54 protein-coding genes (2 of these 54 only partly in view) are annotated in these 56268 nt (G+C 72.5%); 35 read left to right on the forward strand and 19 right to left on the reverse strand.

Annotation, left to right across the window (positions count from 1 at the left end; genetic code table 11):
• From sigJ to ACZ7BZ_RS07920, 3 genes are all read right to left on the reverse strand, one after another.
• A protein-coding gene (gene sigJ / locus ACZ7BZ_RS07910; protein WP_470357615.1) for an RNA polymerase sigma factor SigJ crosses the window boundary here: on the reverse strand, window positions 1-531 show its 5' portion. The gene continues 384 nt to the left of window position 1, outside the view; 531 of the gene's 915 nt are visible here — the first part of the coding sequence; it begins with the start codon at window positions 529-531; the stop codon falls past the left edge of the window.
• Window positions 532-612: 81 nt separating this feature from the next.
• Window positions 613-2607 carry an ABC transporter ATP-binding protein gene (locus ACZ7BZ_RS07915; RefSeq protein ID WP_470357797.1) on the reverse strand — a complete coding sequence of 665 codons (1995 nt, stop codon included), beginning with the start codon at window positions 2605-2607 and terminating at the stop codon, window positions 613-615.
• Between the two features lie 26 nt (window positions 2608-2633).
• On the reverse strand, window positions 2634-4367 hold the full coding sequence (locus tag ACZ7BZ_RS07920) for an ABC transporter ATP-binding protein (RefSeq protein ID WP_470357616.1): 1734 nt from the start codon (window positions 4365-4367) through the stop codon (window positions 2634-2636).
• Between the two features lie 350 nt (window positions 4368-4717).
• Between ACZ7BZ_RS07920 and ACZ7BZ_RS07925 the strand changes: the two genes are divergently transcribed.
• Together ACZ7BZ_RS07925 and hemW are read left to right on the forward strand one after the other, a co-directional pair.
• Window positions 4718-6640, forward strand: a complete 1923-nt coding sequence (locus ACZ7BZ_RS07925) for an AMP-dependent synthetase/ligase (protein WP_470357617.1) — start codon at window positions 4718-4720, stop codon at window positions 6638-6640.
• 56 nt (window positions 6641-6696) lie between these two features.
• Complete coding sequence (hemW, locus tag ACZ7BZ_RS07930; RefSeq protein WP_470357618.1) at window positions 6697-7926, forward strand: radical SAM family heme chaperone HemW; 1230 nt, start codon at window positions 6697-6699, stop codon at window positions 7924-7926.
• Window positions 7927-7980: 54 nt separating this feature from the next.
• Here hemW and ACZ7BZ_RS07935 read toward each other — a convergent pair whose 3' ends face one another.
• From ACZ7BZ_RS07935 to htpX, 3 genes are read right to left on the reverse strand one after another with little or no spacing between them, the layout of a single operon-like run.
• Complete coding sequence (locus ACZ7BZ_RS07935; protein WP_470357619.1) at window positions 7981-8814, reverse strand: DUF3097 domain-containing protein; 834 nt, start codon at window positions 8812-8814, stop codon at window positions 7981-7983.
• A 24-nt stretch (window positions 8815-8838) separates the two neighbouring features.
• Complete coding sequence (gene pspAB, locus ACZ7BZ_RS07940; RefSeq protein WP_380455484.1) at window positions 8839-9423, reverse strand: PspA-associated protein PspAB; 585 nt, start codon at window positions 9421-9423, stop codon at window positions 8839-8841.
• A gap of 26 nt (window positions 9424-9449) precedes the next feature.
• A complete protein-coding gene (gene htpX, locus ACZ7BZ_RS07945; RefSeq protein ID WP_470357620.1) occupies window positions 9450-10370 on the reverse strand; it encodes a zinc metalloprotease HtpX in 921 nt (306 codons plus the stop codon).
• A gap of 266 nt (window positions 10371-10636) precedes the next feature.
• On the opposite strand from htpX, the gene hrcA reads away from it, so the two are divergent.
• The 15 genes from hrcA to era all read left to right on the forward strand — a co-directional run bounded on the left by hrcA (window position 10637) and on the right by era (window position 24832).
• Window positions 10637-11671: a heat-inducible transcriptional repressor HrcA gene (hrcA, locus tag ACZ7BZ_RS07950; RefSeq protein ID WP_465741903.1), complete on the forward strand. Its 1035-nt coding sequence runs from the start codon at window positions 10637-10639 to the stop codon at window positions 11669-11671.
• A gap of 75 nt (window positions 11672-11746) precedes the next feature.
• The gene (gene dnaJ / locus ACZ7BZ_RS07955) at window positions 11747-12886 is read left to right on the forward strand and encodes a molecular chaperone DnaJ (protein WP_380455478.1); all 1140 of its coding nucleotides are present in this window, start codon (window positions 11747-11749) and stop codon (window positions 12884-12886) included.
• Between the two features lie 78 nt (window positions 12887-12964).
• Window positions 12965-13714, forward strand: coding sequence for a 16S rRNA (uracil(1498)-N(3))-methyltransferase (locus tag ACZ7BZ_RS07960; RefSeq protein ID WP_470357621.1), 750 nt, complete (start codon window positions 12965-12967; stop codon window positions 13712-13714).
• A gap of 82 nt (window positions 13715-13796) precedes the next feature.
• The gene (locus ACZ7BZ_RS07965) at window positions 13797-17033 is read left to right on the forward strand and encodes a S41 family peptidase (RefSeq protein ID WP_470357622.1); all 3237 of its coding nucleotides are present in this window, start codon (window positions 13797-13799) and stop codon (window positions 17031-17033) included.
• A 117-nt stretch (window positions 17034-17150) separates the two neighbouring features.
• Window positions 17151-17855: an RDD family protein gene (locus ACZ7BZ_RS07970; protein ID WP_470357623.1), complete on the forward strand. Its 705-nt coding sequence runs from the start codon at window positions 17151-17153 to the stop codon at window positions 17853-17855.
• A 55-nt stretch (window positions 17856-17910) separates the two neighbouring features.
• On the forward strand, window positions 17911-18264 hold the full coding sequence (locus ACZ7BZ_RS07975; RefSeq protein ID WP_470357624.1) for a histidine triad nucleotide-binding protein: 354 nt from the start codon (window positions 17911-17913) through the stop codon (window positions 18262-18264).
• A gap of 6 nt (window positions 18265-18270) precedes the next feature.
• Window positions 18271-19194 carry a ribonuclease Z gene (locus ACZ7BZ_RS07980; RefSeq protein ID WP_470357625.1) on the forward strand — a complete coding sequence of 308 codons (924 nt, stop codon included), beginning with the start codon at window positions 18271-18273 and terminating at the stop codon, window positions 19192-19194.
• Between the two features lie 280 nt (window positions 19195-19474).
• Complete coding sequence (locus tag ACZ7BZ_RS07985) at window positions 19475-20500, forward strand: PhoH family protein (RefSeq protein WP_380455512.1); 1026 nt, start codon at window positions 19475-19477, stop codon at window positions 20498-20500.
• 14 nt (window positions 20501-20514) lie between these two features.
• Window positions 20515-21009, forward strand: coding sequence for an rRNA maturation RNase YbeY (gene ybeY, locus ACZ7BZ_RS07990; protein ID WP_030061268.1), 495 nt, complete (start codon window positions 20515-20517; stop codon window positions 21007-21009).
• A gap of 19 nt (window positions 21010-21028) precedes the next feature.
• Window positions 21029-22354 (forward strand): hemolysin family protein, encoded by a 1326-nt coding sequence (locus tag ACZ7BZ_RS07995; RefSeq protein WP_470357626.1) that lies wholly within the window; start codon window positions 21029-21031, stop codon window positions 22352-22354.
• A 33-nt stretch (window positions 22355-22387) separates the two neighbouring features.
• Window positions 22388-22624, forward strand: coding sequence for a hypothetical protein (locus ACZ7BZ_RS08000; protein ID WP_380455467.1), 237 nt, complete (start codon window positions 22388-22390; stop codon window positions 22622-22624).
• A 38-nt stretch (window positions 22625-22662) separates the two neighbouring features.
• The gene (locus ACZ7BZ_RS08005; RefSeq protein WP_470357627.1) at window positions 22663-23214 is read left to right on the forward strand and encodes a DUF4383 domain-containing protein; all 552 of its coding nucleotides are present in this window, start codon (window positions 22663-22665) and stop codon (window positions 23212-23214) included.
• A gap of 38 nt (window positions 23215-23252) precedes the next feature.
• Window positions 23253-23606: a cytidine deaminase gene (locus tag ACZ7BZ_RS08010; protein WP_470357628.1), complete on the forward strand. Its 354-nt coding sequence runs from the start codon at window positions 23253-23255 to the stop codon at window positions 23604-23606.
• A 54-nt stretch (window positions 23607-23660) separates the two neighbouring features.
• Window positions 23661-23843 (forward strand): hypothetical protein, encoded by a 183-nt coding sequence (locus tag ACZ7BZ_RS08015; protein ID WP_380455462.1) that lies wholly within the window; start codon window positions 23661-23663, stop codon window positions 23841-23843.
• Between the two features lie 59 nt (window positions 23844-23902).
• Window positions 23903-24832, forward strand: coding sequence for a GTPase Era (gene era, locus ACZ7BZ_RS08020; RefSeq protein ID WP_049651090.1), 930 nt, complete (start codon window positions 23903-23905; stop codon window positions 24830-24832).
• A 30-nt stretch (window positions 24833-24862) separates the two neighbouring features.
• Here the strand turns inward: era and ACZ7BZ_RS08025 are convergent, their stop codons facing one another.
• Window positions 24863-25129 carry a protealysin inhibitor emfourin gene (locus tag ACZ7BZ_RS08025; protein WP_188304439.1) on the reverse strand — a complete coding sequence of 89 codons (267 nt, stop codon included), beginning with the start codon at window positions 25127-25129 and terminating at the stop codon, window positions 24863-24865.
• Between the two features lie 152 nt (window positions 25130-25281).
• The gene (locus ACZ7BZ_RS08030) at window positions 25282-26304 is read right to left on the reverse strand and encodes a M4 family metallopeptidase (protein WP_470357629.1); all 1023 of its coding nucleotides are present in this window, start codon (window positions 26302-26304) and stop codon (window positions 25282-25284) included.
• A gap of 335 nt (window positions 26305-26639) precedes the next feature.
• On the opposite strand from ACZ7BZ_RS08030, the gene leuA reads away from it, so the two are divergent.
• The 4 genes from leuA to ACZ7BZ_RS08050 all read left to right on the forward strand — a co-directional run bounded on the left by leuA (window position 26640) and on the right by ACZ7BZ_RS08050 (window position 31144).
• Window positions 26640-28436, forward strand: coding sequence for a 2-isopropylmalate synthase (gene leuA, locus ACZ7BZ_RS08035; RefSeq protein ID WP_470357630.1), 1797 nt, complete (start codon window positions 26640-26642; stop codon window positions 28434-28436).
• 238 nt (window positions 28437-28674) lie between these two features.
• Window positions 28675-29346: a TerB family tellurite resistance protein gene (locus tag ACZ7BZ_RS08040; RefSeq protein ID WP_470357631.1), complete on the forward strand. Its 672-nt coding sequence runs from the start codon at window positions 28675-28677 to the stop codon at window positions 29344-29346.
• Between the two features lie 207 nt (window positions 29347-29553).
• Entirely contained in the window at window positions 29554-30300 is a 747-nt protein-coding gene (gene recO, locus ACZ7BZ_RS08045; RefSeq protein WP_470357632.1) for a DNA repair protein RecO, read from the forward strand.
• Window positions 30301-30304: 4 nt separating this feature from the next.
• Window positions 30305-31144: an isoprenyl transferase gene (locus ACZ7BZ_RS08050; protein ID WP_380455455.1), complete on the forward strand. Its 840-nt coding sequence runs from the start codon at window positions 30305-30307 to the stop codon at window positions 31142-31144.
• Between the two features lie 80 nt (window positions 31145-31224).
• Here the strand turns inward: ACZ7BZ_RS08050 and ACZ7BZ_RS08055 are convergent, their stop codons facing one another.
• Genes ACZ7BZ_RS08055 through ACZ7BZ_RS08070 form a run of 4 tightly spaced genes read right to left on the reverse strand, consistent with a single transcriptional unit; the run spans window position 31225 to window position 34383 of the window.
• Window positions 31225-31635, reverse strand: a complete 411-nt coding sequence (locus tag ACZ7BZ_RS08055; protein ID WP_188304433.1) for a Fur family transcriptional regulator — start codon at window positions 31633-31635, stop codon at window positions 31225-31227.
• 35 nt (window positions 31636-31670) lie between these two features.
• Window positions 31671-32633 carry a metal ABC transporter permease gene (locus ACZ7BZ_RS08060; protein ID WP_380455453.1) on the reverse strand — a complete coding sequence of 321 codons (963 nt, stop codon included), beginning with the start codon at window positions 32631-32633 and terminating at the stop codon, window positions 31671-31673.
• On the reverse strand, window positions 32630-33394 hold the full coding sequence (locus ACZ7BZ_RS08065; protein WP_470357633.1) for a metal ABC transporter ATP-binding protein: 765 nt from the start codon (window positions 33392-33394) through the stop codon (window positions 32630-32632). The genes ACZ7BZ_RS08060 and ACZ7BZ_RS08065 overlap by 4 nt, the downstream gene beginning before the upstream one ends.
• A 14-nt stretch (window positions 33395-33408) precedes the next feature.
• Window positions 33409-34383: a metal ABC transporter substrate-binding protein gene (locus ACZ7BZ_RS08070; protein WP_470357634.1), complete on the reverse strand. Its 975-nt coding sequence runs from the start codon at window positions 34381-34383 to the stop codon at window positions 33409-33411.
• Between the two features lie 191 nt (window positions 34384-34574).
• On the opposite strand from ACZ7BZ_RS08070, the gene ACZ7BZ_RS08075 reads away from it, so the two are divergent.
• On the forward strand, window positions 34575-35957 hold the full coding sequence (locus tag ACZ7BZ_RS08075; protein WP_380455448.1) for a glycine--tRNA ligase: 1383 nt from the start codon (window positions 34575-34577) through the stop codon (window positions 35955-35957).
• 103 nt (window positions 35958-36060) lie between these two features.
• Here ACZ7BZ_RS08075 and ACZ7BZ_RS08080 read toward each other — a convergent pair whose 3' ends face one another.
• Window positions 36061-37242, reverse strand: coding sequence for a hypothetical protein (locus tag ACZ7BZ_RS08080; RefSeq protein ID WP_470357635.1), 1182 nt, complete (start codon window positions 37240-37242; stop codon window positions 36061-36063).
• A 206-nt stretch (window positions 37243-37448) separates the two neighbouring features.
• Window positions 37449-38030, reverse strand: coding sequence for an NADAR family protein (locus tag ACZ7BZ_RS08085; RefSeq protein ID WP_470357636.1), 582 nt, complete (start codon window positions 38028-38030; stop codon window positions 37449-37451).
• Between the two features lie 263 nt (window positions 38031-38293).
• On the opposite strand from ACZ7BZ_RS08085, the gene ACZ7BZ_RS08090 reads away from it, so the two are divergent.
• The gene (locus tag ACZ7BZ_RS08090; protein ID WP_470357637.1) at window positions 38294-39085 is read left to right on the forward strand and encodes an alpha/beta fold hydrolase; all 792 of its coding nucleotides are present in this window, start codon (window positions 38294-38296) and stop codon (window positions 39083-39085) included.
• A gap of 56 nt (window positions 39086-39141) precedes the next feature.
• Here ACZ7BZ_RS08090 and ACZ7BZ_RS08095 read toward each other — a convergent pair whose 3' ends face one another.
• On the reverse strand, window positions 39142-40278 hold the full coding sequence (locus ACZ7BZ_RS08095) for a threonine aldolase family protein (protein ID WP_470357638.1): 1137 nt from the start codon (window positions 40276-40278) through the stop codon (window positions 39142-39144).
• A gap of 185 nt (window positions 40279-40463) precedes the next feature.
• Between ACZ7BZ_RS08095 and ACZ7BZ_RS08100 the strand changes: the two genes are divergently transcribed.
• The gene (locus ACZ7BZ_RS08100) at window positions 40464-41402 is read left to right on the forward strand and encodes an alpha/beta hydrolase (protein WP_470357639.1); all 939 of its coding nucleotides are present in this window, start codon (window positions 40464-40466) and stop codon (window positions 41400-41402) included.
• A gap of 10 nt (window positions 41403-41412) precedes the next feature.
• Window positions 41413-42126: a helix-turn-helix transcriptional regulator gene (locus ACZ7BZ_RS08105; RefSeq protein ID WP_470357640.1), complete on the forward strand. Its 714-nt coding sequence runs from the start codon at window positions 41413-41415 to the stop codon at window positions 42124-42126.
• Window positions 42127-42142: 16 nt separating this feature from the next.
• Here ACZ7BZ_RS08105 and ACZ7BZ_RS08110 read toward each other — a convergent pair whose 3' ends face one another.
• Window positions 42143-42376, reverse strand: a complete 234-nt coding sequence (locus ACZ7BZ_RS08110; RefSeq protein ID WP_470357641.1) for a hypothetical protein — start codon at window positions 42374-42376, stop codon at window positions 42143-42145.
• Window positions 42377-42469: 93 nt separating this feature from the next.
• On the opposite strand from ACZ7BZ_RS08110, the gene ACZ7BZ_RS08115 reads away from it, so the two are divergent.
• Window positions 42470-43738, forward strand: a complete 1269-nt coding sequence (locus ACZ7BZ_RS08115) for an MFS transporter (protein WP_470357642.1) — start codon at window positions 42470-42472, stop codon at window positions 43736-43738.
• Window positions 43739-43789: 51 nt separating this feature from the next.
• Window positions 43790-44380 carry an alpha/beta hydrolase gene (locus tag ACZ7BZ_RS08120; protein ID WP_470357643.1) on the forward strand — a complete coding sequence of 197 codons (591 nt, stop codon included), beginning with the start codon at window positions 43790-43792 and terminating at the stop codon, window positions 44378-44380.
• A gap of 206 nt (window positions 44381-44586) precedes the next feature.
• Here ACZ7BZ_RS08120 and ACZ7BZ_RS08125 read toward each other — a convergent pair whose 3' ends face one another.
• Window positions 44587-46038 carry an MFS transporter gene (locus tag ACZ7BZ_RS08125; protein WP_470357644.1) on the reverse strand — a complete coding sequence of 484 codons (1452 nt, stop codon included), beginning with the start codon at window positions 46036-46038 and terminating at the stop codon, window positions 44587-44589.
• Window positions 46039-46149: 111 nt separating this feature from the next.
• On the opposite strand from ACZ7BZ_RS08125, the gene ACZ7BZ_RS08130 reads away from it, so the two are divergent.
• Complete coding sequence (locus tag ACZ7BZ_RS08130; protein WP_470357798.1) at window positions 46150-47025, forward strand: helix-turn-helix transcriptional regulator; 876 nt, start codon at window positions 46150-46152, stop codon at window positions 47023-47025.
• Here ACZ7BZ_RS08130 and ACZ7BZ_RS08135 read toward each other — a convergent pair.
• Window positions 46968-47411 carry a hypothetical protein gene (locus ACZ7BZ_RS08135; RefSeq protein ID WP_470357645.1) on the reverse strand — a complete coding sequence of 148 codons (444 nt, stop codon included), beginning with the start codon at window positions 47409-47411 and terminating at the stop codon, window positions 46968-46970. The genes ACZ7BZ_RS08130 and ACZ7BZ_RS08135 overlap by 58 nt on opposite strands.
• The gene (locus ACZ7BZ_RS08140; RefSeq protein ID WP_470357646.1) at window positions 47408-47941 is read right to left on the reverse strand and encodes a hypothetical protein; all 534 of its coding nucleotides are present in this window, start codon (window positions 47939-47941) and stop codon (window positions 47408-47410) included. The genes ACZ7BZ_RS08135 and ACZ7BZ_RS08140 overlap by 4 nt, the downstream gene beginning before the upstream one ends.
• Before the next feature lie 134 nt (window positions 47942-48075).
• Here ACZ7BZ_RS08140 and ACZ7BZ_RS08145 point away from each other — a divergent pair, with 134 nt between their 5' ends.
• From ACZ7BZ_RS08145 to ACZ7BZ_RS08175, 7 genes are all read left to right on the forward strand, one after another.
• A complete protein-coding gene (locus ACZ7BZ_RS08145) occupies window positions 48076-49296 on the forward strand; it encodes a sensor histidine kinase (protein ID WP_470357647.1) in 1221 nt (406 codons plus the stop codon).
• Window positions 49284-49928 carry a response regulator gene (locus tag ACZ7BZ_RS08150; protein WP_470357648.1) on the forward strand — a complete coding sequence of 215 codons (645 nt, stop codon included), beginning with the start codon at window positions 49284-49286 and terminating at the stop codon, window positions 49926-49928. The genes ACZ7BZ_RS08145 and ACZ7BZ_RS08150 overlap by 13 nt, the downstream gene beginning before the upstream one ends.
• A complete protein-coding gene (locus ACZ7BZ_RS08155; protein ID WP_470357649.1) occupies window positions 49925-50707 on the forward strand; it encodes a DUF4097 family beta strand repeat-containing protein in 783 nt (260 codons plus the stop codon). Before ACZ7BZ_RS08150 ends, ACZ7BZ_RS08155 begins: the two co-directional genes overlap by 4 nt.
• A gap of 66 nt (window positions 50708-50773) precedes the next feature.
• On the forward strand, window positions 50774-52021 hold the full coding sequence (gene dusB / locus ACZ7BZ_RS08160; RefSeq protein ID WP_470357650.1) for a tRNA dihydrouridine synthase DusB: 1248 nt from the start codon (window positions 50774-50776) through the stop codon (window positions 52019-52021).
• A 563-nt stretch (window positions 52022-52584) separates the two neighbouring features.
• A complete protein-coding gene (gene ppdK, locus ACZ7BZ_RS08165) occupies window positions 52585-55293 on the forward strand; it encodes a pyruvate, phosphate dikinase (RefSeq protein ID WP_470357651.1) in 2709 nt (902 codons plus the stop codon).
• 221 nt (window positions 55294-55514) lie between these two features.
• Window positions 55515-56027, forward strand: coding sequence for a ribonuclease (locus ACZ7BZ_RS08170; RefSeq protein ID WP_470357652.1), 513 nt, complete (start codon window positions 55515-55517; stop codon window positions 56025-56027).
• A 136-nt stretch (window positions 56028-56163) separates the two neighbouring features.
• Window positions 56164-56268 carry the start of a hypothetical protein gene (locus tag ACZ7BZ_RS08175; RefSeq protein ID WP_470357653.1) on the forward strand. The gene runs 369 nt beyond the window's last position, so 105 of the gene's 474 nt are visible here — the first part of the coding sequence; its start codon is at window positions 56164-56166; its stop codon lies off the right edge, out of view.

Genomic DNA, 56268 nt, shown 5'->3' on the forward strand with positions numbered 1-56268 from the left:
GGTGCCGCCGGTGGGCCGGCCGCCGTCCTTGAGCCGGCGACGGGCCCGGGAGGCGAGCTGGCGGGTGGCGTCCGGAGTGCGGTCCAGGGAGGCGGCGATGTCGTCGAAGCCGACCGCGAAGACGTCGTGCAGGACGAGGGCGGCCCGTTCGGCGGGGGTGAGCCGTTCCAGGACGGCGAGCAGGGCGAGCGAGACGGACTCGCCGCGTTCGGCCAGGTCGGCGGGCGAGTCGGGGCCGTCCGCGTAGGAAACGGACGGCTCGGGCAGCCACTCGCCGTAGTAGGCCTCGCGGCGGGCCCGGGCGGAGCCCAGCTGGTCGTAGCAGAGCCGGGTGACCACGGTGGTGAGGAAGGCGCGCGGGTCGTCGACGGCGCCGCGGTCGGTGTCGCGCCAGCGAAGCCAGGCGTCCTGGAGGACGTCCTCGGCGTCGGCGAGGGAGCCGAGCAGCCGGTAGGCCACCGAGCCGAGGTAGCGGCGGTTCGCCTCGAAGGCGTCCGGGGCCTGGGCGGTGGCGGCGGGCTGTGCGGTCACGGGGGCCAAGGTAGCGCCCGTGGAGGGGAAAGCGAAGAGCCGGGGCGGTGGGTCCGCCCCGGCTCGTCACGTGAGGACGGATCAGTCCACCTCGGCCACGGCCTCCGCGAACTGCGCCTGGTAGAGCCGGGCGTAGGCGCCGTCGGCGGCGATCAGCTCGTCGTGGGAGCCCTGTTCCACGATGGAGCCGTTCTCCATGACGAGGATGACGTCGGCGTCGCGGATGGTGGAGAGGCGGTGGGCGATGACGAAGCTGGTGCGGCCGGTGCGCAGTCGGGCCATGGCCCGTTGGATGAGGACTTCGGTGCGGGTGTCGACCGAGCTGGTGGCCTCGTCGAGGACGAGGATCGACGGCTGGGCGAGGAAGGCCCGGGCGATGGTGATCAGCTGCTTCTCGCCGGCGCTGACGCCGGTGCCCTCGTCGTCGATGACGGTGTCGTAGCCGTCGGGGAGGGTGCGGACGAAGCGGTCGACGTGGGCGGCCTTGGCGGCTTCGACGACCTGTTCGCGGGTGGCGGAGCCGGCGCCGTAGGCGATGTTGTCGGCGATGGTGCCGCCGAACAGCCAGGTGTCCTGGAGGACCATGCCGATGCCGGAGCGCAGGTCCTCGCGGGACATCGCGGCGATGTCGGTGCCGTCGAGGGTGATCCGGCCGGAGCTGACCTCGTAGAACCGCATCAGCAGGTTGACCAGGGTGGTCTTGCCGGCGCCGGTGGGGCCGACGATGGCCACCGTCTGGCCGGGTTCGACCTTGAGCGAGAGGTCCTCGATGAGGGGCTTGTCGGGGTCGTAGCGGAAGGCCACGTCCTGGAAGGCGACCCGGCCGTGGACGGTGTCGGGCTTCTCCGGCATGGCCGGCTCGGGGCTCTGCTCGGGGGCGTCGAGCAGTTCGAAGACGCGCTCGGCGGAGGCGACTCCGGACTGCACCAGGTTGGCCATGCTGGCGACCTGGGTGAGCGGCTGGCTGAACTGCCGGGAGTACTGGATGAAGGCCTGGACGTCGCCGATGGACAGCGAGCCGCTGGCCACCCGCAGGCCGCCGACCACCGCGACCAGCACGTACTGGAGGTTGCCGATCAGCATCATCGCGGGCTGGATGATCCCGGAGATGAACTGGGCGCGGAAGCTGGCGTGGAACAGCGCGTCGTTGTGCTCGCGGAAGGTCTCGGCGGACTCGCGCTGCCGGCCGAACACCTTGACCAGGGTGTGGCCGGTGTACATCTCCTCGATGTGGGCGTTGAGTTGGCCGGTGGACTTCCACTGCTGGACGAACTGCGGTTGGGCCCGCTTGCCGACCTTGGCGGCGACGACCACCGACAGCGGCACCGAGACCAGGGCGATCGCGGCGAGCAGCGGGGAGATCCAGAACATGAACCCCAGCACACCGACCACGGTGAGCAGCGAGTTGACGATCTGTCCCATGGTCTGCTGCATCGACTGGCCGATGTTGTCGATGTCGTTGGTGACCCGGCTGAGCACCTCGCCGCGCGGCTGCTTGTCGAAGTAACTCAGCGGCAGCCGGGCGAGCTTGGCCTCGACGTCCTGGCGCAGCCGGTAGCTGGCGGACTGGATGGCCTTGGTGGCCAGGCGGCCCTGGACGATGCCGAACAGGGCGGAGGCGAGGTAGATGCCGAGCACCCAGAGCAGGATGGAGCCGATGGCGCCGAAGTCCATGCCGTGGCCGGGGGTGAAGTCGACCGCGGAGAGCAGGTCGGCGATGCCGCCCTCGCCGTGGGCGCGGAGCCCGGCGATGACCTCGGCCTTGGAGGCGCCGGGCTGGAAGCGGGCGCCGATGACGCCGGCGAAGATCAGGTCGGTGGCGTCGCCGAGGATCTTGGGGCCGGTGACGGCGCAGCCGATGCCGAGCAGGCCCAGCGCCAGGACGCCGAGCAGCAGCTTGCGTTCGGGGCGCAGCAGGCCGAGCACCCGCTTGCCGGAGCCCTTGAAGTCCATGGACTTCTCGGTGCCCTGGCCGCCCATGAAGCGGCCCGGTCCGGCGGGGCCGCGGCGGGCGGCGGCGGCCTGGGAGTCGCTGGGGAGCTTGTCGGCGCCCGCGTCCTTCGTGGGGGGTGTCATGCCGCCCGCGTCCTTCTTGGGGGTGGTCACGCCGCCTCCTGCTCGGTGAGCTGGGAGAGCACGATCTCCCGGTACGTCGGGTTGTCGGCCATCAGTTCGTGGTGGGTTCCGGTGCCGACGACGGCGCCCTCGTCCAGGACGATGATCCGGTCGGCGTCGCGGATGGTGGACACGCGCTGGGCGACGATCAGGACGGTGGCGTCGGCGGTCTCGCGGGCGAGGGCCTTGCGCAGCTTGGCGTCGGTGGCGTAGTCGAGCGCGGAGAAGGAGTCGTCGAAGAGGTAGACGTCGGGGCGGCGGACGAGGGCCCGGGCGATGGCCAGGCGCTGGCGCTGGCCGCCGGAGACGTTGCTGCCGCCCTGGGCGATCGGGGCGTCCAGGCCCTCGGTCAGCTTCTCGACGAACTCCTTGGCCTGGGCGATCTCCAGGGCGTGCCAGAGTTCCTCGTCGGTGGCGTCGGGCCGGCCGTAGCGGAGGTTGCTGGCGACGGTTCCGGTGAACAGGTAGGGCTTCTGCGGAACGATGCCGACGCTGTCGGCGATGGCGTCGGCGGAGAGCTCGCGCACGTCCACACCGTCGAGCAGGACCTGGCCGGAGGTGGCGTCGAAGAGCCGGGGGACGAGGCCGAGCAGGGTGGACTTGCCGCTGCCGGTGGAGCCGATGATGGCGGTGGTCTCGCCGGGGCGGGCGGTGAGCTCGATGCCGCGCAGCACCGGGGCCTCGGCGCCGGGGTAGCGGAAGTCGACGTCGCGCAGTTCCAGGTGGCCGCGGCGCAGCAGTTCGGTGACCGGGGCGGCGGGCGGGACGACGCTGGAGGAGGTGGCCAGGACCTCCTGGACGCGCTCGGCGCAGACCTCGGCGCGCGGCACCATCATGAACATGAAGGTGGCCATCATGACGCTCATCAGGATCTGCATCAGGTAGGACAGGAAGGCGGTGAGCGCGCCGATCTGCATGTCGCCGCTGTCGATGCGGTGGGCGCCGAACCAGAGCACCGCGATGCTGGAGACGTTCACGACCAGCATCACGGCCGGGAACATCACGGACATCAGCCGGCCGACCTGCCGGGCGACTTGGGTGAGGTCCTCGTTGGCCTCGCCGAAGCGGTGCTGCTCGTGGTCGTCCTTGACGAAGGCGCGGATGACCCGGATGCCGGTGATCTGCTCGCGCAGCACCCGGTTCACGGTGTCGATCTTCATCTGCATGCTGCGGAACTTCGGGCGCAGCGCCCGGACCAGCAGGGTGACGACGACGCCGAGCAGGGGGATGACGGCGAGCAGCAGCCCGGACAGCGGGACGTCCTGGTTGAGCGCCATGATGATGCCGCCGACGCACATGATCGGTGCGGCGACCATCAGCGTGAAGCTCATCAGGGCCAGCATCTGGACCTGCTGGACGTCGTTGGTGGTGCGGGTGATCAGGGAGGGCGCGCCGAACTGGCCGACCTCCCGGGAGGAGAAGCTCTGCACCCGGTCGAAGACGGCGGCGCGGACGTCGCGGCCGAAGGCCATCGCGGTGCGGGCGCCGTAGTAGACGGCGCCGATCGAGCACACTGCCTGGACGAGGGTGACACCGATCATCACGGCGCCCACGCGCAGGATGTAGCCGGTGTCGCCCTTGACCACGCCCTGGTCGATGATGTCGGCGTTGAGCGTGGGCAGGTACAGCGCGGCGAGGGTGGACACCAGCTGGAGGAGCACCAGCAGGGTGATCGGTCGGGAATATGGGCGCAGGTACGCCCGGAGCAGTCTGATCAGCACTGGCACACTCTTGTCGTCGCCGGTCGGGTTCGCACCCCAATTCTCGTTGTTCCAGGGCGTCGTACAGGCCATTCGGGGGCTGTCCGGCGGAGGTTTGCCTGGCCTTTGCCATCGTCGGGCCGACCGCCGGGCCGACGGCCCAGGTCACCGGCTGCGCGGGCCGGTCACCGGCGCCGCGGGGGCGTGCCAGCTGGATCCGCCCCCTTACGGAATGACCGGTTTCCCCCTAGGCTGCTGACTACGCCCTTGTTACTGACCGGTACCAACCGAGTTGACCGGGGCCCCGGCGGCCGCCCCCCACGGACGCCGCGACAATCCCTCAGACGGCCACCCGCCCCCGGAGGTCCTCGTTGAGTTCCGCGCAGTCCCTGATCGACTCCGGCAGTGCCGACATCGTCGCCGGGCGTCCCGCCTCCGTCGCCCACCTGTTCCTGGAGCGGGTCGCCCTGACTCCGAACGCCGAGGCCTACCGCTATCCGGCCTCGGTCGACGAGCACGCCGCGGACGGCGCCCCGGGCGCCGAGCAGTGGCGCTCGCTGACCTGGGCGCAGACCGCGGACCGGGTCAAGGCGGTGGCCGCCGGCCTGATGGCGCTCGGCATCCAGCCCGAGGATCGGGTCGCGCTGGCCTCCTCCACCCGGGTCGAGTGGATCCTCACCGACCTTGGCGCGATGTGCGCGGGCGCCGCGATCACCACCGTCTACCCGAGCACCAACGGCGACGAGACGGCCTTCATCCTCTCCGACTCCGGCTCCCGGGCCCTGTTCGCCGAGAACGCCGCCCAGCTGGCCAAGGCCGTCGAGCACATCGACCAGCTGCCCGAGCTGCGCACCGTGATCCTCTTCGACGCCCCCGCCGAGGCGCCCGAGACGGCCGGGCTGGAGCTGATCACCCTCGCCGAGCTGGAACGGCGCGGCACCGAGTACCTGGAGCAGCACCCGGACGCGGTCGAGAAGGCGGTGGCCGCGCTCGACAGGGAGCAGCTGGCCACTCTCATCTACACCTCCGGCACCACCGGCCGTCCCAAGGGCGTGCGCCTGGTGCACGACTGCTGGGCGTACGAGGGCCGGGCCCAGGAGGCCAGCGGCCTGCTCGGCCCCGACGACGTCCAGTTCATGTGGCTGCCGCTGTCGCACGTCTTCGGCAAGACGCTGATCTCCGGCCAGATCGCCACCGGCCACGTGATGGCGGTGGACGGCCGGGTCGACCGGATCATCCACAACCTGCCGGTCATCCGGCCGACCACGATGGCCTCGGCGCCGCGCATCTTCGAGAAGGTCTACAACGGCATCGCCGGCCGGGCCCGGGCCGAGGGCGGCGCCAAGTACAAGATCTTCCTGTGGGCCGCCAAGGTCGCCCGCGAGCACGCCCGGACGGTCCAGGAGAGCCGGATCGCCACCGGCGTCGAGAGCGCCCCGCTGGGCCTGCGGCTGCAGCACGCCCTGGCCGACAAGCTGGTGTACGCGAAGATCCGGGCGGCCTTCGGCGGCCGGCTGCGCGGCGCGGTCTCCGGCAGCGCCGCGCTCGCCCCCGAGATCGGCTACTTCTTCCTCGGTGCCGGGGTGCCGATCCTGGAGGGCTACGGGCTGAGCGAGACCAGTGCCGGCTCCTGCGTCAACCGCAAGGAGGACGTGCGGATCGGCACGGTCGGCCGCCCGCTGCCCGGCACCGAGGTGCGGATCGCCGAGGACGGCGAGATCCTGCTGCGCGGCCCCGGTGTCATGCGCGGCTACCACAACCTGCCGGAGAAGACCGCCGAGGTGCTGGAGCCGGACGGCTGGTTCCACACCGAGGACATCGGCGAGCTCAGCCCCGACGGCTTCCTGCGGATCACCGACCGCAAGAAGGACCTGTTCAAGACCTCCGGCGGCAAGTACGTGGCGCCCAGCGAGGTCGAGGGCAAGTTCAAGGCGGTCTGCCCGTTCGTCAGCAACATCCTGGTGATCGGCAACGGCCGCAACTACTGCACCGCGCTGATCGGCCTGGACGAGGCGGTGCTGATGCCGTGGGCCGCCGAGCGCGGCCTGGCCGGCAAGAGCTACGCCGAGCTGGCCGCCGACCCGGCCGTGCACCAGCTGATCGAGGGCTTCGTCAAGCGGGTCAACGCCGACCTCCAGCGCTGGCAGACGATCAAGAAGTTCCACCTGCTGCCGCGCGACCTCGACATCGAGCACGGCGAGCTCACCCCGAGCCTGAAGATCAAGCGCCCGGTGGTCGAGCGGACCTACGCGGACGCGGTGACCGCCATGTACGCGGGCGCCAACGAGGCCTGAGCCCCCGCTCCCGTACGGCTCACGTGGTCGGGTGAGTCGTACGGGACAATGGGGTCATGCCCTCCGCACTCCCCGACGGCGATCCGGTGCCGTCCGACGGTTCCCTGCCCGCGCACGCCCTCACCGGGCTGGGCGACCGGCCGTTCGGCTTCTACCTGCACGTGCCGTACTGCGCCAGCCGCTGCGGCTACTGCGACTTCAACACCTACACCGCCACCGAGCTGCGCTCCTCCGGGGCGGTCGCCTCGCAGGAGACCTACGCGGACAACGTGGTCGCCGAGATCCGGCTGGCCCGCCGCATCCTGGGCTCCGCGGACCTCCCGGTGCGGACGGTGTTCCTCGGCGGCGGCACTCCCACCCTGCTGCCGGCCCGCGACCTGGTGAGGATGCTCGCCGCCCTGCGCGAGGAGTTCGGGCTCGCCCCGGACGCCGAGGTCACCACCGAGGCCAACCCGGAGTCCGTCGACCCGGCCTACCTCGCCGAACTGCGCGAGGGCGGCTACAACCGGATCTCCTTCGGCATGCAGAGCGCCCGCCCGCACGTCCTCCGGCTGCTCGACCGCCACCACACCCCCGGCCGCCCCGAGGCCTGCGTGGCCGAGGCCCGCGAAGCCGGCTTCGAGCACGTCAACCTCGACCTGATCTACGGCACCCCCGGCGAGTCCGACGACGACTGGCGGGCCTCCCTGGACGCCGCGATCGGTGCCGGGCCCGACCACGTCTCCGCCTACTCGCTGATCGTCGAGGACGGCACCAAGCTGGCCGCCCGGGTGAAGCGCGGCGAACTGCCGATGATCGACGACGACGTGCACGCCGACCGCTACCTGATCGCCGAGCAGGCGCTCAGCGCGGCCGGCTACTCCTGGTACGAGGTCTCCAACTGGGCCACCACCCCCGAGGGCCGCTGCCGCCACAACGAGCTCTACTGGACCGGAGCCGACTGGTGGGGCGCCGGACCCGGCGCCCACAGCCACGTCGGCGGCGTCCGCTGGTGGAACGCCAAGCACCCCGCCGCCTACGCCCAGGCCCTCGCCGAGGACCGCACCCCGGCCCTGGGCCGCGAGGTCCTGACCGAGGAGGACCGCCGGGTCGAGCGCATCCTGCTGGAACTGCGCCTCGCCGAGGGCATCCCGCTGGACCTCCTCACCGCCACCGGCCTGAAGGCCGCCGACCGCCACCTCGCCGACGGCCTCCTCGCCGAGGAGCCCTACCGGCAGGGCCGCGCCGCCCTCACCCTCCAGGGGAGGCTGCTGGCGGACGCGGTCGTGCGTGACCTGGTGGACTGATCGAGGGCCTGTCGTGTTCGCGCGACCATCTCAAGTGCGCGAGCACCGAGGGTCCTACTCCTGGCCCGGCAGGGCGGTGAAGTCGATCAACTCCTCGACCCTGGCCAGGAGTTCGGGCTCCAGGTCCTTGTAGGAGTTCACTTTCGAGAGGATCCGCTTCCAGGCGGCCGGGGTGTCCACCGGCCAGCCGAGGCGGCGGCAGGTGCCCTCCTTCCAGTCCTCGCCGCGCGGGACGGCGGGCCAGGCGGGGATACCGACGCTGGACGGCTTCACGGCCTGCCAGATGTCGATGTAGGGGTGGCCGACGACCAGCACGTTCGCGCCGGTGACCTGGGCGGCGATGCGGTGTTCCTTGGTGCCCGGGAGCAGGTGGTCGACCAGGACGCCGAGGCGGCGGCCGGGGCCGGGGGCGAAGTCGGCGACGATCGCGGGGAGGTCGTCGATGCCCTGGAGGTACTCGACGACGACACCCTCGATGCGCAGGTCGTCGCCCCAGACCCGCTCCACCAGTTCGGCGTCGTGCCGGCCCTCGACGTAGATCCGGGACTCGCGGGCGACCCGGGCCCGGGCGCCGGGGACGGCGAGGGAGCCGGAGGCGGTGCGGGCGGGGGTGCGGGGGGCGGCCGGGGCGCCCGGGCGGACCAGGGTGACCACCCGGCCCTCCAGCAGGAAGCCGCGCGGCACCATCGGGAAGACCCGGTGCTTGCCGAAGCGGTCCTCCAGGGTGACGGTGAACCCCTCGGCGGTCTTCTCGCAGCGCACCACCGCCCCGCAGTATCCGGTGGCCGCCTCCTCGACCACCAGGTCCCGCTCGGCGGGCACCTCGGGCGCCGGCTGCTGCTTCTTCCACGGCGGGGTGAGGTCGGGTCCGTACTGGTGGCTGCGCATACCGGCGAGTCTACGGACGGTCCGTCAGAGGCCCGGTGCGCCCCAGACCGGGAACCAGCGGCTGAGGTCCTTCTCCAGCCGCAGGTCGTTCCCCAGCATCGCGTTGACCTGGAGCTCCAGCGGGCTGTTGCGCCGCTCGCCGCCGCCGGGCATCGGGGCGAAGGGGTAGAAGGTGCCGCGCTTGTAGAGGTAGACCAGGGCCAGCGACTGCCCCTCCGCGTTGCGGAAGCCGACCAGCGAGCAGAGCAGCTGCGGCCCGAAGCCGTTCGCCTCCAGCTCGCTGTTGACCGCGTGCAGGTCGTTCACCAGTTCCGGCAGCTCCTCGGAGGTGTGCCGGGTGAGCAGCCAGGAGTATCCGTAGCCGTCCTTGGAGGCCTCCACCGGGACGCCGCCGCGCTCGGTGTCGGCGTCCAGCAGGGCCCGGACCTGCTGCTCCACCTGGACGAAGGCCGCGCCCTCGACGGCCGCGAAGCAGACCGAGCCGAGCCCGGTGGGGAGGAACCCGGCCCCGGCCTCCAGGGTCAGCGCGGCGGACGGCACGCCGAACAGCTGGTCCAGGTCGGGCTTGACGGGCTTGGTGCGGCCGAACAGGGCGTCCAGGAATCCCACGGCGGTCCTTCCGGGTCGGAACGGGGTCAGCGGCCGAGCTGCTCGGAGATCTTCGCCAGCTGGGCCAGTCGCTTCTCCAGTGTCGGGTGGGTGGAGAACAGCTGGGAGGCGGTCTCCCTGGCGCTCAGCGCGGGGGCGAAGTAGAAGGCGTTGTAGGGCTGCGACTTGCGCAGGTCCTCGGTCGGGATGGCCGCGATCTGCCCGGTGACCTTGGTGAGGGCCGAGGCCAGGGCGCTGGGCCGGCCGGTGAGCTGGGCGGCGGCCCGGTCGGCGGCCAGTTCGCGGTAGCGGGAGAGCAGCCGGGTGAGCAGGAAGCTGATCGCGTAGACGACGATCGACACCAGCGGGATGATCAGCGCCGCGATGGCCGCGTTCTGGTCGTTGCTGTTGCGGTTGCCGCCCATGAACCCGCCGTACATGGCGATCCGGGTCATCGCGCCGGCGAGCACGCCGAGGAAGCCGGCGATGGTCATCACCGCGACGTCCCGGTGGGCGACGTGCGAGAGCTCGTGGGCGAGCACGCCCTCCAGCTCCTCGGGTTCGAGTCGGCGCAGCAGGCCGGTGGTGACGCACACCACGGCGTTCTGCGGGTTGCGGCCGGTGGCGAAGGCGTTCGGCATGTCGTTGTCGGCGACCGCCACGCGGGGCTTGGGCATGTCGGCCAGGGCGCAGAGCCGGTCGATGGTGCCGTGCAGCTGGGGGTACTGCTCCTCGGTCACCTGGTGGGCGCCCATGGCCCGCTCGGTGATCTTGTCGCTGAACCAGAACTGGGCCACGAACAGCCCGCCGGAGATCAGCACGATCAGCGGCCAGGCCCCGCGCAGCAGCGCGATCAGCAGGCCCGTGAAACCGACGTACAGCAGCCCGATCACGAACATCGTCGCGACCATGCGGCCGGTCAGGCCGCGGTCGGGCGCGAAACGGGTGTGCTGGCCCGAGCTCGACATTGCTTGCTCCTCCGTTCGCCGTCGCTTTCGATGCTGCCACCCGGACGGCCCCGGGGCACCACCCGCGCACGCGGAGTGTCGTGCGGCCGTCCGGAACTGCGGGCAGGATCACCCCGGCCGGGCCGTTCCTGCGGTAGGACCCGGGCCGTACACTGGCAGGTACGGTTTTGGCACTCGAGTGTGCAGAGTGCCAGGGTCGGGGCCCTCCTCGGAGCGGCTCGCAGCATCACAGACCGACAACGTGCGAAGACGGAGGTGCGTGCCCCATGGCCGGTGAGGTCCGCCAGCTGGACGACCGCAAGCTCGCCGTGTTGCGCGCGATCGTCCAGGACTACGTCGGGACGGAGGAGCCGGTCGGCTCCAAGGCCCTGGTGGAACGGCACAACCTCGGGGTGTCCCCGGCCACGGTGCGCAACGACATGGCGGCGCTGGAGGAGGAGGGGTACATCCACCAGCCGCACACCAGCGCCGGGCGGATCCCCACCGACAAGGGCTACCGGCTGTTCGTCGACAAGCTCGCCGAGATCAAGCCGATGAGCTCCCCGGAGCGCCGGGCGATCCGGCACTTCCTGGACGGCGCCGTCGACCTGGACGACGTGGTCACCCGCACGGTGCGGCTGCTCGCGCAGCTGACCCGGCAGGTCGCGGTGGTGCAGTACCCCTCGCTCACCCGCTCCACCGTCCGGCACATCGAACTGGTGGCGCTGGCCCCGGCCAAGGTGATGCTGGTGCTGATCACCAACACCGGCCGGGTCGAGCAGCGGATGGTCGACTGCCCGGGCACGGTCGGCGAGACGGTCCTGGCCGACCTGCGCGCGCGGATCAACGCGCGGGCGGCCGGCCAGCGGCTGCCGGACGTCCCGGGGCTGCTGGAGGAACTCCCGGCGGCCTTCGAACAGGTCGACCGGCCGACCGTCAGCACCGTCCTGGCAACGCTGTTCGAAGCGCTCGCCGAACAGAACGAGGAGCGGATCATGCTGGCCGGCACGGCCAACCTGACCCGCTTCGGACACGATTTCCCGCTCACCATCCAGCCGGTGCTGGAGGCACTGGAGGAGCAGGTCGTCCTGCTCCGCCTCCTGGGTGAGACCACGGACGCCGCGATGACGGTCCGGATCGGGCGGGAGAACGCGTACGAAGGGCTGAATTCCACCTCGGTCGTCTCGGTCGGCTACGGTTCGGGCGACGAGAGCGTGGCCAAACTGGGTGTGATCGGTCCGACCCGGATGGACTACCCGGGCACAATGGGGGCGGTGCGAGCGGTGGCACGGTACGTGGGTCAGATCCTGGCCGAGTCGTAGCAAGCAGCCGCCGTCGGAAAACCCGGCGGCGGTGTCCCAGTCGCACTTCTACAGGCGGAACAAGCGGAGCATTTGGTGGCCACGGACTACTACGCGGTACTCGGCGTCCGACGGGATGCGGGGCAGGACGAGATCAAGAAGGCGTTCCGGCGCCTCGCACGCGAACTGCACCCGGACGTCAACCCGGACCCGAAGACGCAGGAGCGGTTCAAGGAGATCAACGCCGCCTACGAGGTGCTCTCCGACCCGCAGAAGCGCCAGGTCTACGACCTCGGCGGCGACCCGCTGTCGCCCGGCGGCGGTGGCGCGGGCGGTTTCGGCGCCGGCGCGGCGGGCTTCGGCTTCTCCGACATCATGGACGCCTTCTTCGGCGCCGCGGCCGGCCAGCGCGGCCCGCGCTCGCGCACCCGCCGCGGCCAGGACGCCATGATCCGGCTGGAGATCACCCTGGAGGAGGCCGCCTTCGGCACCACCAAGGAACTCCAGGTCGACACCGCCGTCACCTGCACCACCTGCAGCGGCGAGGGCGCGGCCCCCGGCACCTCCGCGCAGACCTGCGACATGTGCCGCGGCAAGGGCGAGGTCTCCCAGGTGACCCGTTCCTTCCTGGGGCAGGTCATGACCTCCCGCCCGTGCCCGCAGTGCCAGGGCTTCGGCACCGTCGTGCCGACCCCGTGCCCCGAGTGCGCCGGCGACGGCCGGGTGCGGGCCCGCCGCACCCTGACGGTCAAGATCCCGGCCGGTGTGGACAACGGCACCCGGATCCAGCTGGCCGGCGAGGGCGAGGTCGGCCCCGGCGGCGGCCCGGCCGGCGACCTGTACGTCGAGATCGCCGAGACCACCCACGCGGTCTTCCAGCGGCGCGGGGACGACCTGCACTGCACCGTCACCATCCCGATGACGGCCGCCGCGCTCGGCACCCAGGTGCCGCTGCAGACCCTGGACGGGCTGGAGGAGGTCGACATCCGGCCCGGCACCCAGTCCGGCCAGTCGATCCCGCTGCACGGGCGGGGCATCACCCACCTGCGCGGCGGCGGCCGGGGCGACCTGATAGTGCACGTCGAGGTGCAGACGCCCGGCAAGCTCGACGCCGAGCAGGAGGAGCTGCTGCGCCGGCTCGCCGTGCTGCGCGGCGAGGAGCGGCCGTCCGGCCAGTTCGCGCCGGGCCAGCAGGGCCTGTTCTCGCGCCTGAAGGACGCCTTCAACGGCCGGTAGTCGTCAGCGGAGGGGTGCCGGGGGCTGGTCCCCGGCACCCCTTCCGCGTGTTCCGTTCCAACCCCGGAGGTTCCCGTCATGACCGCGCCCGTCTTCGTCGTCGAGACCGAGCGGATCGCCGCCGCCGTGCCCGGAGCCGTGGTGCGGCTCGACGGCGCGGAGGGGCGGCACGCGGCGGCGGTGAAGCGGCTGGCGGCCGGCGAGGCGGTGACCCTGGCGGACGGGCTGGGGCTCGGCGTGGACGGCACGGTCGCCCAGGTGCTCGGCAAGGACGCGATCGAGGTCACGGTGGCCGCGGTGCGGCGGGAGCCGGAGCCGGCGCCGCGCATCGTCGTCGTCCAGGCGCTGCCCAAGGGCGACCGCGGCGAACTGGCCGTGGAGACCATGACCGAGGTCGGCGTGGACGTGGTGGTCCCCTGGGCCGCCTCGCGCTGCATCACCCAGTGGAAGGGCGAGCGCGGCGCCAAGGCGCTCGCCAAGTGGCGGGCCACCGCCCGGGAGGCGGGCAAGCAGTCCCGCCGGCTGCGCTTCCCCGAGGTGCGCGAGGCGATGACCACCCGGCAGCTGGCGCCGCTGCTGGCCGGGGCCGCCCTGGCCGCCGTGCTGCACGAGGAGGGCGCCGAGCCGCTGGCGCAGGCCGCGCTGCCGGCCGGCGGGGACATCGTGCTGGTGGTCGGCCCGGAGGGCGGGGTCTCCCCGGAGGAGCTGGCCGCCTTCGCCGAGGCGGGGGCCAGGCCGTACCGGCTGGGCCCGTCGGTGCTGCGCACCTCGACCGCCGGGGTGGCCGCCGGGGCGCTGCTGCTGGGGCGCACCGGCCGCTGGGCCTGACCCCACCCGCAACTCCCGTGCGCCCGGCGGGAGTCTGCGGAAAACGGAGCGGCCCGTACCCGCGTCTGCCTACGCTGACCGGGTGACGGACTCCCTGAGCACCTCCGCCGGCGCCTATCTGCGCCACCCCCATCTGCACGGTGACCTGGCCGCCTTCGTCGCCGAGGACGACCTGTGGCTCGCCCCGCTGGACGGCGGCCGGGCCTGGCGGCTGACGGCCGATCACCTGCCGGTGCACCATCCGCGGTTCTCCCCGGACGGGCGGCACATCGCCTTCACCTCCACCCGGGACGGCGCCCCCGAGGTGCACGTGGTTCCGGTGGACGGCGGGCCGTCCCGGCGGCTGACGTACTGGGGCGACGCCGAGACCAGGGTGCAGGGCTGGACGGCAGACGGGCGCCCGATCGCCACCACCGGCGCGGGTGAGCCCGGGGTGCGGCGCTGCTGCGCGCACGCGGTGCCGCTGGACGGCGGCGAGCCGGCCCGGCTGCCCTACGGGCCGGTCGGCGGGCTGGCCTTCGAGCCGGACGGCGACCAGGTTCTGCTGGTGACCGTCAACAACCGCGAGCCGGCCTGGTGGAAGCGCTACCGGGGCGGCCGGGCGGGCAAGTTGTGGATCGGGCAGGACCGATTCACCCGGATCCACGAGGAGCTGGACGGGCAGCTCGACTCCCCGCTGTGGGTGGGCGGGCGGATCGCCTTCCTGTCCGACCACGAGGGCGTCGGCGAGCTGTGGTCCAGCCGCCCGGACGGCTCGGACCTGCGCCGCCACAGCACCGACCCGGACGGCTTCTACGCCCGCAACGCCACCACCGACGGCACCCGGGTGGTCTTCCACCGGGCCGGCGACCTCTGGCTGCTGGACGACCTGGACACCGCCGTCCCGCGCCGCCTGGACGTCCGGCCGGCCGGGTCGCGGGCCGGCCGCCGCCCCCACCCGGTGCCCGCCGCGTACTGGCTGGACTCCGTCGCCCCGGACCGCACCGGCCGGGCCAGCGCCGTGGTGGTGCGCGGCAGCGTGCACTGGCTGACCCACCGGGAGGGCCCGGCCCGGGTGCTGGACGAGACCCCGGGGGTGCGGGCCCGGCTGGTCCGGGTGGTGCCGGGCGAGGACGGCGCCCAGGGCGTGCTCTGGGTGTCCGACGCCGAGGGCGAGGACGCCCTGGAGTACGCCCCCGCCGTCCACGACCCCGAGCGGCGCCGGCTGGCCGCCGGGCGGCTGGGCCGGGTCAACTCGCTGGTGGTCTCCCCGGACGGCAAGCAGGCCGCGCTGGGCGTGCACGACGGCCGGGTGCTGCTGGTCGGGCTGGCCGACGGCGCCGTGCACGAGCTGGACCGCAGCACCGACGGCGAGGTCAGCGGGCTGGCGGTCAGCCCGGACTCGGCCTGGCTGGCGTGGTCCCGCCCGGTGCACCGGATGGGCCCGTACTCGCTGCGCCAGATCGTGCTGGCGAACCTGGCCACCCGCACCGTCAGCGAGGTCACCTCGCAGCGCTTCCTGGACACCTCGCCGGCCTTCACCGCGGACGGCCGCTACCTGGCCTTCCTGTCGGTGCGCAGCTTCGACCCGGTGTACGACGCGCACGCCTTCGGCCTGTCCTTCCCGAACGGCTGCCGCCCCTACCTGGTGACGCTCGCCGCCGAGACGCCGTCCCCGTTCGGCCCGCAGCGGGCCGGGCGCCCGCTCGGCGGGGAGGAGGACGATCCGAAGGCCCGGAAGGCGGACGGTGAGGAGGCGGCGGAGGGGGCCGCGCCGGCCACCAGGGTGGACCTGGACGGCATCGCCGACCGGATCGTCCCCTTCCCGGTCGAGGGCGGCCGGTTCCACGCGCTGCGCGCCGCCAAGGACGGGGTGCTGTGGACCAGGGCGCCGCTGCTCGGCGAACTCGGCGACGAGGCGGCCTCCCTGGACGACGAGCGGCCCCGGCCGGTGCTGGAGCGCTTCGACCTGGGGAAGCGCCGGGTGGAGCAACTGGTTCACGGGCTCGACGGGTTCGTGGTCAGCGGGGACGGCGCCCGGGTGGCCGTGCTGGACGAGGGCGCCCTGCGGATCGTCCCGTCCGACCGCAAGGCCTCCGGCGAGGACGACGAGACCGCCGTCGACCTCGCCCGGCTGCGGGTGACCGTCGACCCGGCCGCCGAGTGGCGGCAGATGTACGCCGAGAACGGCCGGCTGATGCGGGACAACTTCTGGCGCCCCGACCTCGGCGGCCTCGACTGGGCGGGGATCCTGGACCGCTACCGACCGCTGGTCGAGCGGGTCGGCTCGCACGACGAACTGGTCGACCTGCTCTGGGAGGTGCACGGCGAACTCGGCACCTCGCACGCCTACGTCGTCCCGTACGGGCGTTACACCGAGCCGGCCCGGCGCCAGGGCCTGCTCGGCGCCGACCTGGTCCGGGACGGCGAGCAGTGGCGGATCGGCCGGATCCTGCCCGGCGAGTCCTCCGACCCCCGGGCCCGCTCGCCGCTGGCCGCGCCCGGCGCCGCGATCCGCCCGGGGGACGCCCTGCTCGCCGTCAACGGCCGCCCGGTGGACCCGGTCACCGGCCCGGCCCCGCTGCTGGCCGGCACCGCCGGGCAGCCGGTGGAGCTGACCGTGGCCGGCAAGGACGGCACCGACCGGCGCCACCCCGTGGTCGTCCCGCTCGCCGACGAGACGGCGCTGCGCTACCACGACTGGGTGGCCGGTCGACGGGCCGAGGTGAGGGAGCTGTCCGGCGGGCGGCTCGGCTACCTGCACATCCCCGACATGCAGACGGCCGGCTGGGCCCAGCTGCACCGCGACCTGAGCACCGAGATGGCCAAGGAGGGCCTGATCGTGGACGTCCGGGAGAACCGCGGCGGCCACACCTCGCAGCTGGTGATAGAGAAGCTGGCCCGGCGGATCATCGGCTGGTACGCGATCCGGGACACCGACAGCCGGGTGCCCTACCCGATGGACGCCCCGCGCGGGCCGGTGGTCGCGCTCGCCAACGAGCTGTCCGGCTCGGACGGCGACATCGTCAACGCCGCCATCCAGGCGCTCGGGATCGGCCCGGTGGTCGGCACCCGCACCTGGGGCGGGGTGATCGGCATCGACAGCAGGTACCAGCTGGTCGACGGCACCCTGGTCACCCAGCCCAAGTACGCGATGTGGCTGGAGAACTACGGCTGGGGCCTGGAGAACAGGGGCGTCGACCCGGACGTCGAGGTGCCGTTCGCCCCGCACCACTGGGCGGCCGGCGAGGACCCCCAGCTGGCCGAGGGCGTGCGGATCGCGCTCGACGGCCTGGCCGCCACCCCGGCCCGCACCGCGCCTCCGCTGCCCTGGGCGTAGCCGGGGGCGGCGGCGGGAGGCGGGGGCCGGCCTCCCGCCGCCGCGGGCGTGGGTAGGATGCGGGGCTGTTCTTGATCGCGATCGCGATCCGATCGACAGCTCACGGGGGAGCGCACCATGGCTCAGGGATATCCGCCGCCGCAGTACCCGCAGCAGGGGTACGGGCCGAACCCGTACGGCCAGGGGCCGTACGGGCAGCAGCCGCAGCCGCAGGGGTACCAGCAGTCGTACCCGCAGCCGCAGGGGTACCAGCAGTCGCCGCCGCAGCCGTACCAACAGCAGCCGTACCAACAGCCGTACCAGCAGGAGCCGTACCAGCAGCCGTACGCGCGGCCCGCACTGCCGCCGTGCCCCAGGGAGGCGGGCGGCGGGCGGCGGTTCCTGGCGATCGTGCTCGACTTCGTCCTCGCCCTGACCGTCGGCTTCGCCGCCGCCGTCGCCGACGACAAGACCGCGGAACACGCAAAGCCCGTCGTGCACGCGGCCGGCCACGCCGCCGTCCAGAGCCCGGTGGTGCCGTTCTGGGTGGCGTTCCTGGGTGTCAGCCTGCTGACCTCGTTCCTCAACCAGGTGGTGCTCGCCCGGCTGGCCGGATTCAGCGTGGGCAAGGGGATCCTGGCCATGCGGGTGGTGCGCCGCAAGCGGGTGATGCGACCCAACACCTGGCGGCTGACCCGGCGCTGGCTGGTCGGCTTCGTCTTCCTGGCGGTGGTGATCATCTCCGAGGACTTCGACATCTCCGAGGGGGACGTCGTCGGCATGCGCTCGGTGCGCTGGAAGCACCTGCGGGAGTACCAGCAGGCCGTCGCGGGGCTCGGCTAGGCTGCGCCCGTACGGTCCCACGTCAGCGAAGACCCAGCGACCCGAGGAGAATCCGATGGCCGGCGAGCCGCAGTCCGACTGTGTGTTCTGCAAGATCGTGGCGGGCGAGATCCCGGCGACCGTGGTGCGCAAGACCGAGCGCGTGCTCGCCTTCCGTGACATCGCGCCCAAGGCCCCCGTGCACGTCCTGGTCATCCCGCACGTCCACTACCCGAACGCCGCGGCGCTGGCCGCCGCCGAGCCGGGGATCGCCGCCGAACTGATCGCCGAGGCGGGAGCGGTGGCGCGGGACGAGGGCGTCGAGGACTACCGGCTGATCTTCAACACCGGTGCGGGCGCCGGGCAGAGCGTCTTCCACGCCCACGTGCACGTGCTCGGCGGGACGCGGATGTCCGAGAGCATGGTCTGATCCCAGGTGTCGCAGCGCGAACTCGTCGTTCTCGGCACCGCCAGCCAGGTGCCCACCCGGCACCGCAACCACAACGGCTACCTGCTCCGCTGGGACGGCGAGGGCCTGCTGTTCGACCCCGGTGAGGGCACCCAGCGGCAGATGCTGCGGGCCGGGGTCTCGGCGACCCAGATCAACCGGATCGCCGTGACCCACTTCCACGGCGACCACTCGCTGGGACTCGCCGGGGTGATCCAGCGGATCAACCTTGACCGGGTCCCGCACCCGGTGGACGTCTACTTCCCGGCCTCCGGCGAGGTCTACTTCGAGCGGCTGCGCTACGCCACCGCCTACCACGAGACCGCGGTGCTGCGCCCCCGGCCGATCGACGAGTCCGGCCCGCTGCCCGCGCCCGGCGCCCGGTTCGCGCTGGACGCCGTCCGGCTGGACCACCCGGTGGAGTCCTTCGGCTACCGGCTGTCCGAGCCGGACGGCCGCCGCCTGGTGCCCGAGCGGCTCGCCGCCGCCGGCGTGCACGGCCCGGCCGTGGGCCGGCTCCAGCACGAGGGCGCGGTCGAGGTGGACGGCCGTACCGTCACCCTGGACGAGGTCAGCGAGCCCCGGCCGGGCCAGCGGTTCGCCTTCGTGATGGACACCCGGCTCTGCGAAGGGGTGCACCAACTCGCCGAGGAGGCCGACCTGTTGGTGGTCGAGGCGACCTTCACCGACGCCGACGCCCAGCTCGCCGAGGACCACGGCCACCTCACCGCCGGACAGGCCGCCAAGGTCGCCGCCGAGGCCGGCGCGCGGACCCTGGTGCTGACCCACTTCTCCCAGCGCTACCCGGACCTCGGCCAGCACCTGGCCGACGCCCGCAAGCACTTCGACGGGGAGCTGGTGCTCGCCGAGGACCTCGCCCGGGTGCCCGTCCCCGCCCGCAGCCACCGGTGAACGGTGCGAGGCCTCCTCGGGAAAAGGGCTCGCGCCGCCCCGCGATCTGCCGCAGCATCGTCGGGTGCGGCCCCGCCGCCCGCCGCGGCGATCACGCTCGCGGCGTACCCTGGTGCCCCGGAGAGACCGAGCGGCACACGACACCACGGATGGGATGAGGCAGGCCCAGCGCCGACCCATGAGTGACACATCGCAGACCCGTACCGACGGACAGTCGCGCCCCGAAGCGGCGGACGACGCCCGTGTGAGCGCCCGGATCGTCATCCCCGAGAAGCACCCGATGGTCACCCTGCTCGGCACCGCGGACTCGCTGCTGCGCGTGATCGAGCGGGGCTTCCCCGCCGCCGACATCCACGTCCGCGGCAACGAGGTGACCGCCACCGGGGAGCGTGCCGAGGTCGCCCTCGTGCAGAAGCTCTTCAACGAGATGATGCTGGTGCTGCGCACCGGCCAGCCCCTGACGGAGGACTCCGTGGAGCGCTCCATCGCCATGCTCCGCGAGGAGGGCCCGGACAGCCCGGCGCCGTCCCAGGTGTTCACCGCGAACATCCTGTCCAACCGGGGCCGCACGATCCGCCCCAAGACGCTCAACCAGCAGCGCTACGTCGACGCGATCGACAAGCACACGATCGTCTTCGGCCTCGGCCCGGCCGGCACCGGCAAGACCTACCTGGCGATGGCGAAGGCCGTCCAGGCCCTCCAGGCCAAGGAGGTCAACCGGATCATCCTGACCCGCCCGGCGGTCGAGGCGGGGGAGCGGCTGGGCTTCCTGCCCGGCACCCTCTACGAGAAGATCGACCCGTACCTGCGCCCGCTGTACGACGCGCTGCACGACATGATGGACCCGGACTCCATCCCGCGCCTGATGGCGGCCGGCACCATCGAGGTCGCCCCGCTCGCGTACATGCGCGGCCGCACCCTCAACGACGCCTTCATCATTCTGGACGAGGCCCAGAACACCTCGCCCGAGCAGATGAAGATGTTCCTCACCCGCCTCGGGTTCAACTCCCGGGTGGTGGTCACCGGCGACACCAGCCAGATCGACCTCCCGGGCGGCACCCGCAGCGGCCTCAAGGTCGTCCAGGAGATCCTGGCCGGCGTTCCGGACATCCACTTCTCCGTCCTCACCAGCACCGACGTGGTCCGCCACAAGCTGGTCGGCCGGATCGTGGACGCCTACGAGCGCTGGGACGCGCGGCAGGAGGCCGAGGAGAACACCCCGGCCCCCCGCAAGCCCGCCCAGCGGCGCCCCGGCAAGACCGCCGCGGCGCGCGCACCCCGACAGTCCCATCGCACCGAAAGCTGAGCACACAGCCCGTCATGTCGATCGACATCGCCAACGAGTCCGGTTGGGACGCCGATGAGGAAGCCATCCTCGACGTCGCCCGCTTCGCCCTGGACAAGATGCGGATCCACCCGCAGTCCGAACTGTCCGTGATCCTGGTGGACGGTGCGGCGATGGAGGAGCTGCACATCCAGTGGATGGACCTGCCCGGACCGACCGACGTGATGTCGTTCCCGATGGACGAGCTGCGTCCCGGCAAGGAGGGCGAGGAGCTGCCGCAGGGCCTGCTCGGCGACATCGTGCTCTGCCCCGAGGTCGCCGAGCAGCAGGGCAAGGCGGCCCCCTCCAAGCACTCGATGGACGAGGAGCTCCAGCTGCTCACCGTCCACGGGGTGCTGCACGTCCTCGGCTACGACCACGAGGAGCCGGAGGAGGAGGAGGAGATGTTCGCCCTCCAGAAGCGCATCCTGGACGACTGGCGGGCGGGCCGCGGCCTCGGCGGCATCTCCCCGGCCCCCACCACCCACTGAGCGCGGAGCCCGAACCCCTGTGAGTGGTGAGAGTACGAGCTTCATCCTCGGCGCCGTGGCGCTGGTCGTGCTCGGCTGGCTGGCCGCGTGCGCCGAGGCGGGCGTCTCCCGGGTCTCCCGGTTCCGGGCGGAGGAGGCCGTGCGCAACGGGCGGCGCGGCTCCGCGCGGCTGCTGGCCGTCGCCTCCGACCCGTTCCGCTACCTGAACCTGGCGACCCTGATCCGGGTCGCCAGCGAGATGGCGGCCGCGGTGCTGGTCACCGCGGTGTGCGTGCGCAACATCCACCCGACCTGGCAGGCCGTGCTGCTGGCCTTCGGGGTCATGGTGCTGGTGTCCTTCGTCGCGGTGGGCGTCTCGCCGCGCACGATCGGGCGCCAGCACCCGGTCTCCACCGCGACCGCGGCCTCCTTCGTGCTGCTGCCGCTGGCCGCGGTGCTCGGCCCGATCCCGCGGCTGCTGATCCTGCTCGGCAACGCGCTGACCCCGGGCAAGGGCTACCGGGAGGGGCCGTTCGCCTCCGAGGCGGAGCTGCGCGCGCTGGTCGACCTGGCCGAGAAGGACGACCTGATCGAGGACGAGGAGCGCCGGATGGTGCACTCGGTCTTCGAACTGGGCGACACCATCGTGCGCGAGGTGATGGTGCCGCGCACCGACCTGGTGATGATCGAGCGGCACAAGACCGTCCGGCAGGCGCTCACCCTGGCGCTGCGCTCGGGGTTCTCGCGGATCCCGGTGGTCGGCGACAACGAGGACGACGTGGTCGGCATCGTCTACCTCAAGGACCTTGTGCGCCGCACCCACATCAACCGCGAGGCGGAGGCCGAGGAGGTCGGCGCGGTGATGCGCCCGGCCGTGTTCGTCCCGGACTCCAAGCCGGCCGGGGACCTGCTGCGCGAGATGCAGCAGCGCCGCTCGCACGTCGCGATCGTGATCGACGAGTACGGCGGCACGGCCGGACTGGTCACCATCGAGGACGTGCTGGAGGAGATCGTCGGCGAGATCACCGACGAGTACGACCGGGAGATCGCGCCGATCGAGGACCTCGGTGACGGCTCGTACCGGATCACCGCCCGCCTCCTGGTGGAGGACCTGGGCGAGCTGTTCGGCATCGAGCTGGAGGACGAGGACGTCGAGACCGTCGGCGGGCTGCTGGCCAAGCACCTCGGCCGGGTGCCGATCCCCGGCTCGGCCTGCGAGATCCCGCTGCCCGAGCCGGCCGCGGACGGCCTGACCGGCATCCTGCTGACCGCCGAGTCCTCGGCCGGGCGCCGCAACCGGATCGGCTCGATGGTCGCCTCGCCGGTGCGCCGGGCGGGGGAGACGGCGCAGGCCGCGGGCGAGTAGCGGGTGGGCGGTCGCCGCGCGACCATGGAGGGCATGACGCACAAACTTCGCGCGGAGTACGGCCCGCAGGGGGCGGCTGGCGGAGTCAAGTCCTGGCACGTGGTGCGGGACGAGGACCCGTCGGTCGCGCTCTGCGGCCGGACCATGCCCGACGACGCCGAGACGCGGCCCGAACAGGACTGGGGCACCGGGCTGCGTTGCTGCCAGCAGTGCGGCTCGCTCTACATGCACGAGACGCCGCACCTGCAGGGGAGCCACCCGTACAGCTAGACGTGCCCTTCGGTCATGGCCGAGCTCTGGAGGTCGCCATGAAGCTGCAAGACGAACTGCCGACCGTCGATCGCCGGCTCGCCCTGGTGTGGCGGGCCGGGGCGGGGCTCGGGGGGATCTTCCTGATCGTGTTCGGGATCCTGGGGCTGACCGACCATCCCGGCTTCCTGGCCACCCACGGTGACCGGATCGCCGGGCTGTCGACCAACGGGGCGCTGAGCGTCCTGTCCATCGTGGCGGGCGCGGTCCTGGTGGCCGGGGCGGTGATCGGCGGGAACTTCGCGTCCAACCTCAACATGGTGGTCGGGGCGCTGTTCGTCCTGTCCGGCTTCTACGGGCTGACGGTGCTCGGCCGGCCGGACGCGAACATCCTCAACTTCCGGATGTCGAACGTGCTGTTCGCGTTCGTCTTCGGGATCGTCGTGACCACCTTCGGGATGTACGGCCGGGTCAGCAGCCATCTGCCGCACGACAACCCGTTCTGGCGGGAGCGGACTTCGCGCGAGGAGCCGCTGCCGTCCGGCGCCGCGAAGACCTTCGTCAAGGTCCTCAACCCGAACCCGGGGCGCACCCACCCGGTCGGCCACTGAGCTGTGGCGCGGGTGGGGGGCCGCCTATGCTCGGCGGCATGAGTGACATCGTCGAGCTCGACCCAGAAGACAAGAAGATCATCACCCTGGCCCGCTCGGCCCGCGCCCGCAACGGCGTGGCCGAGGGGGCCGCGGTGCGCGACGAGACCGGCCGCACCTATGTCGCCGGGACGGTCGCGCTGGAGTCGCTGCGGCTGAGCGCGCTGCAGGTGGCGGTGGCGATGGCGGCGGCCAGCGGTGCGAAGTCGCTGGAGGCGGCAGCCGTGGTGAGCGAGGCGGAGCAGCCGACCGAGGCCGATCTGGCGGCCGTGCGGGACCTCGGTGGTGCCGGGACACCGGTGCTGCTGGCCGGCCCGGACGGGGCGCTGCGGGTGTCCGCTCAGGCCCGCTGAGAGGCGCTGGCGGGCCTCGCCCCCATGCATTCAGCCGATAATCTCACCGGGGGAGTGGACTCGGTGAGGGGCTGGGGCATGGGGGCGTTGGCGTTCGTCGCCGGGCTGGTGCTGTTCGTGATGGGGATGGGCAAGTGGCAGGAGACCGGCACGGTCTACTGGCTCTGGGGTGCACTCGCCTTCCTGCTGCTGCTGGTGGTGTTCTCACTGGTCGGACGGGGCGGCGGCAAGGGCTGACCGCGGGGGTCGGCCGACCCCGGACGGCGGGGCTCCGGTGATCAGGGAGAATGGAGCCCATGAATGCCCCTTCCTCCTCGTACCGCTCCGGGTTCGCGTGCTTCGTCGGCCGTCCCAACGCGGGCAAGTCGACCCTGACCAACGCCCTGGTGGGGACGAAGGTCGCGATCACCTCCGACCGCCCGCAGACCACCAGGCACACCGTGCGCGGCATCGTGCACCGCCCGGACGCCCAGCTCGTGCTGGTCGACACCCCCGGCCTGCACAAGCCGCGCACCCTGCTCGGCGAGCGCCTCAACGACCTGGTCCGCACCACCTGGGCCGAGGTCGACGTGATCGGTTTCTGCCTGCCCGCCGACCAGAAGATCGGCCCCGGCGACAAGTTCATCGCCAAGGAGATCGCCGGGATCAAGAAGACCCCCAAGGTCGCCATCGTCACCAAGACCGACCTGGTCGACTCCAAGCGGCTGGCCGAGCAGCTCATCGCCATCCACCAGCTCGGGATCGAGCTGGGCTTCGAGTGGGCCGAGATCATCCCGGTCTCCGCGGTGGGCGACAAGCAGGTGGAGCTGGTCGCCGACCTGCTCACCAAGCTGCTGCCGGAGGGTGACCAGCTCTACCCGGCGGGCGACCTCACCGACGAGCCCGAGCAGATCATGGTCGCCGAACTGATCCGCGAGGCCGCCCTGGAGGGCGTGCGGGACGAACTGCCGCACTCGCTGGCCGTCGTGGTCGAGGAGATGCTGCCGCGCGAGGGCCGGCCGGCCGACCGCCCGCTGCTGGACATCCACGCCAACGTCTACATCGAGCGGCAGAGCCAGAAGGCGATCGTGATCGGCGCGAAGGGCGCGCGGCTCAAGCACGTCGGCACCACCGCCCGCAAGCACATCGAGGCGCTGCTGGGCACGCCGGTCTACCTGGACCTGCACGTCAAGGTGGCCAAGGACTGGCAGCGCGACCCCAAGCAGCTGCGCAAGCTCGGCTTCTGACCCGGGAGTCCGAGCGGGCTGCGCGGGGGGTCACGCCCCCTCGCGCAGCACCAGGGACAGCAGCTCGCGCTGCGAGTCGGTGAGTTTGGGGTCGGCGCAGTACACCGTCCGTCCGTCGACGGTGATCTCGTAGTGGAAGCCGTCCGGCACCCCGTACGAGGGGGCGCGCAGCCCGCCCGCGACGGCTTCGCGGGCGAGCGCGTGGACGTGCGGGGCGTCCGTGCGGTCGACGGTGTCGAGTTCCGCGTGGCGGACGATTCCGGCGAGGCCGCCGGTCCGGGTCACCTGGATACGCATGGTGTCCATGGTGCTACGCAGGGAAGGCTTTTGCGGCACTTTTCCCCGACCGTGACCTTGGGCCCCGTCCGGCCGGTCCCGGTCCGCTCTCGACCGGCGGCGAACCCGCGGCCCCGGTTCGTCCCCGGTGGGCCCGCCGGGCCGCCGCCCCGTCAGCCGGGGCTGACGCCGACCTGCGCCCAGGAGGCCGTCACGGTGTCCGCGACCGAGGCCTGGTCGGGGTAACGGGCCTTGGCGGCGGCCACGGTGGCGCGCGCGAAGGCGGTGAAGTCGGCGTCGGCGGGCAGGCCGCCGCCGGTCAGGGTGTCGTACCAGATCCGCCCGGCGCGCTCCCAGGACCGGCCGCCGAGGGCGGTGGCCAGCAGGTAGAACGCGTGGTTGGGGATGCCGGAGTTGATGTGCACCCCGCCGTTGTCCTCGGTGGTGTCCACGTAGTCCCGCATGTGCGCGGGCTGCGGGTCCTTGCCGAGCTGGGGGTCGTCGTACGCGGTGCCGGGCGCCTTCATCGAGCGCAGCGCGGCGCCCTGGACGCCGGGGGCGAGCAGTCCGGCGCCGATCAACCAGTCGGCGCCGGCGGCGTCCTGGTGCAGCGCGTACTGCTTGACCAGCGAGCCGAAGACGTCGGAGACCGACTCGTTGAGCGCGCCGGGCTGGTCCTGGTAGTCCAGGCCGGCGGTGAACTGGGTGACGCCGTGGGTGAGTTCGTGGCCGATGACGTCGATGCAGGCGGTGAAGTCGCCGAAGATCCGCCCGTCGCCGTCGCCGAAGACCATCTGGGAGCCGTTCCAGAAGGCGTTGTCGTAGTTGCGGCCGTAGTGGACGCTGGCGTCCAGCCGCAGCCCCCGGCCGTCGATCGAGTCGCGCCCGAAGGCCTCGGAGTAGAGGGCGAAGGTGGCGCCGAGGCCGTCGTAGGCGTGGTTGACGGAGGCGTCGGCGACCGGGGACCGGCCCTCGGTGCGGACGGTGCGCCCGGGCAGGCGCTGGCCGTGCCCGGCGTCGGCGATCACCCGGTTGAGGCCGGGGTCGGCGGTGGCCGGTGGGGGAGCGGCGAGGCGGGCCGCGCGGTGCGCGGCGTCGAGGGCGAGGGAGTGGACGGCGGGCTGGTGACCGGCCTCGGCGAGGCGGTCCAGGACGTACGGCGGGACGATCGCGCAGATCGGTACTGCTGCAGTCATGTGGCCCAGAGTGAGGCTTCGATGACCGGTTGTCACCACCTCGGGCCGAACTGGCCGCCGTCTCAAGGAGTGGAACGGAAGCCCGGATCACTTCGGGGGCGCGCGGGCCTGGGTTACGCTGGGCCACATCATGCGCAACGGGCTGCTTCTTCTTAGCTGCCGCGTCGAGGGCCTGTAGTCCACTGGGGCCGGCTCCCTCGCCGCGGGGAACGAGCTGTGCGCGGAATCGGCGATCCAACGGTGTATCGCGCGGCGCAGCAGAGGCCGGCCAGTCGGTGTTGATCCCTCCCGACCCGCCCGCACCACGCATCCACAGGAAGCCGAGAGTCCCCTCCATGACCGAGCAGACCTCCGCCGCGTCCGTCCCCGCCGCTCGCGCCTTCGTCGACCGGCCGACCCCGATCACCGCCGCCTCGGTGCGCCAGCGGCCCTCGGGCATGCGCACCGGGCGCTACCTGCCGTTCGGCACCGTCGACCTGCCGGACCGCACCTGGCCGGACCAGGTGATCACCAAGGCGCCGCGCTGGCTCTCCACCGACCTGCGGGACGGCAACCAGGCGCTGATCGACCCGATGTCCCCGGCCCGCAAGCGGAAGATGTTCGACCTGCTGGTCGCCATGGGCTACAAGGAGATCGAGGTCGGCTTCCCGTCCTCCGGGGCCACCGACCACGCCTTCGTGCGGTCGCTGATCGAGGAGGGGGCGATCCCGGAGGACGTCACCATCTCGGTCCTGACCCAGGCCCGCGAGGAGCTGATCGAGAAGACCGTGGAGTCGCTGGTCGGCGCCCCGCGGGCGACCGTCCACCTGTACAACGCGACCGCGCCGCTGTTCCGCCGGGTCGTGTTCCGCAACGACAAGGCCGCCACCAAGGCGATCGCGGTCGACGGCACCCGGCTGGTGATGGAGTACGCGGAGAAGCTGCTGGGCGACGACACCGTCTTCGGCTACCAGTACTCGCCGGAGATCTTCGTGGACACCGAGCTGGACTTCGCGCTGGAGGTCTGCGAGGCGGTGATGGACGTCTGGCAGCCGGGCGAGGGCCGCGAGATCATCCTGAACCTGCCGGCCACCATCGAGCGGGCCACCCCCAACGTCCAGGCCGACCAGTTCGAGTGGATGTCGCGCCGGCTGTCCCGCCGGGAGTTCGTCTGCCTGTCGGTGCACCCCCACAACGACCGGGGTACCGCGGTGGCCTCCGCCGAACTGGCCTACATGGCGGGTGCGGACCGGATCGAGGGCTGCCTGTTCGGGCAGGGCGAGCGGACCGGCAACGTCGACCTGGTGACGCTGGGGATGAACCTGTTCTCGCAGGGCATCGACCCGCAGATCGACTTCTCCGACATCGACGAGGTGCGCCGCACCGCCGAGTACTGCAACCAGATGGAGGTGCACCCGCGCCACCCGTACGCCGGCGATCTGGTGTACACCTCCTTCTCCGGCTCGCACCAGGACGCCATCAAGAAGGGCTTCGAGGTCCTGGAGGCGGACGCGAAGGCCGCCGGAGTCCCGGTGGAGGAGCACACCTGGGGCGTGCCGTACCTGCCGATCGACCCGAAGGACGTCGGCCGCACCTACGAGGCGGTCATCCGGGTCAACAGCCAGTCCGGCAAGGGCGGGGTGGCGTACGTCCTGAAGAACGACCACAAGCTGGACCTGCCGCGCCGGATGCAGATCGAGTTCTCCCGGATCATCCAGGCCAAGACCGACGCCGAGGGCGGCGAGGTCAGCCCGGCGGAGATCTGGCGGGTCTTCGAGGACGAGTACCTGCCGACCACCGGCAACCCGTGGGGCCGGCTGTCGCTGGCCGGTTCGCGCACCCTGACCACCGAGGACGGCCGGGACGCGCTGACCGCGCAGGCCGTGGTGGACGGCATCCCGGTGACCCTGTCCGGCACCGGCAACGGCCCGGTCTCGGCCTTCGCGGACGCGCTGGCCCGGATCGGCGTGGACGTACGGGTGCTGGACTACGCCGAGCACGCGCTGAGCGAGGGCGGCGACGCCCAGGCCGCCGCGTACGTGGAGTGCGCGGTGGACGGCAAGGTGCTGTGGGGCGTGGGCATCGACGGCAACACCGTGCTGGCCTCGCTGAAGGCGATGATCAGTGCCGTCAACCGCTCGCAGCGCGGCTAATTCGTACGGGTGGTACGCGAAGGGCCGTCCCGTGGGCGGCCCTTCGCCGTGTGCGCCGCCCGCTGTGGCCTGCGCCACATTTTTTCGGATCGGAAGCCGTTCGAGGTACTGACACGTGCCGGTAACCGTGGCAACATCGATCCACCGGAAAGCCGGGCCGGTGGGACGGCCTCGGTGTCCGGTCGCGTGACCTGCCCATAGTTGTGCAGGCCGCCTGCCATGTCTGGGGAGTGGCGCCGTGACCAGGTTGTGGGGTGTTCGCCCGAGGTGGCGGACCGATGTTCTCGGTGACTTCTTCTGCCCGGGCTGCGGCGGGGACCGCAACTACCGCCGGCAGCACGGCCGGCCGTGGCTGCGGCTGCTGGGCACGCCCGTCGTTCCGCTCGGGTCGGTGATCGGCAGCGTCCAGTGCACCAGCTGCCACGGGCGCTACGGCGTCGAGGTCCTGGAGCAGCCCACCAGCGTGCGCCTCGGCGCGATGCTGCGGGACGCCCAGTACACGATCGCGCTGGCCCTGCTCGCGGCCGGCGGCACCGCCCACCGGGCGGCCCGCGAGGCCGCCTGCACGGCGGTGCGCGAGGCCGGGTTCGAGGACTGCGGCGAGGCCCAGGTGCTGGCCGCGCTCGCCGCGCTGTCCGGGCTCGGCGGCGAACTCCACGACGCCCACGGGATGGCCGGGGGCCTGGCCGTCGAACTGCGCGCGGTGCTCGAACCGCTCGCCCCGCACTTGGCCCGGCAGGGCCGGGAGCGGCTACTGCTGCAAGGGGCCGCGATCGCCCTGGCCGACGGGCGCTACCTGCCGCAGGAGCGCGAGGCGCTGGCCGCGGTGGGGAGTTGTCTGGACCTGCCGCAGAGCCAGGTGCCGGCGCTGCTGGAGGCGGCGACCCGGACGCCGTACGAGAACCTGTAGGCCTTTCCGGCCCCGGCCCGGCGGACCCGTCCGCGACGGACCTCCCGTATCCCCCACGAACGGGCCCGATCCTCCCCGGCTCCGGCCGGGAGGACCCCCACTCCGGGCCCGCCGTGACCCGCACCGCGGTGGTCCTCCCCCACGGCCCCCGGTGCGGGCAACACGGCTGTCCGCGGCGGGCCCCGGCGGTGGGGGACAATGGTCGGCATGAGTCTTTTCCGGGACGACGGCGTCGTGTTGCGGGCGCAGAAGCTCGGCGAGGCCGATCGGATCATCACCCTGCTGACCCGCCAGCACGGCAAGGTGCGGGCGGTGGCACGCGGGGTGCGGAAGACCAAGTCCAAGTTCGGCGCCCGCCTGGAGCCGTTCTCGCACGTGGACGTCCAGTTCTTCAGCCGGGGGAGCGAGCTGATCGGGCGCGGGCTGCCGCTCTGCACCCAGGTGGAGACCATCGCCCCGTTCGGCGGCTCGATCGTCACCGACTACGGCCGCTACACCGCCGGCACGGCGATGCTGGAGACGGCCGAGCGCTTCGCCGAGAACGAGGGCGAGCCGGCCGTCCAGCAGTACCTGCTGCTGGTGGGCGGGCTGCGCACACTGGCGGCCGGGGCGCACGAGTCGCACCTGGTGCTGGACGCCTTCCTGCTGCGCTCGCTCGCGGTGAACGGGTACGGCGCGAGCTTCACCGACTGCGCCAAGTGCGGCCTGGACGGGCCGAACCGTTTCTTCTCGCTGCAGGCCGGAGGGGTGCTCTGCGCGGACTGCCGAGTGCCCGGATGTGCCGTACCCTCCCCTGAGACACTGGTACTGCTCGGGGCGCTGCTGTCAGGGGACTGGCGGACGGCCGACGCCTGCGAGCCGCGGTACTGGCGGGAGGGCAGCGGCCTGGTCGCGGCCTATCTGCAGTGGCACCTGGAGCGGGGCATCCGCTCGATGAGATACGTGGAGAAGTGAGCACATGGCAGCGCGACGGCTCTTCGGCGGCGGCAAGCAGCGGGACTACGTTCCCCCGACCCCGCACCCCAGCGGCGCCAAGCCCCCGAAGATCCCCGGCGAGCTGGTCCCCGACCACGTCGCCATCGTGATGGACGGCAACGGCCGTTGGGCCAAGGAGCGCGGGCTGCCCCGCACCGAGGGCCACAAGATCGGCGAGTCCGTCGTGCTGGACGTCCTCAAGGGCGCGATCGAGCTCGGCGTCAAGAACATCTCGCTGTACGCGTTCTCCACCGAGAACTGGAAGCGCTCGCCCGACGAGGTGAAGTTCCTGATGAACTTCAACCGGGACGTCATCCGCCGCCGCCGCGACGAGATGGACGCGATGGGCGTGCGGATCCGCTGGGCCGGCCGGATGCCCAAGCTGTGGAAGAGCGTCGTCCAGGAGCTGCAGGTCGCCGAGGAGCAGACCAAGGGCAACGACGCGGTGACGCTCTACATGTGCGTCAACTACGGCGGCCGGGCCGAACTCGCCGACGCGGCCCAGGCGCTCGCGCTGGACGTGGCGGCCGGCCGACTGGACCCCAAGAAGGTCAACGAGAAGACCCTCGCCAAGTACATGTACCACCCGGACATGCCGGACGTGGACCTGTTCCTGCGCCCCAGTGGCGAGCAGCGCACCTCCAACTTCCTGCTCTGGCAGTCCGCGTACGCCGAGTTCGTGTTCCAGGACGTGCTCTGGCCGGACTTCGACCGCCGCGACCTGTGGCGCGCCTGCGAGCAGTTCGCGATGCGCGACCGCCGCTTCGGCGGGGCGATCCCGAACGAGCTGCCCGCGCCGCTGGAGCTGCCGACCCAGCGCTGACCGCCGACCGGTGCACGGCGAAGGGCCCGCAGGATGCGGGCCCTTCGCGGTCGTCCGTGCGGGCTGCCCCCGCACGGACGTCAGCCCTTCTTCGCGCAGTCCGCGCAGGTGCCGAAGATCTCCAGGGTGTGGGCGATGTCGCTGAACCCGTGCTCGGCGGCGACCGAGTTGGCCCAGCGCTCCACCGCGGGGCCCTCGACCTCGACGGTGGCGCCGCAGTGCCGGCAGACCAGGTGGTGGTGGTGTCCGCTGCTGCACCGGCGGTAGACGGCTTCGCCGTCGGCGGTGCGCAGCACGTCCACCTCACCGGCGTCGGCGAGCGACTGCAGGGTGCGGTAGACCGTGGTCAGACCGACGGAGTCCCCGCGGTGCTTGAGCAGGTCGTGGAGCTCCTGCGCGCTGCGGAAGTCCGCGATCTCGTCCAGGGCCGACGAGACGGCGGCACGCTGCCGGGTCGATCGGGCGCGCGGCGACGGGCCTGCGGTGGTCACCGTGGGTCCTCCTGGGGTCGTGGGCGTCACGCACCTCATTGTGCCAGCCCGGCCCGCTCCTCCGGAGTGGTCACGGCGGAGGAACTCTTTCCCGGGTCCTGGCCGGGGATCCGGCCGGTGATGGGGCCGGGCAGCCGGACGTCGCAGACCTGCGGTCCCCGGTCGGCGTCGCCGCGGCGCCGGTGGCGGCGGCGGGCGAGCGGGGCGGCGATCACGCTGAACACCGCGAAGACCGCGATGGCCAGCAGCACGATGGCCGGGCCGGACGGCACGTTCAGCTGGTAGGAGCCGGTGACACCGGCCAGGGCGACCACCACGCCGAGCGCGATCGAGGCGGCCTGGGTGGCGGCGAAGGAGCGGGTGAGCTGCTGGGCGGCGACCACCGGGACCACCATCAGGGCGCTCACCAGCAGCAGTCCGACCACCCGCATGGCGACCGTGACGGTGACCGCGGCCATCACCGCGAGCAGCAGGTTGAGGGTGCGCACCGGCACGCCGGTGACCCGGGCGAAGTCCTCGTCCTGGCAGATCGCGAAGAGCTGGCGGCGCAGGCCGACGGTGACCGCGATGACCACCGCGCCGAGCACCGCGATGGTGGCCAGGTCGGCGGGGGCGACGGTGAGGATCGAGCCCCACAGGTAGCTCTCCAGTGAGCCGGCCCCGGCCTGGGCGGACATCGAGACCAGCAGCTTGCCGCAGGCCATGCCGCCGTAGAAGAGCATCGCGAGGGCGATGTCGCCGCGCTGGTTGCCGCGCGAGCGGACCAGCTCCATGGTGACCGCGCCGAGCACGCAGACCAGCACGGCCATCCAGACCGGGCTGGTCTGGAAGATGAAGCCGAGGCCGACGCCGGTCATCGCGACGTGGCCCATGCCGTCGCCCATCAGGGCCTGGCGGCGCTGCACCAGGTAGATGCCGACGGCGGGGGCGGTGATCCCGACCAGTACGGCGGCCAGCAGGGCGCGCTGCATGAAGTCGTAGGAGAGCATCTCGGTCATGCGAGCAGCCTCGGCGGGGTGAGGTCGGCGTGCGGGTGGACGTGGTCGTGGCCGGGCAGCGCGTGCAGACCGGTGTTGGGCACGGGCGGGCCGTCGTGCGCGACGCAGCCGTCCCGCAGCACCACGGCGCGGTCGATCAGCGGCTCCAGCGGCCCGAGTTCGTGCAGCACCAGGAGGACGGAGGCGCCGCGGTCGACCTCGGCGCGCAGGGTGTCGGCGAGCACCTGCTGGCTGGCGGCGTCCACGCCGGCCATCGGCTCGTCCATGATCAGCAGGTCGGGGGTGCCGACCAGGGCGCGGGCGATCAGCACCCGCTGCTGCTGGCCGCCGGACAGGTCGGCGACGCCGTCCCCGGCCCGGTCCAGCATGCCGACGGCGGCCAGCGCGCGGTCCACCGCGGCGCGGTCCCGGCGGCGGAAGGGCAGCAGCCGGTGCTGCGGCAGCCGTCCGGTGGAGACCACCTCGCGCACGGTGGCCGGGACGCCGGAGGCGGCGGTGGTGCGCTGCGGGACGTACCCGATCCGGTGCCAGGCGCGGAAGGAGCGGTACGGGGTGCCGAACAGCTCCAGGGTGCCCCGCTCCAGCGGCACGGAGCCGATCACGGCCTTGACGGTGGTCGACTTGCCGGAGCCGTTGGCGCCGAGCAGGGCGACGACCTCGCCCGGTCGGACGGTGAGGTCGACGCCGCGCAGCACCGGCCGGCCGGCGCGTGCGGCGACGGCGTCACGGAGGCGGACGGCCGGGGGTATCGGATGGGTCATGGTGTGGTGTCCCGTCAGCTCGCGGGGGTGGCGGCGGGGGCGCCGAGGGCGGCCTGGAGATTGGCCAGGTTCTGCTTCATGACGCTCAGGTAGTCGTCCTTGGCGGGGTCCTTGACGCCCTCCAGCGGGTCCAGGACGGCGGTCTTGAGGCCGAGGTCCTTGGCGACGGTGTCGGCGAGCTTGGGGCTGACCAGGGTCTCGAAGAAGATCGTGGTGACGCCGTTGTCCTTGGCGGCCTTCTGCACCTCGGCGAGGCGGGCCGGGGTGGGCTCGGACTCCGGGTCGAGGCCGTTGATGGCGACCTGGGTGAGGCCGTAGTGGTCGGCGAGGTAGCCGAAGGCGGCGTGGCTGGTGACGAAGGTCTTGGTCCTGGCGTCCTTCAGCCCGGCCTGGAACTCCTGGTCCAGCGCGGTGAGCTTGCCGACCAGCGCGTCGGTGTTCTTCCGGTAGTCGTCGGCGTGTGACGGGTCGGCCTTGGCGAACTCGGCGCCGACGCTCTTGGCGATCGCGGCGTAGCGGGTCGGGTCGAGCCAGATGTGCGGGTCGCCGGCCGGGCCCTCGTGCCGGTGGCCGTCGGCCTCGGAGGTGCCCTCGTCGAGGTGGTGGTCGACCAGCGGGCTGGCGGCGGTGGCGTCGATCCGGTGCTTGCTGGACGACTGGTCGACGGCCTGGTCGACGGTGGGCTGGAGGCCCTTGAGGTAGATGATCGCGTCGGCCTTCTGGACGCCGGCGACCTGCTTGGCGGTGAGCTCCAGGTCGTGCGGCTCGACGCCGGGCGCGGTGAGGTCGGTGACCGACACGTGGTCCCCGCCGATCTGCCGGGCCAGGAACTCCATCGGGTAGAAGGAGGCGACGACGCTCAGCTTGCCGTCCGAGCCCTTGGCGCTGCTGCTGCCGCCGCAGGCCGTGAGGGCCAGTGAGGCGGCGAGGGCGGTGGTGGCGAGGGCGGCGGTCGTGCGGGTCCGGCGGCTGGGCAGTCCGATCATCATGACAATCATTCTCATCTGAAGTGGAAATGATTGTCAACTCACTCGGAAGGGTGAACGGGAGGTGTCGATGGGTGGGGGGAGCCGGACGATACCGATTTGAACCCCGTACCCGTCTGGCCGGTAATCTGAGGTACTCGGGTACGAGCAACCAGCCGTGCCCTGACCGTGCCGTACGTACTGAAGAGAGCACTGTGGCCGCCGACAAGATCGACACGATCGTCAGCCTGAGCAAGCGCCGTGGCTTCGTCTACCCCTGCAGCGAGATCTACGGCGGCACGCGTGCCGCCTGGGACTACGGGCCGCTGGGTGTCGAACTCAAGGAGAACATCAAGCGCCAGTGGTGGCGCACGATGGTCCAGGCCCGCGAGGACGTCGTCGGCCTCGACTCGTCGGTCATCCTCGCCCGCGAGGTCTGGGAGGCCTCCGGCCACGTCGCGACCTTCAACGACCCGCTGACCGAGTGCCTCTCCTGCCACAAGCGCCACCGGGCCGACCACCTGGAGGAGAAGTACGAGGCCAAGCACGGCTTCCCGCCGCCGAACGGCCTCAAGGACGTCAACTGCCCCGACTGCGGCACCAAGGGCCAGTTCACCGAGCCCAAGGACTTCTCGGGCATGCTGAAGACCCACCTCGGCGTCACCGAGGAGGCGAGCGGCCTGGCCTTCCTGCGCCCCGAGACCGCCCAGGGCATCTTCACCAACTTCAGTGCCGTCCAGACCACTTCGCGCAAGAAGCCGCCGTTCGGCATCGCCCAGACCGGCAAGAGCTTCCGCAACGAGATCACCCCCGGCAACTTCATCTTCCGCACCCGCGAGTTCGAGCAGATGGAGATGGAGTTCTTCGTCAAGCCGGGCGAGGACGAGCAGTGGCACGAGTACTGGCTCCAGCAGCGCTGGGACTGGTACGTCGACCTCGGCATGCGGACCGAGAACATGCGCTTCTTCGAGCACCCGAAGGAGAAGCTGTCCCACTACGCCAAGCGCACCGTGGACATCGAGTACCGCTTCAACTTCGGTGGCAGTGAGTTCTCCGAGCTCGAGGGCGTCGCCAACCGCACCGACTACGACCTGCGGGTGCACAGCGAGGCCTCCGGCAAGGACCTCCGGTACTTCGACCAGGAGAGCGGCGAGCGGTACTTCCCGTACGTCATCGAGCCGGCGGCCGGCCTCAACCGCGCCATGCTGGCCTTCCTGATCGACGCCTACTTCGAGGACGAGGCGCCCAACGCCAAGGGCGTCATGGAGAAGCGCGTCGGCATGCGGCTCGACCCGCGCCTGGCCCCGGTCAAGGTCGCCGTGCTGCCGCTGTCGCGCAACGCCGAGCTGTCCCCGAAGGCCCGCGGCCTGGCCGCCGACCTGCGCACCGCGTGGAACGTCGAGTTCGACGACGCGGGCGCGATCGGCAAGCGCTACCGCCGCCAGGACGAGATCGGCACGCCGTTCTGCGTGACGGTCGACTTCGACACCCTCGAGGACAACGCCGTGACCGTGCGCGACCGCGACACCATGTCGCAGGAGCGCGTGTCGCTGGACCAGGTGAAGGGCTACCTGGCGGCGCGTCTGATCGGCTGCTGAGTCCGGTACTTCGGGGAGCCCCCGGCCGTCCTCCTCGGTGAGGGCGGGCGGGGGCTCCGCCGTTTTCAGGTCGCTCCGATCACTCCGATCGACCTCGTGCCGGTCAGCGCCGGCCCCAGCGGGGGCGCGGGGCGGCCGGCGGGGTGGTCGGCAGGCCGGCCGTGCGGAGGGCGGCGAGGGTGCTGCGGTGGCGGGTGGGGTCCGCCAGTAGCGCGTCCAGCAGCCGGCCGTAGAGCCCGGCGTGGCCGTCCAACGCGGCTGCCAGGCGCACCAGTTCGACGGGCGGGCGCAGCGCGGCCAGCTCGTGCAGCAGCAGGGTGGCGAGCGCGGGCGGCAGTTCGGTCGCGAGGTCGGCGAGGTCGGCGGTCGGGCGGCCGGCCGCCTGGCGCAGCAGGGTCCGTACGTCGGCGGGGCGGCCGTGCTGCTGGAGGCAGGTGGCCAGGGAGGTCAGTTCGGGCGTCGGGGCCGAGCCCCACTCCCAGAGCAGGGTGGCGCCGTCGGCGTGCTGCCCGGCCCGCTCCAGGGCGGCGAGCAGGGCCGGGACGGCGGTGGCCGGATAGGCCCAGAAGGCGTGGAACAGTTCGGCGGCCTCCTCGGCCAGGCCCAGTTCGCGTAGCTGCGCCAGCACGGCGACGGCGTGGTCCGGGGCGCCCTGGGCGGTGGTCCGGGCGAGCTGCAGCGAGGCACCGGTCGGGCCGCGCTGGGAGAGCATTCCGACCAGCAGGGCGGCGTCGGCGGGGGCGAGGCGTGCGGCGGCCTGGTCCAGCAGGTCCTGGGACTCGGCGAGGGCGCCGCCGCGGTGGAGTCCGGTGATCCGCTCGATGAGGGCGCCGAGGTCGGGGCGGGTGGGCGGTGGTGGCGGCGGCGGTGGTGGTGGCGGTGGTGGGGGCGTCGGGGCCTGGTGGGGGTGGGGCTCGGGGTGCGGCGGTTCGGGGTGCGGCGGTTCGGAGTGGGGAGGGCCCGAGCGCGGGGGTTCCGAGTGCGGGGGCCCCGGGGGGTGCTGCCGGTGTCTGAGGTTGAGCTCCAGCTCCTGTAACTGATCGCTCAGTTGGAGGCAGCGCGCGCTCAGGCCCTCGCGGAGGGTGCGGGCCTGGGCGAGCTGCCGCAGCAGCTCGCCGTCCGGGCGCTGGCGGCCCGGGTTCGCCCGTACCGTCTCGTTCAGTCGTCGTTCGCGTTGGCCCGCGTAGCGGCTCGCGCGGAGCAACTCGTCCAGTTCTGCCCGGAGTTCGGCGGCCCGTTGCTCGCCCTCCGGTTGCTGGCCTGCGGATTCTTCCGTCGACCGCATGCGCATGATCGCCCCAACCTGTCCATCTGTGCCCTGACTGCGGGACATCCTGGCGTCGGAATGTGGCGATGGAGTTACGAGAGCGCGACCAGTCGTGCCCGAGTGGTGTCAAGGAGCGCGCAGAGGGCGGCCGTTGCGAGAAGTGCGCCGGTCGCGCTCCGGGCGGGGGCGGCTCCCGGGGCCGGTCCGGTGGATCCTGCCCGGCGTCAGCCGCCGAGTCGCGCCCGCGCCTCCATCAGGGCGAACCCGAGCAGGTTCAGCCCCCGCCACTCCAGGGGGCGTTCGGCCCGGACGTCGTCCGCGGCGAGCCCGATGCCCCAGATCCGGTCCAGCGGGCTGGCCTCCACCAGGACGCGGCTGCCGGTGCCCAGCAGGTACTCCCGCAGTGCCTCGTCCTGACCGAACTTGGCGACGTTCCCCTCGACCACCAGCTCGAACCGGCCCGCCGCCCAGGCGTCCTGGTCGAAGTCCTTGACCAGCCGGCCCAGCTTCTTCGCCTCGGCGGGCGTCCGGGCCTCCAGCACCTGCCGCTCGATCGCCTCGTCGCCGAACATCCGGGCCTTCCCGGCCATCATCCAGTGCTCGGCGGAGGTGTACGCCACCCCGTCGACGGTGAACCGCCCGGGCCACCACTGGCTCAGGCACTCCTGTCGCGCTCCACCGCCCGAGCGTGCGGTGTGCCCCCAGAACATCACCCACTTCGGCCGCCTCCCGGCGGCCATCAGGGCCGCCAGCTCCTCGCGGTCCCGGACGTCGGCGAAGGACCGCCGCACCTGCTTCTCGCTCATAATCGTCATTCTGACACGAAGGGTCTGGGGGTCGCCAACGGTTTGCCGGCGGCGTGCTCGTGGGCCGGGCGGGCGGAGACAAATCACTTGCGCGGGTGGTGATCGGGCGACAAGATCCTCTCGACCGCGAAACCGCGCAAGGAGGTGAGACCCCGTGAACGTGATAACCCCATGGGTGCTCCCCCTCTCGTCACGGTCGGGCGACTGACACAGGTCCCGCCGGGAGCGCCTCGACAACACGGCACTCCCGAAAGGCCATGGCCATGTCTTCTTCTCTTTCTTCTCTGAAGTTCAGCTCCGACGCGCCGGTGAACGGCATGCGCGAGCGCGAGTTCACCGTCGACGGCGTCCCCGGAGTCCTCTGGTCGCCGGTGTCCGGCACCGACCGGGCGTCCGTCGGTACCGCGCCCCTGATCCTGATGGGCCACGGCGGCGGCAACCACAAGAAGCACCCCGCGATGGCGGGCCGGGCCCGGCGTCTGGTGGCCGGCTGCGGCTTCCACGTCGCCGTCCTCGACGCGCCCGGTCACGGCGACCGGCCGCGGTCGGCGCACGACGAGGCCGAGATCGCCGAGCTCTTCCGGGCCCGGGCGGCCGGCGAGCCGGAGGGCCCGATCGTCGTCCGCTACAACGCCCACCTCGCCGCACTCTCGCTGCCCGAGTGGGTGGCGGCCCTGGACGCGCTCCAGGAACTGCCGGAGATCGGCGCCGACGGGCCGGTCGGCTGGTTCGGCCTCAACATGGGCACCGCGATCGGCGTCCCGCTGGTCGCGGCCGAACCCAGGATCAAAGCCGCGGTCTTCGGCCAGCACTGGCCCCACGTCCTGGCCGAGCAGGCGCGGCGGATCACCATCCCGATCGAGTACGACCTGCAGTGGGACGACGAGCACATATCCCGCGGGGACGGTCTCGCGCTGTTCGACGCCTTCGCCTCGACGGAGAAGACGCTGCACGCCAACGCCGGTCGGCACAAGGAGCTGCCGAGGTTCGAGGCGGACAGCGCGGTGCGCTTCTTCGCCCGGCACTTCGGTCGGCCGATCGACGCGCTCGCCTGACGTGTGCGGCGGCGCCCGGCTCTCGGCCCTGGGCCGGAGGGCCGGGCGCCGCCGGCTCAGCCCTGGTCGCCTGCGGCGGTCCGCCGCTCGGCTTCCGTGACCAACTCCAGGAAGTGCAGCCCGAGTTCGGTGACCTCCTGCGCCGTCCAGTCCTGGGCCGGGCCGTCCAGGCTCACCTCGGCCATGGCGAGGCCGGGGGCGGCGTCCGTCCACTCCGGGACGAACCAGGTCCCCTCCTGCTCGGCGAGGGCGAGGACGGCGGCGTTCAGGGCGCTCGCCGAGTGGGGCAGCCAGAGCTGGAACTCATGGGTCGGCGGGACTTCCGGGAACAGCCTGGCGCCGGGGAGGGCCGCCAGCGCCGGGGCGAGGGCGGCGGCGTGACGGATCCGGTCGGGGATCCGGGGGAGCACGGTGTCCAGACCGGTGAGCGCGGCGAGGGCGGCCGGCCACTGCTGGTACAGCTGCCCGCCGTAGCGGTGGCGCCAGGTGCGGGCGTAGGCGGCGAAGGCCTTGTCGCCGGCCAGGGCGGCGCCGCTGATCCCGCCGAGGTCCTTGTAGAAGGAGACGTAGACGCTGTCGGCCAGCGCGGCGATCTCGTGGAGCGGCCTGCCGAAGTGGGCGGTGGTGTTCCAGAGCCGGGCGCCGTCGAAGTGCACCCGGGCGCCGGCCTCGCGGGCGGCGGCGGTGAGCTCGGTCAGTTCGTCCCAGCTGGGGAGCAGGAAACCCGGGTCGCGGAGCGGGAGTTCCACCGCCAGGGTGCCGAAGGGCTCGCCGAGCAGGCGGATTTCACCGGCGGTCGGGTGGCGCAGTTCGGTGGTGGGCCAGAGGCCGCGCAGGCCGGTGAGCTGGGTGTAGGCGTGGCGCTCGTGCCGTTCGAGGTGGCTCTGCGGGTGGAGGGCGACGGCCCGGTTGCCGGTCTGCTCGGCGTGGTGGCGCAGCGCTACCTGCTGGGCCATCGTCCCGCTGGGGAAGAAGACCGCGTCCTCCGTGCCGAGGAGCGCGGCCGTACGCTCCTCCAGCTCCCCGACCGGGCCCCCGTTGCCGTAGATGTCGGGGTGGGCGCCCGGGTCGACGGCGGCGGTGAGGGCGGCCAGCCGCTCGTGCATGGTGAGGGGGCGGCTGCCGGAGAGGAAGCGGGTGCAGGCCCGGCGGGCCGCGCGCAGGCGTGCCCAGTCGAACTGATCGTGGGTCATCCGGTGATTGTCGAACGGCGGGGGCATCGGACCAACCGGATTTCTCTTCGGGGTGGTCGTGGCGGCGGAAGGCTTCGGCGATGACGGCCGGCCGTTCGGGCGGCCGGGGCCGACGGATCGATGTGACGCAGGCCACTCGGAAAGGGTGACACCGGGCTGTCGCGGACGGTCGCGAAGATCGACCCATGACGATCACAGACGAGGACTGCCTCGCCGAGACCCTGGCCTTCAACGAGCGGTTCGAGGCTGCCGCCGCACTCCGCCCGGCCCGCACCGGAACCCCGGACACCGCCACCCTGACCCGCCTGCGGACCAACCGCCTCGGCGCCGACACGCCCCCCGTGCGGCTGCCGCAGGGCCGTGACCGCGTCATCGCCGGCGGCGTGACGGTCCGCACCTTCGTGCCCGAGCGGGTCGACGGCGTGTACCTGCACATCCACGGTGGCGGCTGGGCGTTCGGCTCGGCCGCCGGGCAGGACGAGAAGCTGTGGCGCCTCGCCACCGAGGCCCGGCTGGCCGTGGTGAGCGTGGACTACCGCCTGGCGCCCGAACACCCCTTCCCGGCCGGTCCGGACGACTGCGAAGCGGCCGCCCGCTGGCTGGTGGACCACGCCGAGGCCGAGTTCGGCACCCGGCGGCTGCTGGCCGGCGGCGAGTCGGCCGGGGCCCACCTCGCCGTCCTCACCCTGCTCCGGCTGCGCGACCGGCACGGCATCACCGGCGCGTTCCGGGCCGCCCACCTCGCCTTCGGCGCGTACGACCTGTCGATGACGCCCAGCCAGCGGCTCTTCGGCTCCCGGCGGCTGCTCAGCAACACCGATACGATCCAGGGGAGTTACCAGCTCTTCACGCCCGGGATGACCCCCGAGCGGCGCCGCTCCCCGGAGGTCTCCCCGCTGTACGCCGACCTGACCGGACTGCCGCCCGCCCGGCTGGTCGTCGGCACCGAGGACCCCCTGCTGGACGACTCGCTGTTCCTCGCCCAGCGGTGGCGGGCGACGGGCGTGCCCGTCCGGCTCGACGTGGTGGCCGGCGCGATGCACGGCTTCACGCTGTTCCCGCTGGCCGTCACCGAGCGCGAACAGCGGCGGGAGCGGGACTACCTGGCCGGCGCGGGGCGGTAGCGTCGCGCGCATGGACCGCACCCCCCGGCTCTACGCACTGGTGGAGGAGCTGCGCGCGGCGGCGCCCCGATCCCGGACCGTCGCCTCGCTCGCCGCCCGCTTCGAGGTGAGCACCCGTACCGTGCAGCGCGACCTCCAGGCACTGATGGCGGCGGGCGTCCCGGTGCGCACCACGACCGGGCGGGGCGGCGGCTGGTCGATCGACCCTGCGATGACCCTTCCGCCGATCCGCTTCACCCCGGAGGAGGCCTCGGCCCTGGTCGCCGCGCTCGCCGCCGCCGACGCCTCGGCCCCGTACGCCGGCGCGGCCCGCACGGCCTCGCAGAAGATCGCGGCCACCATGAGCGGCCCCGCCTCGAAGGCGGCCCAGCAGCTCGCCGCCCGCATCGTCGCCCTGCCGGCCCGCACCGACGAGTCGGTGCGCGGTGCCGTCGAGCAGGCCCTCGGCGGCGGCACGGTGCTGCGGCTGTCCTACGTCGACGCGGCGGGCCGCGAGAGCGACCGTGCGGTGGAACCGGCCGGGCTGCTCACCGCCGAGGGCAAGTGGTACCTGATCGCCTGGTGCTGCACCCGGCAGGCCGGCCGCGGCTTCCGGCTGGACCGGATCACGGCGGCGACCCCGACCGGAGAACCGGCGCCGTCGCACGAGCTGGCGATCCTGCTGGCCGACTCGTCCGCCGCCGGCGCGGCGAGGCCCGCGGCACTGGCCCCGCTCGCGCCGTGAGGCCCCCGGGGTGGGGTCAGGAGTGCTGCGGGTACAGGTCGTCCGGGAGCAGGCCGTTGCCGTGGTGGGTGGCGAAGCTGGAGTAGGTGGAGCGGATCCGGGCGGCCTGGGAGGTCCGCTGCCGTTCGATCAGCAGGCCCTCCGCGCCGCCCGCCCACTGCCGGCGGGCCCGCTCGCGGCGGGTCAGGTGCAGGGTGATGCCTCCGACGACGGCCGCCAGGGCGGCCAGGAACACGAGAACGAAGCTCATGAGCTCCCCCTTCCTTCGGACTCGATCATTGTGCGATTCAAGTATGGCGGAACGGGCCGCTGACCGGCCGTAGCGTGAAGTAGCTTGAGACGTATGGCAGCTGATGGTTCAGGTCGTACCCCGGCGGCCGTTCCGCCACCCGCGGGCAGTGCGGTGCCCGCGCTGATGTTCTCGCAGGGCGTCAGCGTGGCGGGCACCCAGGTCACGGCGCTGGCGCTGCCCGCGCTGGCGATCCTGCTCCTGGACGCCGGCCCGCTGGCGGCCTCGCTGCTCTTCGCGTTGGAGTACGGGGTGCAGGGGCTGACCGGGCCGTTCGCCGGGGTGCTGGTGGACCGGGTCGCCTCCCGACGGCGGCTGCTGGTCGCGGTGGACGTCCTCCAGTTGCTGCTGATCGCCACCGTCCCGCTGGCGCACGCCGCCGGCGCGCTGACCCTGGGCCACCTCTACGCGGTCGCGGCCGTCTCCGGGGCACTGGGCGGGGTCTCCGCCATCGCGGTGCCGACGGTGGTGGCCGACTTCGTGCCCAAGGACGGCCTGGTGGCGGTCAACGCGAAGCTGGCCGGGGCCCGTTCGGTCGGCCAGATCGCCGGCCCCGGACTGGCGGCCACCCTGGTGCAGGCGGTGGGGGCGGCGACCGCGATGGTCGCGGACGCGGTCAGCTACGGGCTGTCCGCACTGGCCCTGAGCCTGCCCCGGCTGCGGCGCGGCGCGGAACCGGAGCAGCCCGCCGCGCGCCCCGGGATCGTGGCGTCGCTGCACGAGGGGATCGGCGTGCTGCGCGACCAGCCGCTGCTGACCCGGCTCGCCGTCGCCGCGGCCGTGCTCAACCTCGGCGGGGCCGGACTGGCTGGGTTGTTCGCCTACTTCGCCTACCAGGTCGTGGACTTGGGCCCCGGCGAACTCGGGCTGACCCAGGCCGTCCACAGCATCGCCGCGGTGACGGCCGTGCTCACCGCCCGGCGGGTGATCCGGCGGATCGGCCTGACCAGGGTGATCCCGGTCTTCGGTCCGCTCGCCGCCGGCGCGCTGTTCCTGATCCCGCTGGCCTCGCTCGGCGCCGCGCTCCCGGTGCTGATCGCCTACCAGGCGGTGTTCGGCTTCTGCGCGACGGTCTGGGGCGTCAGTTGGGTGACCCTCCAGCAACAGCTGTCCCCGCCCGAGCAGTTGGGTCGGGTGCTCGGCCTGTCCCGCTCGATCGGCCAACTCGTCATGCCGGTGGGAGCGTTGCTGGCCGGAACGCTGGCCGGCGCGGTCGGCACCACCGGGGCGCTGGCCGTGTTCGCCTCGATCGCCCTGGCCGGCACCCTGGCCGTGGTCACCATCCGGCCCCGGCCGGTACTGAGCGGGGAGAGCCCGGCCTGACGCGCCAACGACCCCGTCGGGTAGGGCGGTTCGGAAGGTAGCCTGCGGGCCGTGCCCACTCCCGCCGCGCTGGCCCTCCCCACCCGCTTCGACGGCGACCCGGACCGGGTCGCACTGATCGTCCCCGGCACCGGCTACACGCCCGCCCGGCCGCTGCTTCACTTCGCCCGCTCGGTGCTGCTGCGGCACGGCTGGACGGTCCACGAGCTCTGGTGGCAACTCCCGGACGAATTCGTTGAGTTCACGATGGAACGGCGGATCGCCTGGGTCGAGCGCCAGGTCGCCGAAGCGGTCGACGCCGAGGGCGGCGCCTGCCGGCTGCTGGTCGGCAAGTCACTGGCCTCCTTCGCCGCCGGCCTCGCCGCCGACCGCGAACTCGCGGCCGCCTGGCTCACCCCCGTACTGACCCTCGACCACGTGGCCCGCGCCCTCCACCGGGTCACGGCCCCGACCCTCCTGGTCGGTGGTGGCGCCGACCGGCTCTGGGACCGCGCGGTCGCCGACTCCACCGGCCACCCCGTCCTGGAACTGCCCGCTGCTGACCACAGCCTCGAACGGCCGAACGACCCCCTCGGGTCGCTCGACCACCTGCGGACGGTCGTCGCCCGCCTGGACACCTTCATCGCCGCGCTGACCACCTGAGCGCGGCCGCTTGAGCGCCGACCACCGTCGGCCGCCATCGAAGGCCAGACGGGTCAGACAGGGGTGACGCCGGGCCCGGCCCCCAGGACACCCACAGCGCACATCACTCCGGCGCTCGCTCGACCTCGACGACAACGGCCCCGCGACCGGGAGGAATCCGGTCGCGGGGCAATTGCGCCGTCGCCCTGGGCCGTGGGCCGGGCGGCTCAGCCGATGGAGCGCGGCAGGCGGGTGGTCAGGTACAGCACGGTGAAGGAGCCCAGCAGCTGGATGCCGAGGCAGATCGCGAGCGCGCGGCCCATGCCGAGGCCGGGGGAGAGGGACAGGTAGAGGGTGCCGAGGGTGGCGACGCCGAGAGCGAGGCTGGACTGCTGGCCGGTGGCGAGCACGCCGCTGCCGACACCGGCACGGGCGGCGGGCACCTTGGCGAGCACGACCCGGAACAGCGGGGTGCCGATCAGGCCCTGGCCGATGCCCGCGAGGGCGACGCCGGGCGCCATCCGCAGCGGGGAGAAGTGGTCGGCGTCGGCGAGGACGGTCAGCGCGATGGTGACGAGGCCGAGGGCCTGGACGACGGCGCCGGCGCTGAGCACCCGGCTGCCCCAGCGGCCGATCAGCCGCGGGCCGGAGAGCGACGCGGTGAAGTAGCCGACGGCCATCGGGACGAGCGCCCAGCCGGCCGCGACCACGCCGAGCCGCAGGCCCTGCTGGAGGGCGACGGCGATGACGAACATGAACCCGCCGAAGCCGGCGAAGTAGGGGAGCGCGATGCCGAGGCCGCGGCGCATCTCGGGGATCCGCAGCAGGGACGGCGGCACCAGCGGGGTGCCGCCGCGCTGCTCGGCGCGGCGCTCGACCAGCGCGAAGGTGACGGCGAACACCGGGAACAGGGCGAGCAGTACCCAGGACCAGAGCGGCCAGCCGGCCGCGCGGCCCTCCATCAGCGGGATGAGCAGCGAGAGCAGGGTGGCGGTGAGCAGGGCGGTGCCGGGCACGTCGACCGCGGCGGCCTGGCTGGCCCGGCTCTCCGGCACGTACCGGACGGCGAGGACCACGGCGAGCAGCGCGAACGGGACGTTCAGCAGGAAGACGGAGCGCCAGCCGGTGCCGAACAGGTCGGCGGCGACCAGCATCCCGCCGAGCACCTGCCCGATCACCACGGAGATGCCGCCGACCGCGCCGTAGACGCTGAGGGCGCGGCCGCGCCGGGCGCCGTCGGTGGCGGCGGTGATGGTGCCGAGCACCTGGGGGATGAGCAGGGCGGCCGAGGCGCCCTGGGCGGCCCGGGCGGCGACCAGGGACCACGCGTCGGGGGCGAGTCCGCAGGCCAGCGAGGTGAGGGCGAAGGCGGCGGCGCCGACGACGAACAGCCGGCGGCGGCCGAAGATGTCGCCGAGTCGTCCGCCGAGGACGAGCAGGACGGCGAAGGCGATGCCGTAGCCGGCCGCGACGAGTTCCAGGACGGCCGGTCCGGCGGCCAGGTCCTCGTCGATGGTGGGCAGGGCGACGTTGACGATGAAGAAGTCCAGCATCGGCAGGAAGGCCCCGAGCAGGACGGTGACCAGCCCGGCGGTGCCGAGCGAGGGGGAGGAGGAAGGGGCGTGGGGAGCGGGAGCGGTCCGTACCGGGGCCGGGGCGACGGCGAGTCGTTGAGTCACGGGTCCTACGATCCGCCGCTTCGTACCCTGGTACCAGAGTGTGGTTATCCAGGTATAAGAAGTACCTGGCAACAGGCTTCGGTGTGCCGCATGCTGGGGAGCATGAGCCTGATGACCCCGGCCGCGCAAGCCCGTCCCGGTTCCGCCGGGCCGCACCGCGGCACTCCTGACGAGGCCCGCCGGCACGACCTGGCGGCGTTCCTGCGCAGCCGCCGCGAGCGCATCGCGCCCGAGCAGGTGGGCCTGCCGATGACCGGCCGCCGTCGTACCCCGGGGCTGCGCCGGGAGGAGGTGGCGCAGCTGGCCGCTGTCGGGGTGACCTGGTACACGTGGCTCGAACAGGGGCGGGACATCCAGGTGTCCGCGCAGGTGCTGGACGCGGTCGCCCGGGCGCTGCTGCTGGACCCGAGCGAGCGGGCGCACCTGTTCACCCTGGCCGGCGCGGACGATCCGTCGCCGGTGACGGAGTGCCCCTCGGTGACCCCGAGCGTGCGCCTGGTGCTGGACCAGATGGCGCCGTACCCGGCCGCGCTGGTCAACTCCCGCTACGACATCCTGGCGCACAACGCGCCGTACACCGCCATCGTCGGCGACCTCGGTGAACTGCCGCTGGAGGAGCGGAACCTGATGTGGCTGGCGTTCACCCCTTCGCGCTTCCGCGAGGTGCTGATCGACTACCGGACGGAGCGCCTCGGCATGGTGGCCCGGTTCCGCGCCTCGATGGCCGACCACTCCGCCGAGCCGGCCTGGAAGGCGCTGCTGACCCGGCTGTTGAAGGCTTCGCCGGACTTCGAGGAGGAGTGGCAGCGGCACGAGGTGATGCGGCCGGGCAACGGGATCAAGCGCTTCCAGGTGCCGGGCGTGGGCCTGCTGCGCTGCGAGTACACCAACTTCTGGCTGAGCCCCCGGCTCGGGACGCGGATGATCAGCTACACCCCGCTGGACGAGGAGACCCGCGCCCTGATGGGCGAGTTGCCCCAGGCCTGAGGTCGGCCCTGGCCGCGTATCGACTCGCTCCCGAGCAGCAGGCACACCGCCGCCAGCGGCAGTTCGACGCAGCACGCCATCACCAGCGCCGCCAGCACCGCGTGCCCCGGCCCGGCACAGGAGATGTCGGCCAGCGCGTCACCGGCCAGCAGCAGGGCCGCCACCCCGCCCGGCCACGAGGCGGCGGCACTGCACCGGCGCAGCAGTGCGTCCAGCGAGAGCAGGGCGGCGAACTCCGCGAGGTCCAGCACCACCCACGGGGTCTCGTGGTTGACGGCCAGCACCATCAGCCAGGGCAGCAGCCCGAGGGCGGCCAGCCGCGGCAGCTTCCGGAAGCGCTCCGGCAGGGCGTACCCGGATGCGCCCGCGATGACGGCGGTGCTCATGCTCCGGCCTCCGCCCGCGTCCGCACCCGCTGCAGCGGCAGCCGCTCGGAGGGTCCGCCCGCCGGGTGCTCGACCAGCACGGTGTCGAACGGCCCCTCGGCCAGCGCGAGCCAGAACGACCCGGCGACCGTGACCACCTCGGCGACCGCCGCCGTCCGGACGGCGCGGAACAGCCGCCGCCCGCCGGTGAACACCACCGAGGGCGCCGTGCCGTCGGCCGGCAGCCGCCCCCAGGCGAGTACGTACGAGCACCGCCCGGAGGCGGGGCTGCGCCGGGCGCCGCGCACCAGTTGCGGTGCGAGCCGGGCGGCGACCAGGACGTCGGCCAACTCGCCGTGCTGGTACAGCTCCAGCGCGGCTCGGCCGCGGCCGGTGCCGACGCTGCGGACCGACCAGGGCCCGGCCCCGGCGGGCAGCGTCCCCTCCGGCCCCGGCGCCGGGCGGAGCGCGCCCCCGGGAACACCCCCGTGGTCCCCGGGGACGGGCCGCCCGTGCGGCGGGGTGGCGGAGTGCGATGCGGTGCTCGTCATGCCCCCAAGCCTTCCGTGACGGGGGCCCGTTGTCGGTGGTGCCGCACACCGAATCGGGGGTGTATCCAGCTACACCCCCGTCCGGCACCCCCCTTCATGGCGGCCGTTGATCACCGGGCCCTACGCTGTCCGGCATGCCCTCCACCACGTTGCGCCGAGCGCTCGTCAGGAGCCTCGGACGACCACCGTGGTCGGCCGAGGCCTGGCGGGAGACCCGCTTCATAGCCGCCGGAATACCCATGGCCGCGCCGGTCTGGCTGGCCGTGACCGATTCCGGCCTGCTCTTCCCGGTCCTCGCGGCCGTCCTGGTCTGCGCGCGCTGGCTCACCCGCGTCCAGCGCGGCCGGCTGCGCGCCCTGCACGGCGTGGAGGTGCCGCCCCCCGGTGGGTCCACGACCCTGCGGCTGGGCCGGCTGCGGTTCGGCCTGGCCTGGCGCCAGATCACCTACCACCTGCTGGCCGGTCCGGTCCTGGCGCTCGGCGCGCTGGCCGCCGTCTACCTCTGGGGCGCCGCCCTGGTGCTGACCACCCTGTACGGCTGGGTCTGGCTGCTGCCGCTCGACGTGGGGCTGCGCAGCGAGCTGGCCGGCCTGGACGTGGTGCTCACGGTGACCGGCGTGCTGCTGCTGCTGATGACGCCCTGGCTGACCACGCTGGTCGCCTGGCTGGAGGTGCGGGCGGCGCAGCTGCTGCTCGGCCCGAACCGGGCGGAGCAGCTGGAGCAGCGGGTCGAGGAGATCGCCGAGTCCCGGGCCGGCCTGGTGGACGCGGTGGACGCCGAGCGCCGCCGGATCGAGCGGGACCTGCACGACGGTGCCCAGCAGCGTCTCACCTCCCTCGCGATGAACCTGGGCCTGGCCCGGCGCACCCTCAAGGACTGCCCGCCCGACGCCATGCAGGTGATCGTCGCCGCGCACGAGGAGGCCCAGGCGGCCATCGACGAGCTGCGCGACCTGGTCCGGGGGCTGCACCCGGCGGTCCTGGAGGACCGCGGTCTGGACGCGGCGCTGTCCGGCATCGCGGCCCGGGCCCCGCTGCCGGTGCGCCTGGACGTCGAGCTGTCCGACCGGATCGCCCCGACCGTCGAGGCGGTCGCCTACTTCACCGTCTCCGAGGCGCTCACCAACGTGGCCAAGCACGCCCGGGCCAAGCAGGTCGACGTCTCGGTGCGGACGGCCGGCGGCCGGCTGCGCCTGGTCATCAGCGACGACGGCGTGGGCGGCGCGGACCCGTCGCGCGGCACCGGGCTCACCGGTCTGCGCAAGCGCGCGGCCTCGGTCGACGGAACGCTGTCCGTTCTCAGCCCCCTCGGGGGCCCCACCACCATCACCGTGGAGTTGCCGTGCGTGCTGTGATCGCCGAGGACTCGGTCCTGCTGAGGGTCGGCCTGGTGAAGGTCCTGGAGGCGGTGGGGTTCGAGGTGGTGGCCGCGGTCGGGGACGCCGTCGAGCTGTTGGCCGCCGTCGAGGAGCACCGCCCGGGGGTGGTGGTCGCGGACGTCCGGATGCCGCCGGGCTTCCACGACGAGGGCGTGAAGGCCGCGATGGTGATCCGGCAGCAGTGGCCGGACACCGCCGTGCTGCTGCTCTCCCAGTTCGTGGAGGAGCGCTACGCCGCGGACCTCTTGGCGACCAACACCAGCGGGGTCGGCTACCTGCTGAAGCAGCGGGTGGCCAATGTGGACGACTTCGTGGACGCGCTGCAACGGGTGGCCGAGGGCGGCACCGCGCTGGACCCGGAGGTGGTGGCCCAGCTGCTGGTGCGCCGCCACCGGGATCCGCTGGAGAAGCTGACCCCGCGCGAGCGGGACGTGCTCTCGCTGATGGCGGAGGGCCGGTCCAACGCGGCGATCGCGGCTGCGCTGGTGGTCAGCGACAGCGCGGTGGCCAAGCACATCAACTCGATCTTCACCAAGCTGGACCTCCCGCCGGCCGACGACAGCCACCGCCGGGTGATGGCGGTGCTGCGCTTCCTGGAGATCACGTGAGCGCGCGGTCCACCAGGGCGTGGCGGCTGATCGGGGTCCTCACCGTGGTGTTCGTGGTGGTCATGGGAGGGGCGCAGACCCTGGCCCTGGTGGCCCGGCAGTCGCGGACCGAGCAGCAGACGTTCGTCGCCCCCGTCCACAGGCTGCAGCTCGCCACGAGCAGCGCGTCGGTGCGGATCAAGCCGGGGGTGGCGGACCGGGTGGTGGTGCGCAAGAACCTGGACTGGACGGTCTCCGAGCCGAAGGTGCGCGCCGACGTCGTCGGCGACACGATGACGGTCGGGGTGGAGTGCCGGCGCTCGTTGCCCTTCTACAACTGCGGCGCCTCGATCGAGCTGGAGGTGCCGGCCGGCACCGCGGTCTCCGGCTCGGTGACCTCCGGCGCGGTCGAGGTGACGGACCTCAGCGGCGAGGTCCGGCTGGACGGCACCTCGGGCTCGATCGTCCTGCGCGGGCTGTCCGGCCCGGTCCGGGTGAGCACCACCTCCGGGATGACCCAGGGCACGGACCTCTCCTCGCCCCGGGCGGACGTGTCCAGCACGTCCGGGGCGGTGGACCTGACCTTCCGGTCGGCGCCGCAGGACGTCCGGGTGAGCACCGGATCCGGTTCGGTGACCATGGCGATGCCGAAGGGGAGCCGCTACCGGATCAACGGCGGCACGGGCTCGGGCAGCAGCACCATCGATCCGGCCCTGGGTGACGCGGCCAGCGCCGCCACCCTGGAGGCCGACGTCGGCTCCGGCTCGCTGGACATCGGCTACCGCTCCGATCAGCAGTAGGCCGGGCGGGTGATCCGGGTGGGGGACAATGGAGAGTCCCGTCCCCCTATCCGAGGTCAGCCGCGCATGACAGCCACGCCCGCACCCACCGCGCCCGAGACGGCGACCGCGACCGCGACCGCGCCGGAGACGGCGACCGCGCCCGAGGCGGCGACGACGACCGTGTCCGTGACCGGCACCGAGTTCGCGGCGCTGGACATCGGCCCGATCCGGGTCTGGCCGCCCGTCGTGCTGGCGCCGATGGCCGGGATCACCAACGCCCCGTTCCGCACCCTGTGCCGCGAGCAGAGCGGCGGCAAGGGCCTGTACGTCTCGGAGATGATCACCACCCGGGCGCTGGTCGAGCGCAACGCCAAGACCATGCAGCTGATCAAGTTCGACCCGAGCGAGAAGCCGCGCTCGATCCAGCTGTACGGGGTGGACCCGGTGACCGTCGGCAAGGCGGCCCGGATGATCTCGGACGAGGGCCTGGCCGACCACATCGACCTCAACTTCGGCTGCCCCGTCCCCAAGGTGACACGCAAGGGCGGCGGCTCGGCGCTGCCGTACAAGCGCAACCTGCTGCGGGAGATCCTGCGCGAGGCCGTGGCCAACGCCGGGGAGCTCCCGGTGACCATGAAGATGCGCAAGGGCATCGACGACGACCACCTCACCTTCCTGGACGCCGGCCGGATCGGCGCCGAGGAGGGCGTGGCCGCGATCGCCCTGCACGGGCGCACCGCCGCCCAGCACTACGGCGGGACGGCCGACTGGTCGGCGATCGCCCGGCTGCGCGAGGCCGTCCCGGCGCACGTGCCGGTGCTGGGCAACGGGGACATCTGGTCGGCCGACGACGCGCTGCGGATGATGCGCGAGACCGGCTGCGACGGTGTCGTGGTGGGCCGCGGCTGCCTGGGCCGGCCGTGGCTGTTCCGGGACCTCGTGTCGATCTTCGAGGGCGACGTCGACTACGCCCGCCCGGACTTCGGCTACGTGGCCCGGGCGATGGTGCGCCACGCCCAGCTGCTCGGTGAGTGGCTGGGGGACGAGACCCGCGGCGTGATCGACTTCCGCAAGCACGTCGCCTGGTACACCAAGGGCTTCTCGGTCGGCTCCGAGCTGCGGGTGCGGCTCGCCAACTCCTCCTCGCTGGCCGAACTGGCCGGAACCCTCGCCCAGGTGGAGCAGACCCAGACCTGGCCGATCGGCGCGGACGGCCCGCGCGGCCGCACCAGCGGCAACGGCCGGGTGGTCCTGCCGGAGGGCTGGTTGGACGATCCGTACGACTGCGCCCGGCCGGGCGAGGATGCCGAATCGGACACCTCCGGCGGATGATCTAGCCGATCCGGCGAAGTCAGCCCTTACGAGGGGCTGGCCACCCGGGCGCAGCCCTCTTGTCCATTCTGGACAAGAGGGCTCCTTTTTGGCGGTCTGGCATCACGGAACGAGCACGTTCCTGGACGGAGTGCGACGATTGGCGCAGGCGTTCTACGTTCGAGCCGCGAGACGGGCTGGTGACGCTTGCCACACGCGGGGGCGACTGACGCCCGGTCAGTGGACGAAATGGACAGGTCGACCGTGAATCGCTTCCCGAAGCCGGTTCGACGCCGATCGGCCGATCCGACTGCAGGAAATCAAGCCGGGGCAACGCGACCGACCCGCGGCCGCTACCCAGCGTCCGAATCGAGCGATCTTCCGTTTCCCCGCCTTCAAGTCTTGAAGGCGGGCTAGCGTCAGGGGGACGATTTCACCAACAGAGGTGAACGCCTTTATGCGCATTCGATCTAGCGGGTTACCCCTCGGTACCGGCCTCGTGTGGCCTATTCAGGGCAGAGAAGTGCCTTCGAAATGGGTATGTTCTCCGGCGTCAGGGCAACCGCGTACGAGGAGACCGACCCGTGCCGTCCCAGCAGAAGTTTGTTTACTCCTTCACCGAAGGAAACAAGGACCTCAAGGACCTTCTCGGCGGCAAGGGCGCGAACCTGGCCGAGATGACCAACCTGGGGCTCCCCGTCCCTCCGGGGTTCACCATCACCACCGAGGCCTGCAAGGTCTTCCTGGAGACCGGCAGCGAGCCCTCCTCGCTGCACGAGGAGATCAGCGCCCACCTGGACGCGCTCGAGCAGGAGATGGGCAAGAAGCTCGGCCAGGCCGACAACCCGCTCCTGGTCTCCGTCCGCTCCGGTGCCAAGTTCTCCATGCCCGGCATGATGGACACCGTCCTGAACATCGGCCTCTCCGACGCCTCGGTGGTCGGCCTCGTCGCCCAGTCCGGCAACGAGCGCTTCGCCTGGGACTCCTACCGCCGCCTGGTCCAGATGTTCGGCAAGACCGTGCTGGGCGTCGACGGCGAGCTGTTCGAGGAGGCCCTGGACGAGGCCAAGCACGCCAAGGGCACCGTCAACGACCTGGACCTGGACGCTTCCGACCTCCGGGACCTCGTCGAGGTGTTCAAGGGCATCGTCGAGCGCGAGACCGGCCGGGCCTTCCCGCAGGACCCGCGCGAGCAGATGGACCTCGCCGTCCACGCCGTCTTCCACTCCTGGAACGGCGACCGCGCCCGGCTGTACCGCCGACAGGAGCGCATCCCGAACGACCTGGGCACCGCGGTCAACGTCTGCACCATGGTCTTCGGCAACCTCGGCGAGGACTCCGGCACCGGCGTCGCCTTCACCCGCGACCCCTCCACCGGCGCCCAGGGCGTCTACGGCGACTACCTGTCCAACGCCCAGGGCGAGGACGTCGTCGCCGGCATCCGCAACACGCTGCAGCTGTCCGAGCTGGAGAAGCTCGACAAGAAGTCGTACGACGAGCTGATGGCGATCATGCAGAAGCTCGAGAACCACTACCGCGACCTCTGCGACATCGAGTTCACCATCGAGCGCGGCAAGCTCTGGATGCTGCAGACCCGGGTCGGCAAGCGCACCGCCGCGGCCGCCTTCCGGATCGCCGTCCAGCTGGTCGACCAGGGGCTGATCGACCTGGACGAGGCCCTGATGCGGGTCACCGGCGGCCAGCTGGCCCAGCTGATGTTCCCGCGCTTCGCCCCGACCCCCGAGTCCAAGCAGATCGGCTGGGGCCTGGCCGCCTCGCCCGGCGCCGCGATCGGCAAGGTCGTCTTCGACTCCTACACCGCCGTCAAGTGGTCCCGCTCCGGCGAGAAGGTCATCCTGGTCCGCCGGGAGACCAACCCGGACGACCTGGACGGCATGATCGCCGCCGAGGGCATCCTCACCTCGCGCGGCGGCAAGACCTCGCACGCCGCCGTCGTCGCCCGCGGCATGGGCAAGACCTGTGTCTGCGGCGCCGAGGAGTTGGAGGTCGACACCAAGTCCCGCAAGTTCACCACCGCCGACGGCCTGGTGGTCCACGAGGGCGACGTCGTCTCCATCGACGGCGCCAGCGGCAAGGTCTACCTCGGCGAGGTACCGGTCCTGCCGTCCCCCGTGGTCGAGTACTTCGAGGGCACCCTGCACGCCGGCGCCGACGTCCAGGGCGGGCTGGTCCAGGCCGTCCACCGGCTGATGTCGCACGCCGACGGCCGCCGCCGGCTCGCCGTGCGCGCCAACGCCGACAACGCCGAGGACGGCTCGCGGGCCCGCCGCTACGGCGCCCAGGGCATCGGCCTGTGCCGCACCGAGCACATGTTCCTCGGCGAGGAGCGCCGCAAGGAGGTCGAGCACCTGATCCTCGCGGACAACGACAAGGACCGCGAGCTCGCCCTCTCCACCCTGCTGCCGCTGCAGAAGGGCGACTTCCTGGAGCTCTTCCAGGCGATGGACGGGCTCCCCGTCACCGTCCGCCTGCTCGACCCGCCGCTGCACGAGTTCCTGCCCGACATCACCGAGCTGTCGGTGCGCGTCGCCCTCGCCGAGGCCCGCAAGGACCCGAACGAGAACGACCTGCGCCTGCTCCAGGCGGTGCACAAGCTGCACGAGCAGAACCCGATGCTGGGCCTGCGCGGAGTGCGCCTCGGCCTGGTCATCCCCGGCCTGTTCGGCATGCAGGTCCGGGCCATCGCCGAGGCCGCCGCCGAGCGCAAGCTGGCCGGCGGGGACCCGCGCCCCGAGGTGATGATCCCGCTGGTCGGCACCGTCCAGGAGCTGGAGCTGGTCCGCGACGAGTGCGAGCGGGTGCTCGCCGAGGTCGCCCAGTCCACCGGCGTCACGCTGGACATCAAGCTCGGCACCATGATCGAGCTGCCGCGCGCCGCGGTGACCGCCGGTCAGATCGCCGAGGCCGCCGAGTTCTTCTCCTTCGGCACCAACGACCTGACCCAGACGGTCTGGGGCTTCTCCCGGGACGACGTGGAGGCCTCGTTCTTCACCGCCTACCTGGAGAAGGGCATCTTCGGGGTCTCCCCGTTCGAGACCATCGACCGCGACGGCGTCGGCTCGCTCGTCAAGCACGCAGTCGAGGCCGGCCGGGCCACCCGCCCCGACCTCAAGCTCGGCGTCTGCGGCGAGCACGGCGGCGACCCGGAGTCGGTCCACTTCTTCCACGAGGTGGGGCTGGACTACGTCTCCTGCTCCCCCTTCCGGATCCCGGTGGCGCGCCTGGAGGCAGGCCGCGCCGCCATCGAGACGGCGGGCAGCGACTCGCGCTGAGAGGGTAGGCATCCCCTACTCACGCGCGGGTACGACTGACCGCTGAACCCTCCCGTCGGGAGGGCGTGCACCGGAGCTCGGCGCAGGAGAACCGGCGTACGTGACACGGCCGGGCGGGAACGGACAACGGCGTCCGTTCCCGCCCGGCCGTACGTTTCTGTGGTGTCCGTCATGTGTGTGACTGGCCGGGCCGGACGCCGCCGGCTGCCAAGCTGGACGGCATGACCAGAAGCAAGAGCCCGCTCGTCGTGGTGGCCGTCCTGATCCTGGCCGTGCTCGCCGGGGTCGGGTACCTGCTCGCCGGCAAGGGCGGCGGCAGCCACCCCAAGGCCGCCGCGAGCGCCACCGCCACCGCGGGCACCTCGGCCCCCAAGCCCTCGGCCCCCAAGCCGTCCCCGCCGGCCGGCGGCGCCTCCGCCCCGAGCGGCGGCTGGGTGCCCGCCGACCCGGCCCTGGCCGACGTCTGCCGCACCAAGCTCCCCAGCCAGGCCCAGGACACCCTCGGCCTGATCGCCAAGGGCGGCCCCTACCCGTACAACCGGGACGGCATCGTCTTCGAGAACCGCGAGAGCCGGCTGCCGAAGAAGGGCAACGGCTACTACCACGAGTTCACCGTGGTCACCCCGGGCTCCAACGACCGCGGCACCCGCCGGGTCGTCACCGGCGGCTCCGGCGAGCAGTACTGGTCCCCGGACCACTACGGGACCTTCCAGGAGATCGACCCGCGCTGCTGACCCCTGGACCGAGCTCCTCCGGCCCCCGCCTCCGTCCCACGGACCGGGGGCCGCTTCGTCTGCGCTCCAGAAAATACTTTCCAACCTGGAAAGTAAGTGCCATGCTGGAGTCACCATCACCGACGAGGGGGCTGTCATGAGTAATTCCGTTCCCACCCCGCTGCCCGCCGCCGAGGCGCTGCGCCTGGCCGCCGGAGCCGACGCGGCCGCCCGGCGGCCGGGCGAGGTGCCCCGCTGGTAC

This window comes from Kitasatospora sp. NPDC036934 (assembly GCF_055608425.1).

Bases quoted from the DNA above. Each gene is read 5' to 3' on its own strand.
- ACZ7BZ_RS08095 (WP_470357638.1), bottom strand. From the start codon at position 40,278: ATGACCCACGATCAGTTCGACTGGGCACGCCTGCGCGCGGCCCGCCGG.
- era (WP_049651090.1), top strand. From the start codon at position 23,903: ATGAATGCCCCTTCCTCCTCGTACCGCTCCGGGTTCGCGTGCTTCGTC.
- ACZ7BZ_RS08085 (WP_470357636.1), bottom strand. From the start codon at position 38,030: ATGAGCGAGAAGCAGGTGCGGCGGTCCTTCGCCGACGTCCGGGACCGC.
- leuA (WP_470357630.1), top strand. From the start codon at position 26,640: ATGACCGAGCAGACCTCCGCCGCGTCCGTCCCCGCCGCTCGCGCCTTC.
- ybeY (WP_030061268.1), top strand. From the start codon at position 20,515: ATGTCGATCGACATCGCCAACGAGTCCGGTTGGGACGCCGATGAGGAA.
- ACZ7BZ_RS08005 (WP_470357627.1), top strand. From the start codon at position 22,663: ATGAAGCTGCAAGACGAACTGCCGACCGTCGATCGCCGGCTCGCCCTG.
- ACZ7BZ_RS07985 (WP_380455512.1), top strand. From the start codon at position 19,475: ATGGTCACCCTGCTCGGCACCGCGGACTCGCTGCTGCGCGTGATCGAG.
- ACZ7BZ_RS08090 (WP_470357637.1), top strand. From the start codon at position 38,294: ATGTCTTCTTCTCTTTCTTCTCTGAAGTTCAGCTCCGACGCGCCGGTG.
- ACZ7BZ_RS08000 (WP_380455467.1), top strand. From the start codon at position 22,388: ATGACGCACAAACTTCGCGCGGAGTACGGCCCGCAGGGGGCGGCTGGC.
- ACZ7BZ_RS08145 (WP_470357647.1), top strand. From the start codon at position 48,076: ATGCCCTCCACCACGTTGCGCCGAGCGCTCGTCAGGAGCCTCGGACGA.
- ACZ7BZ_RS07975 (WP_470357624.1), top strand. From the start codon at position 17,911: ATGGCCGGCGAGCCGCAGTCCGACTGTGTGTTCTGCAAGATCGTGGCG.
- ACZ7BZ_RS08010 (WP_470357628.1), top strand. From the start codon at position 23,253: ATGAGTGACATCGTCGAGCTCGACCCAGAAGACAAGAAGATCATCACC.
- ACZ7BZ_RS08135 (WP_470357645.1), bottom strand. From the start codon at position 47,411: ATGAGCACCGCCGTCATCGCGGGCGCATCCGGGTACGCCCTGCCGGAG.
- ACZ7BZ_RS08130 (WP_470357798.1), top strand. From the start codon at position 46,150: ATGACCCCGGCCGCGCAAGCCCGTCCCGGTTCCGCCGGGCCGCACCGC.
- ACZ7BZ_RS07915 (WP_470357797.1), bottom strand. From the start codon at position 2,607: ATGACACCCCCCACGAAGGACGCGGGCGCCGACAAGCTCCCCAGCGAC.
- ACZ7BZ_RS08025 (WP_188304439.1), bottom strand. From the start codon at position 25,129: ATGCGTATCCAGGTGACCCGGACCGGCGGCCTCGCCGGAATCGTCCGC.
- hemW (WP_470357618.1), top strand. From the start codon at position 6,697: ATGCCCTCCGCACTCCCCGACGGCGATCCGGTGCCGTCCGACGGTTCC.
- ACZ7BZ_RS08100 (WP_470357639.1), top strand. From the start codon at position 40,464: ATGACGATCACAGACGAGGACTGCCTCGCCGAGACCCTGGCCTTCAAC.
- dusB (WP_470357650.1), top strand. From the start codon at position 50,774: ATGACAGCCACGCCCGCACCCACCGCGCCCGAGACGGCGACCGCGACC.
- ACZ7BZ_RS08110 (WP_470357641.1), bottom strand. From the start codon at position 42,376: ATGAGCTTCGTTCTCGTGTTCCTGGCCGCCCTGGCGGCCGTCGTCGGA.
- ACZ7BZ_RS07960 (WP_470357621.1), top strand. From the start codon at position 12,965: ATGACCGCGCCCGTCTTCGTCGTCGAGACCGAGCGGATCGCCGCCGCC.
- ACZ7BZ_RS08065 (WP_470357633.1), bottom strand. From the start codon at position 33,394: ATGACCCATCCGATACCCCCGGCCGTCCGCCTCCGTGACGCCGTCGCC.
- ACZ7BZ_RS08050 (WP_380455455.1), top strand. From the start codon at position 30,305: ATGGCAGCGCGACGGCTCTTCGGCGGCGGCAAGCAGCGGGACTACGTT.
- htpX (WP_470357620.1), bottom strand. From the start codon at position 10,370: ATGTCGAGCTCGGGCCAGCACACCCGTTTCGCGCCCGACCGCGGCCTG.
- ACZ7BZ_RS07935 (WP_470357619.1), bottom strand. From the start codon at position 8,814: ATGCGCAGCCACCAGTACGGACCCGACCTCACCCCGCCGTGGAAGAAG.
- ACZ7BZ_RS08105 (WP_470357640.1), top strand. From the start codon at position 41,413: ATGGACCGCACCCCCCGGCTCTACGCACTGGTGGAGGAGCTGCGCGCG.
- hrcA (WP_465741903.1), top strand. From the start codon at position 10,637: ATGGCCGGTGAGGTCCGCCAGCTGGACGACCGCAAGCTCGCCGTGTTG.
- ACZ7BZ_RS08030 (WP_470357629.1), bottom strand. From the start codon at position 26,304: ATGACTGCAGCAGTACCGATCTGCGCGATCGTCCCGCCGTACGTCCTG.
- ACZ7BZ_RS08080 (WP_470357635.1), bottom strand. From the start codon at position 37,242: ATGCGGTCGACGGAAGAATCCGCAGGCCAGCAACCGGAGGGCGAGCAA.
- ACZ7BZ_RS08140 (WP_470357646.1), bottom strand. From the start codon at position 47,941: ATGACGAGCACCGCATCGCACTCCGCCACCCCGCCGCACGGGCGGCCC.
- ACZ7BZ_RS07970 (WP_470357623.1), top strand. From the start codon at position 17,151: ATGGCTCAGGGATATCCGCCGCCGCAGTACCCGCAGCAGGGGTACGGG.
- ACZ7BZ_RS08070 (WP_470357634.1), bottom strand. From the start codon at position 34,383: ATGATGATCGGACTGCCCAGCCGCCGGACCCGCACGACCGCCGCCCTC.
- ACZ7BZ_RS08060 (WP_380455453.1), bottom strand. From the start codon at position 32,633: ATGACCGAGATGCTCTCCTACGACTTCATGCAGCGCGCCCTGCTGGCC.
- ACZ7BZ_RS08170 (WP_470357652.1), top strand. From the start codon at position 55,515: ATGACCAGAAGCAAGAGCCCGCTCGTCGTGGTGGCCGTCCTGATCCTG.
- recO (WP_470357632.1), top strand. From the start codon at position 29,554: ATGAGTCTTTTCCGGGACGACGGCGTCGTGTTGCGGGCGCAGAAGCTC.
- ACZ7BZ_RS08115 (WP_470357642.1), top strand. From the start codon at position 42,470: ATGGCAGCTGATGGTTCAGGTCGTACCCCGGCGGCCGTTCCGCCACCC.